We start from the raw sequence: 57,671 nt of genomic DNA on the forward strand, positions 1-57,671 counted from the left end.
GTGTCAAAACGTTCTTCAAAGAGTTGCTTTCATTCCAAAGAAAGTGTCAAAGTTTCTAATAAAAGTACTCATTTGAATATTTATTTACCGTATAATAAATATCCATATAATTTCTTCCTGTTTTAAGGTTAAACAATCAATAATTTTTATACGTTTGTTAAGGCAAATGATTGGTAGCAAGCACCTGATTTTCGACACCGATTACCTTTCTTCTTGCAACATACTTCGTAATATATACTTATTGGGGAAAATTGAATACTAAACACTATTATTCCATAAGACATTCTACGAAGGACGCTCTCTAAAATCTTTTTTCTAACATAATAAAACTTACTGGTAATGAGTGCATCCAACAAAATTTCAGCTGTTTTGAACGAAGCCGACAAAATAGCAGCAATTGCTTTCTTGCAACAAGCAAAAGAGCAATTACCTTTTTTAATTAGTACCCCAGCAGACCAAAGTCCTAGCAGAGTAATGGGTTCTAAAAGCGTTGAATATGTGTTACTGTGCTTGGAGGGCGCTAAAAGCTATCCCAACAAAATGACAGGCGATTTCGATACCCAAGAATTTGAAAAAGATGTAGTATTAATTAATCAGCTAAGAAGTATTAAACTAGCAGTAGCAGATTTATTAGACAGAATAGACGACACAATGTTGGCAGCCAGTGCCGATGCAATGATTGCTTCGGATAAAGTATATAAATTATTGAAGGTAGCATGCAAAGAAGACGGTTCAATGAAAGATTTAGTCGATAGAATTGCCCAACGATACAAAAGACCATCCTCTAAAAAACCTAAAAAGGATAACAATCAGTAATTAAAGTTATTAATATTCTAACCTGCGTAGCTTATCATTTATAAAAGGTAGGCTACGCTATTTTTTTTAATAAAGCACCAACAAAATTTGTTCAATACTGATTAGAAATTGTTGGTGTGTCAGCAAAAAAAGGTGAATACTGATTAGAAATTAATGGCATGTCAGCAAAAAATAGTGAATACTGATTATAAATTGATGGCGTGCCAGTAAAAAATGGTGAGTACTGATTAGAAATTGTTGGTGTGTCAACAAAAAATGGTGAATACTGATTAGAAATTGTTGGTGTGTCAGCAAAAAATAGTGAATACTGATTATAAATTGTTGGCGTGTCAGCAAAAAATGGTGAATACTAATTGAAAATTAGTGGAGTGTCAATAGAGTTTATTTAATGATGATTAAAAATTAATGAGGTGTTAATAAAATCAGGTTGATAAAGAAGCTTTATAGGCTTTAATTCTTTATTTGAAATGGAACGATTGATTTAAAAAAAGATGAGCTGACACAAAATTGTCTTAGCTGATTGATTCTTAGATATTTGTGTGATAATTAAGCTTTTAATTAGGTGTAAATAATCAAATTTTTTCAGAAATCAGGACAAAACCAACAATATTATTACTTATGACACAGTTTTAGAGACTATACGATGAGTAAAATTATTCTTAAATTTGCCAATCTTTTTGAATAGATTTTACGTACAGTAAATAGTCAGCAACTTTCATACAAGCAATCGAAATATTATGGAAACAGAACTTAACAAAGACCAAAAAACAATCCTCAACAGTATTGGTTATTATCAAATTATAGGTGGAGTTACAGGTATTGGCTTTGCCATTTATCAACTATCACAAAGCAATGTTATTAATCAAACAATAGCAATTCTTTATTTATTTTGTTTAGCTGTTAGTGCTTTATCGGTGTATAGTGGGCAGTTACTTGTGAAAGGAAAACATAACAAAGGCTTACCATTTGCATTGCTTAGTCAAGTATTACAAGTATTTAATTTTACGCTTTCAGGCTTTACTCTAAAATTTGTGGCGGGCATCATGCTGTCGTTGGGTATTAGTTATACCGAAACATTTAAAATTATCTCAGGTTTTTCTCTAGCAGAAAACACAATCAGCTTTGATGCAAGCGATAATTCAATTATTATCTCGATTAATATTGTAGCGTTATTTTTAGTATATCTTATCGACAAGATACAAAATGACATAGAAGATAAAGAGATAGCACTTGAGAATGAAGCGAATAAAACGATTTATTAGATACAAATTTGAGTTTTAATTCAGGTCTTAGGGTTTCCTAGGACCTGAATTGGTTATTAGAGGACGCTGTTGATTTTATAGTTGAATTAATCATAAAAGTCAATTACCTTTTATAAAGATTCAAAATGGAATATCAAATTCTTAGTAATGATAGGATAAGAAATCAAAAGAATTTAATTTGCGTGAAAATTTCACGAATATGCTGATCAGATTTGTATTAAATAATGTTTTGTCTTTCGGTAAACAGAAAGAATTTAATCTGTTCCCTAACAAACGATTAGGAACTCTGAAAGAACATATTTATAAATTTCAAGACTTTGAAGTATTGAAACTATCTGCCATATATGGAGCGAATGGAGCGGGTAAATCTAATCTAATTCATGGGTTAGCCATGCTGAAATATTTGATTTTAGAAGAACACATTCCATCAAAATTAAAAAATGGACAATTCAAGTTTCAAGAGAATAAATCAGAGACTCCTCAATTGATTGCAATTGAGTTTATGCAGAATGATAGTACTTTTTATTATGGAATAGAGATAAAAAATGGGATTGTTTTAACTGAAGAATTATATGAATCTGGAATGGGAGTGAAAGGGGATATTTTAATTTATGAAAGAAAAACAGATTCAGCAGAGAAAACCACTATTAAATTTTCAGAAAAATTTGAGAAGGATGAAAGAATTCAAATTATAAAAGAAGTTTTACTTCAAGAGTTTGTAAAACCTAATAAGCCTATTTTAAAATTACTTGCCAATAGAGATAATGAAAACCTCAAAATTGTAAAAAAAGCATTTGAATGGTTTGAAAAATCTTTAACTATTATTATGCCTGGTTCTAAGGCAACTGCGTTGCCACAACGTATAGATTTAGATGCTGATTTTAAAAAATTTGTGGATAAAGTAATGTGTTCCTTTAATATTGGCATCACAGATTTATCAATAGAAAAGATAGCCATTGAAGATTATTTTGGCAAAAATGACCAAAATGAGATTGATAAAATTATAGAAAAGATAGACGAAGCACCAAATGAAATGCTTTCTCGTCGCTTTAATAGTGGTGAAGAGTTAAATTTCGTTAAAGAAGGTAATCAGATTTTTGTAAAAAGAATACAATTGAGTCATAAAGGTGCAGATTCAATGATTGTTACATTTGATATGAATGAAGAATCTGATGGGACTACCAGATTATTAGATTTCACACCAGCCTTTGAAGGACTAATTAGTAAGAATAAAGTCTATGTAATTGATGAAATTGAAAGAAGTATCCACCCTTTGTTGATTAAAGAATTGGTTAAAAAGTTCTCCTTAGATACGGAAACAAAAGGACAACTTATATTCACAACTCATGAATCCAATTTATTAGACCAAGAAATTTTCAGACAAGACGAAATTTGGTTTGCTGAAAAAGATGATTCTGGAAATACTGATTTGTACTCTTTGAGTGCTTTTAAGGAACATAAAACAATTGATATTCAAAAAGGGTACTTAAATGGAAGATACGGCTCAATCCCTTTTTTAGGAAATTTACATGACTTAAACTGGCATCATAATGTTACTGAGGAACAGACCATTTAATAGAGAAGAGCCTGAAAGAAGTGCCACAAAAATCTACATCTTTTGTGAGGGTAAAGATAGAGAATTCAAGTATTTTCAGTACTTCGAAGGCATTGATTCAAGATTGAATCTTATTGTACATGAGTTAGATTCAAGTGATGATAATTCTCCTAAAGGTTTGTTGCTATTAGCACAAAATTCTCTGATAAAAAGTAATGAGAATTTAGAACCTAAATATGATTACAGAGAAGGTGATAAAGTATGGATTGTTTTAGATACAGATGAAGACAAGACTAGTAGCCGTCAGCCTCAATTAATGGGATTAAGAGCTTATTGTGATAACAAAACAAATTGGAATGTTGCTCAAAGTAATCCATGTTTTGAGGTTTGGCTATATTATCATCAAGAAAATGATAAACCAGATTTTGAAGGTTTAGAAGTATGTAATGAATGGAAGCCTTTTGTAGGCAAAACAATTAAAGGAGGATTTAATCCTCGAAAACATCCTATTCTTATTCAAAAAGCTATTGTTAATTCTGAGCCACATTTTCAAGCCAACAATGATGGTTTCCCAGTCGTTGCAACTACAGAAGTATTTAAACTTGCTAAAGATATTTTATCAATAGGTAAAATTAAAGACAAGATTAATAGTGAATTATTGAAAAATAATGAGGAAAACCTATTGTAATGGCACTCCGCTCAATTTCCCCTCCAAAAATTTAACATAACAATAACGATTTTTATACTTACTTTTGCAACCCAAAATTTTAGGTGTAAATGCAAGAGAATCAATATATTAGTTTGTCGCCCACTACAGTTGTGCAAGCAAATACTTTTTCAAAGGAAGCTTTCGGGAAAGATTTTGCTTGGGGAATAGCCATGGCTGCTTTCCAAAACGAAGGTGCTTGGGATAAAGATGGCAAAGGAGAATCTATCTGGGATAAGTTTTCACACAAAAAGAATAAAATAAAAGATCAGCAAAACGCTAAAATCGCTTGCGATTTCTACCATCGTTTTGAAGAAGATATTTTACTGGCAAAATCGCTCAATTTTAATACTTTCCGTTTTTCTATTGCTTGGACACGTATCTTGCCGCATGGTACTGGCAAGGTAAATCAGGCTGGATTAGAGTTTTATCATCAAGTAATAGACTGCTGTTTAGAAAACGGATTAGAACCTTACGTTACGCTTTATCACTGGGATTTACCCCAAAACTTAGAAGACAAAGGCGGTTGGACAAACCGTGATATTATCGACTGGTTTTCGGATTACTGCGAAGTCGTTACTCGTGAATTTGCTGCCAAAGTAAAGTATTGGTTAGTCCTGAATGAACCCGCAGGTTTTACAGGTTTGGGTTATATGACGGGCTATCATGCACCCGGACGTTTGGGAATGAGGAATTTCTTACCAGCCGTGCATCACGTAGCAATGTGCCAAGCTGAAGGTGGAAGAATTATCCGCAGAAATGTACCAGAAGCAGTAATTGGTACTACTTTTTCATGTTCATTTATTGAGCCTTTTACCGATAATGAAAATGATAAAAGAGCAGCCAAACGCATTGATGCTTTATTGAATCGTTTATTTCTTGAACCTACTTTGGGTTTGGGTTATCCTGTGCATGAATTGCCTTTTCTTCAAAATATGATAAAAAAGTATGTTCATGCGGGTGATATGGAGAAACTGGCTTTTGATTTCGACTTTATTGGCGTACAGAACTACTTTAAATTGGTAGTGAAAAGTGCTTTTTGGATTCCTTATTTGAAGGCTCTTGAAGTAAAACCCAAAACTAGAAAGATTGATAATGTAACGGACTTGGGTTGGGAAGTGTCGCCTGATGGAATGTACAATATTTTGAAACAGTTTGGAGAATACAAAGACATCAAACAAATCATGGTGACGGAAAACGGTGCGGCTTTTAAAGATGAATTGATTGAAGGAAAGATTAACGACAGCGAAAGAATAGCTTTCTACCAAAGTTATTTGCAACATATTTTGAAAGCAAAACAAGAAGGAGTAAATATAAACGGCTATTTGGCGTGGACACTGACAGATAATTTCGAATGGACTGAAGGTTATAAACCAAGATTCGGTTTAGTTCACATAGATTTCAAAACCCAACAAAGAATAGTCAAAGAATCGGGGAGATGGTTTGAGGAATTTCTTAGGTAATAATTTGAAGATTTGGAAATTTGAAGATTTGAAAATGAAATATAATGTTTCAAATCTCTCATTTTCAAATTTCCAAATCATCAAATTTTCAAATTAACATCATCTTTCAATAAACTCCTTAAATGCCTTTCTATAAGTATCAGAAATCGGTAAAAATACTTTGCCGATTTGTACTTTTTCTCGGTGAACAGATTCTATCCATTCTAAAGCTACGATATAAGAATTGTGTATTCTGACGAATTGTGTTTCGGGCAATTGAGCTTCTAAAGCTTTGAGCGTCTGCAAAGCCACTACTTTCTGCTGTGTGGTGTAAATCGTAACATAATCTTTCAAACCTTCAATATACATAATCTCCGACAAGCGAATTTTCACCAGTTTTGTACCATCTTTTACAAAAATAAAAGCTTGTGTTGCATCTGTTTTATTGATGATTACTTCTTTGATTACCTTCTCTTGTATGACAGGTGCTTGTGGTTGTTGTTGAACAGAAACTGTCGTATTCAATCGTAAAGAAGCTTTTTCAACAGATTTTAAGAATCTTTCAAAAGTGATTGGTTTTAATAAATAATCTAATACATCTAATTCATAGCCTTCGATAGCGTATTCAGAATAAGCCGTGGTGAGAATGATTAAAGGTTTTTTCTGTAAAATCTTTAACAAAGTAATGCCAGTAATCTCAGGCATTTGTATGTCCGAGAAAAGAATATCAACCGTATTGTCTCTAAGAAAATCTAAAGCCTTTAATGGGTCTGAAAAAGACTGTACTAACTGTAAATACGGTACTTTTTTCACGTAAGTTTCCATTAAACTACGAGCCAAAGGTTCATCTTCAACAATGATACAAGTATGGGGCATCTTTTTGAATTGACAGTTTTGAGTTGTGAATTATGAATTAGCGAATTGTGATTGATTGAGTTTTTAATAGCTTTTCTGATTACTAGACATCTTTATGTTATTTATGTAGCGGCAAACCCTTGCGGTTGCCGTTATGTTTGAGGCAACCGCAAGGGTTTGCCGCTACCCACACCATTTATGTAAAAACATAATTTGAAAAGCTACTAAAAATCACTCAATCGCTCATTCACAATTCATTAAATCATAAGCGTTAATTTTACTTTATAATCCGTTTCTCCGTCTTCAACGTCTAATTGGTATTTATTAGCGTAGCTCAAATCTAATCTACGACTAACATTTCTTAAACCAATACCCGATTTCTCATGATTTGAAGACTTCAATTTACTGTTTTCTACCGTATAAATCAACGACTCATTGTTCACCAATAATTTTACTGAAATAAAGGCATCGGTAGAATTATTACTTACGCCATGTTTGAAGGCATTTTCCAGAAAAGTAATCAGAATTAAGGGGACAATTTGTGCTTGTGTGATGTTTCCTTCAATTTCAAAACTAATTGGAATTTGGTTGTTCAATCGTAGTTTTTCGAGACTGATATAATTTTCGATGTACTCAATTTCTTTACTCAGCAATACTTTCGCATGATTGGAATCATAAATCATGTAACGCATCATTTGTGATAATTTAGCAATTACTTCTGTAGTATTTGGCGAATTGGTAAATGCTAAATAGTACAGATTGTTCAACGTATTGAACAAAAAATGCGGATTGATTTGGGCTTTCAAAAAAGTAAGTTCAGCCGTTAATTTTTCGTTTTCTACTTCTTTGCGTTTGGCTTCAAGTTCCAACCAATCTTCTGCAAACTTTAACATCCCTACGAAAATGACAATGAAAAATGTTCCTACAGCTTGTTGAACAACAAATTTCGAGCTATAAAAGTAACCGATATGTTCATTATGTGCCATTTGATACCTTTTTACATAGATATATGCCGTAATCATAATGGCAAAAAGTGGAAGGAATTCAAACAAATAAGCTACAAGGTTCTTGTTCTTTAGAAAACGTGGAAGGAAAATAAAATAATTGATATAAGCCACTAAAGCTACAAAACCTACGTGAAGTACGGAAGTAACCAAAGCTTCTACTAAATCTGGGTCTTCACCGGGTTTGGTGAAGCTGACTTGATAATAAAAGAAAGAGAAATACACACACCAGAAAGACAAATGTATGAGTAAAATTCTGTTTCGTTGAATATAAGCTTGCATATTTTTTATAATGTATGATAATCAATTTGGTATAAGTTCAACTCAAATTTCTATAAAAAAAATAACATATATGCCTCTGATAGGCTTGAAGTACTCCAATTGTCTAAACTATTGGATGAGTCCTCTATTTTATCCGATAATTCACCTCGAAATCCCGACAATTCCTCTTTATCGTGTTAGTATCCGATTCGTCGATTTTCCTTCCTTGATTGTCTATCGCTAATTTTCCTTTCATTTTATTGTATTTGTTTTGTAGCAAGAAATTCACAAAGACAAAAAATCAAAAGCGTTTTCGATACAATCAAATATTTTACGACGATGAAAAAATTATTAACATTATTCCTAATCATTTTCACAAGTAGTGAAATCGCATTAGCTCAATTTGGAGGACCGCCAAACGGAGGCGGTGGAGATGGAAATGGTAGAAGACAAACTTCTCAACAACAAGCAGCTCCAAGTTTTGAAATCAATACTCCAAAGGGAAATTCTAAAATCTCAGGTTTTATCATTGATTCAACAGCAACTAATGCGGTAGAATTTGCCAATATTTCATTAATTAATAAAGTTACAAAAAAGCCAGTTGATGGTACAATGGCAGATGAAAAAGGAAAATTTTCATTAACGAAAGTAGCTGTTGGTGATTATAAATTAATGATTTCGTTCATCGGTTTTGAAAGTAAAACCATTGATAATATTAAAGTAGAAAAAGGGAAAGACATTGATTTAGGCGTGTTGAAATTAGCACCAATTTCTCAAATGTTGGATGGAGTAACAGTTACGGCTGAAAAAGCATTGATTGAAGAAAAAGTTGACCGCCTAGTATATAATGCCGAGAAAGATATGTTAGCAAAAGGCGGAGACGCTTCGGATATTTTGAAAAAAGTACCAATGCTTTCGGTAGATTTAGATGGAAACGTATCGTTAAGAGGAACTACCAACATTAAAGTATTAATCAACAATAAGCCTTCAACTATTGTAGCAAGTAGTATTGCAGATGCTTTGAAAATGATTCCTGCAGATTTAATTAAAACAGTAGAAGTAATTACTTCGCCGTCGGCTAAATATGATGCTGAAGGTTCAGCAGGGATTATCAATATCATCACGAAAAAATCATCTATCGAAGGCTTAACATTGAATGTTGATTCAGGAGTAGGGCTTCGTGCTTCAAACTTAGGATTAAACGGTAGCTATCGTAGCGGTAAATTAGGGATTACTTTGGGTGGTTTTGGAAGATTATTCTACAATAAATCAGCTACTTCTTTAGAGCAATCAACCGTAAGAGATGGCGTTACACAGTTAACACAACAAAGTTCTGATGCCAAAGACAATGGTCTTTTTGGAAGATATAATTTAGGTTTCGATTATGAAATTTCAAAAAGTCAATCAATTAATGCTTCTGTAGCTTTTGGTACAAGAAATATCGAACGTAGCCAAGATTATATTACAAGATTGTTTTCAAACAGTTCACTAGCATCTACTTCTTACAGAGATGTTGATAGCAAAGATTTATCAAACTCGGTAGATGTAAATGTTGACTATATCAAAACATTCAAACCACAGCAAGAGTGGTCGATTTCTACACAATACAGCCAAAATAATTTAACAAATAATTTTGATGCTAATATTTTGAACGGAGCTAGTGAATTATTGAGCCGTCAGAGAAACATTAACGGTAATACCAACCGTGAGATTACACTTCAAACAGATTACCAAACACCAATCAAACAAAACCAAATGTTTGAAGTAGGTTTAAAAAGCATTACTCGTCAAGTAGATAGCGACTATCAATATTTATTCGCAGGTAGCACAGGCGGATATAGTACAGATGCAAAAAATCCTTCTGGCTTATTGAATTACAAGCAAATGATTTCGTCAGGGTATGTTTCTTATACATATTCAACCAAGAATAAATATACTTTCAAAGTAGGAACACGTTACGAATACACAACAATTGATGCTAATACGGATAAGAATTCAATCAATATTCCTTCTTATGGAAATTTAGTACCGAGTATTAATATTTCTAAAAGTTTAGGTGGAGCAACATTGAAATTGGCTTACAATAACCGTATCCAACGCCCAGGTTTACAGCAATTGAACCCTAACTTCAATGCTTCAAACGCACAAAATATCACGATTGGTAATCCGAGCTTAAAACCAGAAATTACTAATAATGTTGAGCTAAGTTTGAGTAAAAATATCAACAGAACGTATTTGAATGTATCGGTGTTCGGTCGTCAGACAAATAATTCAATTGTAAGAATTAGTACACCATCAGATACTTTGGTTGGGGCAATCGTAACAACGTTCCAAAATATCGGTAAGCAGCAAACATACGGAGCGAATATTTTTGGAAATACTTTCATCACACCGAAATGGTCGTTGAACGGAGGAGTAGATATTTACTATAATTACTTAGATGGACAAGCAGCGAATGCAACAGGCGGTTATTCACTAATTAGTAACTCAGGTTTTACAATTGGTGGAAGAATTTCATCACAAATACAATTAAATAACGGTTGGGGCGTTCAAGCATTTGGTGGTTACCGTGGAAACCAAGTACAATTACAAGGTTCACAAAATGGAATGGGAATGTATTCTGTTGGTGTAAAGAAAGATATCAACAACAAAAAAGGAAGTATTGGCTTAGCAGCAGAGAATTTCTTTGGAGGAATGACGATGACTTCAACGTTGAATACCGCACAGTTTAGTCAGAAAAGTGTAAACAATATTTATAACCAAAATATCAAGTTAACGTTTAGTTATAAGATTGGTAACATGAAGTTTGTAGAGCAGAAAAAATCAAAATCTGTTAAAAATGATGACGTAAAAGGTGGGGAATCTAATAATTAAGTATAAAATTTGTAAATTCAAACGTTAAAATAAACCAGTCTAATCAATCTAAAACAATGAAAAAAATCGCAATCCTAGTAACAACCATTGTTGTATCAGTAACATCATCGTTTGCTCAAAAATGGAATGTTGATAAAGCACACTCTAAAGTAGGCTTTACAGTAACCCACTTAATGCTTTCAGAAGTAGATGGTAATTTCAAAACTTTTGATGCAACCATTACTTCATCAAAAGAAGATTTTACGGATGCAGTTTTTGAATTATCAGCAGATGTTGCAAGTGTTGCTACTGATAATGATATGAGAGATGGACATTTGAGAAAACCAGATATGTTTGATGCTGAGAAATTTCCAAAATTGACTTTCAAAAGTACTTCTATCACGAAAGTTGATGCAAAAAAATATAAATTAGCAGGAGATTTAACGATTAAAGGAGTAACAAAACCAGTAACACTTGATTTAACTTTGAACGGTGTTGGTAAAAATAACAGAACTCAAAAGCCAATTGCTGGGTTTAAGTTAACAGGAACTATCAAACGTACTGACTTTGGTGTAGGTGGAATGCCATCAGCAGTAGTAAGCGAAGACATCGAAATTAGAGCAGTAGGTGAATTCGGTAAAGAATAAAAATATTAAGAAGTAACATTGATTATTTCTTTAAGATATAGTCAGTCTGAAACACACGTAAAGTTGTGTTTTTGATTGAAAAAAAGAAAGGCTTGCTGTTCTACGGCAAGCCTGTTCTCTTTTATAGCAGTAAGGAAATAAATTACTTTCCAGTGAATCTATACAAGTAAGGTGCTTTGTTGGCTGCACCCGTCATTTTTTTATCTAATCTTTCCAAAATTCCTAAACTTAGCATTTTGCGTTGGAAGTTGGTGCGAAGTAATTTTTTATCTAAAATAGTTTCGTATAAATTCTGCAAATCATTCATGGTAAATACTTCTGGCAAAAGATTAAAACCTATCAGTTTTTCATCCAGAAAAAAGCGTAAAGTTTCTAAAGCCTTTGTTACCATTAATGAATGGTCATAAACCAAAGTGGGGATTTCTTTAATATCATACCATTCGCAAGTATCAGAATGCACATCTGGTGTTGGTGTTGCTTTCGTAAAATCTATTAAAGCATAAAAACCAATCGAAATAAAGCGTCTCATCAAAAAATGGTCGGGACCAATAATATTTCCACCTGCTGCCATTGCAGATTTCATTACTTCGTTATCACGTCTATTTCTATCGCCAAATACATGAAATTGTTCTAAGTAAATGTTCGTCAAACCTGTACGTTCTTCTAAAATTCTTTGGGCTGCCTCTTCTAAATTTTCACTTTCTTTGATGAATCCACCCGGAACAGCTAACCAATCTGTACTTTTAAAATTCAGTAATAATATTTTCAATTGATTGTCGTGAAATCCAAAAATCACACAGTCAATCGAAATGCCAGGAAGATAGTCAACAGAACTAATTAGAGTACTCATAAGCTTTTTTGAGATGTTTAAGCGAAATTTTGATAAATGTAAAGAAAAATTTGGTAAGATAAAAAGGTTCAATTATCATTGTACCGTAATGATACAATAATTTTAATACTATTTAATCTGGAAAAATAAATATGATTTTTTTTGAGTATTTTTTCTAGCACTTTGTTATTCAGGTTTTTGACAAATGTTGGGGCAAATTATGAAAAGAGAAAGTATGAATTCAGATAACTCTATTGTCATTATTGAATCATGATATTCTAAGGTTATTTTAGAAGTAACAATTGCTGTTGAAATAATGTATTGAAACCAGAATTATTAGATTGACAATTTACCCATAAAGAAATAAAGTACAACTATAAATTTCGACTCATGCCTGCCTTAGGGCAGGCGATGTCAATAAATATCTGTAAACACTCTTGTATCCAATTTTACATAATATTTGATTCTGCAAAACTAAACACAACAAAAACGACTTGCCATTAGAGATTTGATAATAAACATTACCTGTAACTATGCAAAACAGAAGAGACTTTCTTAAAAATACAGGTGCTTTAGCACTTGGTGGAATGCTAATGCCGAATTTGGCGGACGCATTTGCTACTAAACTTACTCCTAAAAACTTTGGAGTACAGTTATTCACAACGATGTCGATAATCGACAAAGATGTAACAGGAACATTGAAGCAAATTGCTGGAATTGGTTATAAAGAAATAGAATCGGCTTTCAGTATGAAAGGTGGATACTACGGCATGAAGCCAAAGGAATTTGCCACTGTGGTAAGTGATTTGGGTATGACTTGGCAAGCACACCATATTATGGGTGCTCCTTTCAGAATGCCAGCTCCAAAACCAGGAGCGCCCGTAAATCCGAATGCTGAAATGTTGAAAAGAATGCCACCAATGAAATCGTTAATGAACGATACTCAGCAGGTAGTTGACGAAGTAGCAGAAGGCGGTGCAAAGTATTTGGTATGTGCGAGTATTCCTGTGAAGACATCGGAAGATATTAAATCGTCGTTAGAGATTCTTCAGAAAGCAGGAGAGGCTTGTAAAAAAGCAGGACTTACTTTTATTTTCCATAACCACACAGCTGAATTTGAAAAAGTAGATGGACAATTACCTTTCGATATTTTCACTTCACAAATCAGTGCTGATTTATTGAAATTTGAATTGGATTTAGCTTGGGCAACGAAAGCTGGCGTAAATATTCCAGCATTATTTGCTAAACATCCGGGTCGTTTTCCGTTATTTCACGTAAAAGATTTGAACAAAGAAACCCTGTTGCCTGTAGAAGTAGGAACAGGAATTGTTGACTTTAAGTCAATTTTTGCGGCTGCTGATACAGCTGGCGTAAAACATCTTTTCATTGAACAAGATGGAGCGCCATCACCAATTGATAATTTAACGACAAGTTTTGGTAACTTAAAGAAGATTACAGCTTAATCGTCAATTAAGTAATTTGAAAAATCCCACGAGCAAAATCTTACAGCTTGTGGGATTTTTTTGTTTTAACCTACACTTATATTTATTCTGTAGAACGAGTTTCCAACTCGTAAAAGATGTGAATAAGCGAGTTGGAAACTCGTTCTACAGAAAAGGTGACTTTTTCTATTTCTTTTCAAGATTGATGATACAAAAATTGTATTATTGATAATTAGCTTTACTTTTTTTATTGAGAGTAGTTTTTCCAATAAGAATGGATATTTTCTGCAATCCATCTTTTGAGGCATCTAGTACTTCTTTTTCAATAAAATCCTGTCTATTTTTCCAAAAACCAAGGGTAAACCCTTGATTTTTAAATCAGGGGAAAGCCCTGATTTATATAGTACAAATTAAACCCAATTTTGTACTATTATTTTTTATACTATCCCGATATAAAATTCAACTTTTTTAAGTGTACCGTTTTGCTATAAGATTCAAATACATTATACCCAATAAATCCTTTACAATGAAAACAACTTTCCAAAGCAGTGATCCACCAAAAATGGACAAAAATCTATTATTAAAATTGTCATTTATGTTGTTGATGTTCGTTTTTCAAATCAGCGAAATCTCAGCACAGAAAGCGGCTGTTCAAACACAGAAAATTACAGGTAAGATTGTATCTAGTCAGGATAATCAACCTGTTCCCGGAGCAAGTATTTTGGTAAAAGGAACTACTACTGGTAGTACGGCTAATGCTTTAGGCGAATTTAGCATTGAAGCAGGAAGCAATGCAACTTTACTTATTACGTCGGTAGGTTATACTTCTCAAGAAGTGAAAATAGCAGGCAGATTAAAAATCAATGTAACCTTGGTAGAGAATATTTCGTCTTTGGATGAAGTAGTTGTAGTGGGCTATGGTTCACAAAAAACACGTTACCTATCAGGCTCGCAAACTAATATTGGTGAATCTGAAATTAAAAGAACTGTCAATACTTCACTAGACCAAGCCTTGCAAGGACGTGCCGCTAACGTTTATGTAGCAAGTAACTCTGGAAAACCAGGAGGTGCTGCCTCTGTTTACATTCGTGGTGTGTCGTCAATTAATGGAAATACTCAGCCAATGTATGTGATTGATGGTGTACAAATTATGCCGCCAAACAGTACTGAATCTGACGGACAATCAAATATTTTGGCAAGTTTAAATCCAGATGATATTGAATCAATGAACGTATTGACCGGTCCTTCAGCACAATCAATCTATGGTTCAAGGGCTTCAAATGGTGTAATTGTAGTAACTACTAAAAAAGGAAAGGCTGGCGATACCAGAATTAACTTTACGAGTATGTATAACTTCCAGACATTACCGAATCAATTGCCAGTAATGAACTTGAAAGAATACGCAATTTATAGTAATGCTTGGGCTGATATAGTTGGTTATGGTCGTCAAGCGGAGTTTTCAGATCCTTCTATTTTAGGGGAAGGTACAAACTGGCAAACAGCTTTGTTCAAAACTGCTGCGATGAAAAAACAACAACTTTCATTGAGTGGCGGAAACGAAAGAACTACTTATTATCTTTCTTTTGAATTATTGAATCAAGATGGCTTGGCACCCAATTCAGGCTTTGATAGAAAATCATTAAGATTAAATCTTGAAACAAAACTTCGTAGTTATTTAAAAGTTGGAACAAATCTATCTCTTTCTGGAACAAACGAAAACCTATCCATTGGAGACGACCAAATTATTAGTACCGCTATCCAACAGTCACCAGCAACACCGCTAAAAAATGGTGATGGTTCATGGGGTGGGCCGCAAAACGTAACACCTACCACTCCTTCTTACGTTTTTGTGACCAACCCCGTGGCATTGGCTTATACCAATAGCAATGTTTACAAACGTATAAGTACATTCGGTGCTGTTTATGCAGATTTGAATATCTTTAAAGATTTGGTATTTCATGCAGAATTTAATGGTACTTATGGTAATGATACCAGAGCAATCTTTAATCCCTCTTATCAATTTGGCGTAAATAATATCACTCAAGGGGCAACCAATTCAGTTACTTCATCAAGACGATATGCAGGGAATAATTATTACTGGAGTACCAACCAACGTTTGAACTATACTAAAAGATTCCAAAAACATGATGTCAACATTACAGTTGGGCATGAATCTCAGTATGGTTTTTCTGAAAATTTATCAGGAAGCGTAACAGGTTATACAAGTAATAATATTCCAGAATTATCAGCTGGTGATTTGAAAACGTCTATCAGTGGAAGTAGCAGAGATGCCAATTCGCAAGAATCATATTTTACTCGTTTAGGCTATATTTTTGATGATAAATATATTCTTCAAGCTACTTATCGTGGAGATGCTTCTTCAAATTTTGGGCCGAACAATCGTTGGGGATTCTTCCCCTCAGTTTCTGCTGCTTGGATAGTATCAAGAGAGAGTTTCATGAAAAGTGTAAGTTCGATAGATGAAATGAAACTAAGAGTAGAAATGGGAACTACTGGTAACCAATATTACGGTAAACCTATTTATGCTTCTTTGAATGCCATTCCAACACAAACGGGTCAAGGCTTTTTGGCAGCCAATTTCGCTAACCCAGATTTGAAATGGGAAAGTACAAAATCATACAACATCGGTTTAGATTTACACGCATTCAAAAATAGAATACACTTAGTTTTTGATGCTTATTTAAGAAAAACAAGTAACCTAATTACAGAATTACCATTGCCAGCTTATGCAGGTACAACGGGTACAGGGGCAATCGGTTCGCCAGTAGTAAACCTTGGTGATTTGGAAAATAAAGGACTTGGTATTTCAATCAATACTGTACCGATTGAAGGTAAATCACCTGGTTCATTAACATGGAAAAGCGGTTTTAATATCTCGTTCGATAGAAACAAATTATTAAAACTCAACACAGACAGAGCTTTTGCCAGCCGTAAACCTTGGTTTACTGATGTAATTTCTCGTTCAAATATTGGTCAACCACTTTGGCAGTTTTATGCTTATAAGTATGCAGGTATTTTCCAAAATTACCAAGAGCTTATCAATAGTGCTGTTCCAGCAAATGTACCAATTAGTCAAAATGGCGTTTGGGTGGGTGATGTAAAATTTGTTGACGTAAATGGAGATAATGTAATTGATGATTTAGACAGAACCGTTGTAGGAAATCCTTGGCCAAAATATACTTTCGGTATCAATAATAGCTTCTCTTATAAAAACTTCGACCTGTCTATTTTCATGCAAGGAACGTATGGAAACCAAATATTCAACCAATTGAAATTGAATAATTCGGGCTTTACCAATTTAATTCGTGGAGCGTATAAAGAAGTAATCAATTTCGCAAGACCAAGTAGTTATGATGAAACTGCACAATTGTTGAATCCGGGAACGAATGTGCCAAGAGTAGGAAATACGCCAAATGGTAACGGTCGTGCAACTGATAAGTTTATCGAAGATGGTTCGTATTTACGTGCTAAAAACATTACTTTGACTTACAATTTACCAAAAGCAATTCTTAAAAAATACTTGCCAATCAATGGTTTACGCTTAACGGCTGGTGTTCAAAATGCTTTTACAATTACCAAATATTCAGGATATGACCCAGAAGTAGGAAATGCTTCAAATGTTCCAGGTTTTGATAACGGTCGTTATCCATCTTCAAGAATGTACACTTTTAGCTTGTCGGCAGACTTTTAATCAACGTACATTTTATCAAGTTTAAACATCAAGAAAATGAAAAGATATAATTTTTTAAAATACATATTCTTATTCTTAACTATTTGTGGTCTGACAAGTAGTTGTAAAGACGATTTCTTAGAACGACCGCCATTAAGTAATCTAACGGCTGGAACATTTTTCAATACAGATGCTGAATTACTCACTTCAACAGCAGCTTTATATAACCAAGTTTGGGCAGGTGCAAACGGACAATCTTTATTAGCTTTTGGGGATGGTCGTGGAGGAAACTTCTTTACTCCTTATGTGGCCGACTGGCTTCAATTCTGTTCGTTTGCTGTTTCAAATACCAATGGTGCTTTAAAGGATTCTTGGTCGTCGTTTTATAATATCATCGCTCAGTCCAATGTATTAATCAGCAATGTAAATACGTATGCAAAGCCGGCGGTTTCGGCAACGGCTAAGAAAACAGCTTTGGGCGAAGCACGTTATATGCGTGGTTTGGCGTACTCTCTTTTAGTACAAAACTGGGGTCCTGTACCAATTATTACTGATAATATCAAACAAGGGGGCGATACTACTTTATCAAGAAATACAGTAGAAAGCGTTTGGGAATTTGCGATTCGTGATATGCAGTATGCGATTGCTAATCTTCCTGCTACTTCTACGACGGGTCGTTTAACGAAGTACTCTGCCGAAGGAATGTTGGCTAGATTTTACTTAACACGTTCAGGGTTGAATTCAACCAATGGACAACGTAACCAAATGTATTTAGATAGTGCTAAGTATTATGCAAAGGATGTAATTATGAATAGTCCATACAAATTGATGGATAATTATGCTGACTTATTTTTTACAAAAAATAACAATAATCCAGAGCAATTATTTGGTTTACAGTGGGTTCCATTACGTGACCCTTGGGGAGTAGGAAATACATTTCAATCTCAATTTGCATCAAATAGTACCATTACAGGAGGCTCAGATGGTTGGGGTGGCGGACATGGTGCTTCGGCAGACTATGTTTTAAATTTAGATCCAATCGACTCTATTCGTAGAAAAGCTACTTATATGTTTCCGGGCGACCATTATCCAGAATTGAATAAAAAAGGTGGAGGATGGGGAGAGCCAATCCCAAGTGCAAGTACTTACAGTAATATTGCTCACTTCAAAAAATATATTGTTGGTACACCAGACGATAATGAAGGTAAAGGACAGGTTCAAGCTACTGGTAACAATACTTATATGCAACGTTTGGCAGATGTATATTTTATTTATGCAGAAGCAATTTTAGGAAATAATACTTCTACTACAGACCCTGAAGCTTTGAAGTATTTTAATGCTGTAAGAAACAGAGCAGGTTTACCTTCTGTGACTTCTATCAATATTGATAAAATTTTACATGAACGTCGCTACGAATTTGCAGTTGAAGGCGATGCTTGGTATGATATCGTTCGCTTGTACTACTATAATCCAACGAAAGCTAAAGCAATTATCAACGCTCAACAAAAAGGAGAGTATAAAATAGACATCAAGCCTGGTACTTATGCAAATGGTAGAATTCGTGAATTTACGACTACAATTTTAGTACCTCGTACTTACACAGTTAATGATGCAACGATGTTTTTGCCATATCCTGATACAGAATTGGCGATGGCTCCAAACTTGAGAAAACCACCAGTGCCTTACAAGTTTTAGTTTCAAGTATCAATTGTAAAATTTGAAAGGAGAGGATTCCTCTCCTTTGATAAATTCTCATAGAAAATGAAAAAATCAATGAATCATATATTTGGTAAGCTGGGATTACTATTCATCGTCTCGCTTGCTATTTTATCTTCTTGTCAGGATTCCGAACTAGAGCCTATCTCTACAGGAACGCCAGTCATCAAGAAAGTCTATCTTCTTGATACTATTTCAAGGCATAAAGACAGCACATTTGTATCAACCATTCCTGATGATAAACTGTTGGTGATTAATGGTGAAAATTTAGGGGGCATCATCAAAATATATTTTAACGATTATGAGGCTTCATTCAATACCAATTACAACACTAACACACATTTAATTATTAGACTTCCCAAAGAAGCCCCAACTGAAGCAACGATGGCAACGGTTTCTAATAAAATTAGAATAGTAACAAGCCATGGCGAAGCAACTTATGATTTTTTATTATTGCCACCTCCACCCAATATTTATTGGATAGATAACGAAAATGCACTTCCAGGAACAACAGTTACGATTTATGGGGCAAATTTCCTTTTAGTTCAAAAAGTGGTGTTTCCGGGAAATATAGAAGTAACAGACTTTAAAGCAACGAAAGAAGGTGATAAAATAGAAGTAAAAGTACCTACTAATTTAACGCTTTCAGGGCCATTGGAAGTAGTAACAAAATATGGAGAATCAAAAACAGTAGCACCCTTTAATTTGAATTCAGGAGCAAGCGTATTTGCTAATTTTGATGATAAACAATGGGCAGATTGGATGTGGAATATTTTTGTAAAAAACAGCACTACAGACTATCCGGGGGCTCATGGTTCTTATGCTTACTTTGAAAAAAATACTGTAACCAAAGCAGGAGATAACGCTTGGTGGAATGCAGATGGAAGAGCGATGTGGCTAACAACAGATTTGAGAAACCCTTTGATGAGCAAAGATAGTTTAACAAATAGAGTAGAACATTTTTCATTGAAATTTGAAATTAATGTGAAGCAAGCTTGGGCTTCTGGAGCATTTTTGATTAAAGCTAATGGCAAAAACTACGCTGCTCGCTATGAACCTTGGAGAACCGCTGGAAAGGCATATACTACTCAAGGTTGGGTAACAGCAACCATTCCGTTAACTGATTTCAGAACAGCCGATGGTACAGGTTCTTCTGCGGCTTCAATCAGCGATATTTTGGGAGCTGATGGTAATAATGGAGGAGCTGAATTTGTTTTCTTCTTCGATAATACAACACCACAAAATAGTGATATTGACAAAATTGCAATTGCGGTAGATAACCTGCGTATTGTAAGAACAACTCCTAAATAAAATTTAGCACTTCAAAAACAAAAAAATCCTTCTAAAAAACTAGAAGGATTTTTTTTAAGACCCTTACTTTTCGATAATTCATCCAATTTTACTGATACAATTATGAAATGCTTTAATCCAATACTATGTTTTGGACTATCAATTCTTTTGGGTTCTTCCTGCTCAAAAACGGTAGAAGAAAATATCATTACTGTTCCTAAAGACACTACAACAGTTACCATTATTCCGCCTGTTGAACCTAAAGTTGCCAATACTGTAGGCTTTTTCTTGGACGATTGGCAAGCTAAGAATTACGTAGCTCCTGCTTATACAGATTTCGCTGCTCCAACTCAAGCATTAACGACAGTGACTGTTGATGCTTCGGATATTATCGCTAAAATACCTCAGCAAATATTCGGTCATAATGCCAATACTTGGATGGGTACTTTGGTTGACCAACCTAGTTTTGTAACAGATATTACTAACCTTAAACCTAACATTATTCGTTGGCCAGCGGGTAGTGGAAGTGATGGCTATTTTTGGAATGCTTCGCCCGTACAAGACCCCAACAATAGTAGCCGCCAAACACCACCAGCACAATATATGAAGGATTGGGGCGTGCCTGATAAACATATCGACAAAGATGGTAAATCAGTTGATGCTTTCTTTTTTTATGGACAAACAAAAGATAACTGGAGAGGTTCTTTGAGTAATTATTATGATTTGCTGAAACAGAGTAACAATAAAGGAATTATTACGATTAATTATGGTTTTGCTCGTTATGGCACAAGTGCCAATCCTGTAGCAACTGCGGCACATTTAGCTGCCGAGTGGGTGCGTTATGATAATGGAAGAACACAATATTGGGAAATAGGAAATGAAAATTATGCCGATTGGGAAGCTGGTTATAGAATTGATGTAAGTAAAAACAAAGACGGTCAACCAGAATTTTTAACGGGAAAATTATACGCACAACACTTCAAAGTATATGCTGATTCAATGCGGAAAGCGGCCGCAGAAGTTGGTTCGAAAATTAAGATTGGAGCTGTCATGCAAGAATCAGAAACAGAATCTTGGCAAAATAACACGACTAAAACTTGGAATGCTACGCTGATTCCTGAAATCAATAATAAAGCTGATTTTTATATTGTTCATAATTATATTACTCCTTTCGGACAAAAATCTAATGCGGCTACGGTACTGAGTTCAGCCCTGAGTATTCCTGCTGTGATGATGAATTTTGTTACTAATGAAATCACGAAAAATGGTGGAGAAGTAAAACCAATTGCCTTTACAGAATGGAATATGTGGGCTTTGGATTTAAAACAACAAGTATCGAATATAAGTGGACTTTTTGCGGTCATCATTCAAGGAGAAGCCATTAAAAATAAATATGGTTTGGCAGCTCGTTGGGATTTACTGAATGGCTGGGAAAACGGAAACGACCACGGACTGTTTAGCGATGGAGGCAGTGCCGACGACCCACGTTGGAATCCTCGTCCTTCTTTTCATTATATGTATTATTTCCAGAAAATGATTGGTGATAGATTGGTTTCTTCAGCCGTAACTGGCAATGGTGCAACAGCCATCAAAACCTATGCTTCAACGTATAGTTCGGGTCAGGTAAATGTTACTTTATTAAATACTTCAAGTGTTCCGCTGACGGTAGAAGTAAAAACTAAAAACTTTTTGATGGGCAGTCGTTATTACTGGTACAGTTTGGAAGGAAGTAACGATAATGGTGAATTTTCAAGAAAAGTATTAGTGAATGGAAATGGACCCAAAGGTGCTGCTGGTGGGCCAATGGATTATGCTTCTTTAAAAGCACGTTCTGCACTTACTGGAACAGGTATCAAAGTAATTGTACCAGCTTATGGTTCGGTTTGTATGTTGGTTGATAAAAAGTAGCGGAAGGTTTTACAGTATCAATAATTAAGCTTCAAAATATAAATCTTATGAAATACATTTTATTTATTTACATTTTTATGAGTTTGTCAATACAAGCACAAGTATCTATCAAAGTTGATGCTACTGCCGACAAAAAAGCTATTTCTCTGTATTTATATGGTAGAAATAATTCCCTTACAACAGACCCAGGGCAAGTATTGAATATTAATTGGACGATGCTAAAAGATGCTGGGATTACTTTTTTTAGAGAAAGTGGGGGGAATAATTGCACAAAATATAATTGGCGAAGGAAATTGTCCTCGCATCCTGATTGGTACAATAATGTTTATGGCAATGATTGGGATGTGGCTGCGAAAGCCCTAAAAACCTATATCCCAAAAGCACAAGGAATGTGGGCTTTTCAATTATTAGGAAAAGTAGCTAAAACAAACAAAGCCAATTTCCCTGATTGGGATTATAACAAATCGCAATGGTGGGAGGGAGTCAATCAGAATTTAGCAGGCAATGGTGTCCTTAATCCTACAGGTTCAAAAGCAAAAGTAGAAGGCAATATTAATCAATATTTAGAAGACTGGTCAGCCGATTCAACGGTGGCGATATTAGACCATTGGTTCAAAGATTTGTCATTAGACAAAAACCAAATACAGTACTGGAACATGGATAATGAAGTAGAAATCTGGAACGGTACGCACGACGACGTAATGCCTGTTCAAATTTCAGCCGAAGAGTTTATGCAAAAGTACTTTGAGGTTGCTAAGAAAGCTCGTGCAAAATTCCCAAATATCAAATTAGTTGGGCCAGTTACCGCCAATGAATGGCAGTGGTACAACTGGTCTAATGGCATTACTGTCAATGGAAAAAGCTATCCGTGGTTAGAATATTTTATCAAAAGAGTGGCTGAAGAACAGAAAAGTTCAGGTATCAAATTACTGGATGTCTTGGATATTCATTACTATCCAGGAAGCAATAAAATAGATGAAGTACTACAATATCATCGAGTATTCTTTGACAGAAATTATGTATATCCAGAAGCCAACGGCGTAAAAACCGTAAATGGCGGTTACGATAATTCGCAGAACAAAGAGTATATTTTTGGAAGAGTAAACGACTGGTTAGATAAATACTTAGGAGCAAATCATGGCGTAAAATTAGGAGTGACCGAATCGGGTATCAATATCTCCGACCCTAATGCTATTGCCGTTTGGTATGCTTCTACATTAGGCGAGTTTATGAAAAATGAAGTAGAAATATTCACGCCTTGGTCTTGGCCAGTGGGTATGTGGGAAACAGTACATTTGTTCAGTCGCTACAATCAATCGTTTTCTATTAAAAGTACTTCTTCCGACGAAACGCTTGTTTCTGCTTATCCAAGTATTAACGCAACCCAAGATTCTATGACAGTTGTCTTGGTGAATCGTTCTTCAAGCAGTACAAAAACTACGTCTTTAAGTTTTGATAATTTCGTTCTGACTGGGAAAAGTGCAACAATACTTTCATTAAAATCCTTACCCAATACCGAAACATTTGTATCTCACTCTCAAAATGCGTTGAGTAAAAGTGCTGTAGCGATTGATAACAATGCTATTGCACTGACACTCCCAGCTATGTCAATTACTTCGATACAATTAGTTGGCAAATTAGGACAATATTCCGCTGTTTTAGGGACTTTAACTGAGCCTGAAAACTCTGTTAAAGTTTTCCCTAATCCGTCCACAAATGAATTTACGATTGATTCAGGTTTTGAAAAATTCAAACAGTTAGAACTTATTGACGAAGCTGGAAAGCAAATCCATGTACAAGCTATTACTGATGGCGATACAATTATTAAAGTAAACCAAAAATTAAAAACAGGAGTATATTTCATAAAACTATCAAATGAGAAAACGGTGATAGTTAAGAAGGTTTTAGCTTATTGATAAGTAAATAAACACCGTGAGTTATTTATAGAAATTTATGCCAAGTAAAGTCACAACAAACCATTTATAAACAAATATTCAATGAAATTTAAACATATTTTTAGTATGAGCTTTTGCTTATACACGGCATCTATTTGTGCAATAAATGCCCAAAAACTAGCTGAAAACATTCGCCTTAATCAAGTAGGTTTTTACCCGACTGCATCTAAAATTGCCGTAGTTGTAAATGCCAATGCTGAAACCTTTTTGGTTAAAACAGCTGATTTGAAAAACACGGTTTTAACTGGAAAATTAAGTGACCAACGTAAATCTGAATTCTCGGAAAAAAGAACACAAATTGCAGACTTTTCAAGCTTGCAAAAAGAAGGAAAATATGTGATTGAAGTACCATCAATAGGCATTTCGTATCCTTTTGAAATACAAGATGAAGTACATAAAAACGTCGCCAAAGCTTCCTTGAAAGCTTTTTATTTCCAAAGAGCATCCACAAAAATTCCTGAAAAGTATGCTGGAAAATGGGCAAGACCATTCGCACATCCTGATACTAAAATATTGATTCATCCCTCAGCAGTTTCTGATAAAAGACCCGCAGGAAAAGTTATTTCATCGCCAAAAGGTTGGTACGATGCGGGCGATTACAACAAGTATATCGTGAATTCTGGAATAACTATGGGTACACTTTTTTCAATGTATGAAGATTTTCCAGCTTATTTTCAGCAACAAAATCTGAATATTCCAGAAAGTAATAATGCTGTTCCTGATGTGTTGGAAGAAGCTTTGTGGAATTTGCAATGGATGTTGACCATGCAAGATAGCGACGGTGGTGTTTATCATAAATTGACAAATGCCAATTTTGATAGAATGTTGATGCCCAACCATGCCAAGAAAACTCGATATGTTGTTCAGAAAAGTACTGCTGCAACATTAGATTTTGCCGCAGTAATGGCACAAGCTGCTCGTATTTTCAGAAAATTTCCAAAAGAGTTTCCAGCCTTGGCGGATTCTTGTTTATCGGCTTCTGTTCGTGCTTGGGACTGGGCAAGTAAAAATCCAGCAGTGAAATATGAGCAGAATAAAATGAACGAACAGTTTTTGCCAAAAATTACCACAGGAGCTTATGGCGATAATACTCTTTCGGATGAATTCATTTGGGCAGCCGCAGAATTATACATTACAACTAAAGACGAAAAATATTATCAAAATATTGATTTTTTGCCAGTTCAAAAAATGTCTGTGCCTTCATGGAATCAGGTTCGTTTGTTGGGTTATTACTCTTTGGCAAGGTTTCACAATCAATTAACTGGAAAGGCAAAAGAAGATTTCCCGACCTTAAAAAGTAACTTAGTAGCTTTTGCAGATACTTTGTCGAGCGGTATTGAAAAACGTTCATTTCAAACAGTGATGGGCAAAACAGCAAAAGATTTTGTGTGGGGAAGTACGGCAGTAGCAGCCAACCAAGGTATTGTCATGATTCAGGCATATCAACTCACAAAAGATAGAAAGTACTTAGATTTAGCTTTAACAAACCTTGATTATATTTTAGGAAGAAACGGAGCCGGTTATTCTTTTTTAACTGCTTTTGGTTCAAAAACTCCGATGCACTTGCATCATCGTTTGGCAATTGCTGACGGAATTGACGAACCTTTACCAGGTTTTTTATCGGGTGGAATAAACGCTGGACAACAAGATAAATGCGAAGGCTATACCACCAAAGTAGCCGATGAATGTTATTTAGATGCCGAATGTTCGTACTCAACCAATGAAATTGCCATCAATTGGAATGCTCCAATGGCATATTTAGCTTCAGCCATTGAAGTTCTCATCAAGAAGTAATATTAATATTTCTGTAGTAAAGTTTATCTTAAAAAGCTTTGCTACAGAAATAAATTTTCATTTCCCCGACGCTCCAAATTCATTGACTTCTCCACAAACAATTGTGAATCAAGAATAAATAAGCCTTTTAGCAAGTAAATACACATAGGATATTGCTTTGTTTTTTGGAATTTCATGCAGAAATATTTTACCGAATATTTCTATAAGAAAGTACATTAAACCTTATAATGATTAATTATGAAAAAAAACAAAAAGTTTTACGTTTTCTGGACCATTCTGCTTTTACTCTCAATCAATGGATTCGCTCAAGAAAGTCAGAAAATTTATCTTTCAGGAACTGACAAAGACCACACCGTTCAATGGGATTTCTTTTGTAATAAAGGAATGAATAGTGGCAAGTGGACAAAAATTGCAGTACCTTCTAACTGGGAATTACAAGGTTTTGGCAAGTACAGTTATGGAACTGAAAACCGTAAAGAAGAAACCAAAGCCGACGAACAAGGATTATACAAACATATTTTCGATGTACCGAAAACGTGGAAAAGCCAAAGAGTATTCATCATTTTTGAAGGTTCGATGACGGATACTGAAGTGAAAATCAATGGTAAATTGGCTGGAGATGTGCATCAAGGAGGATTTTATCAGTTTCAATATGAAATTACGGCTTTGTTGAAAACGGGTAAAAATCTATTAGAAGTAAAAGTAAATAAAGCTTCAGCCAACAAATCGGTTGATGTTGCCGAGCGTCACGGTGATTTTTGGGCTTTTGGTGGAATTTATCGACCAGTTTATTTAGAAGTTGTGCCGCAAAGTTTTATCGAACGTTTGGCAATTGATGCCAAAGCGGATGGTAATTTTTCGGTAGATGTTTTTACCTCAAAAACAAATGTCAATCAAAGTATTGACGTGCAAATACAAACTTTGTCAGGGCAAAATGTCGGTACTTTATTCTCTTCAAAAATTAATCCTTCAGAAACAAAAACTGTCTTGAAACAAGCTTTTCAACAAGTAAAATTATGGAATGCCGAAACACCTAATTTGTATCAAGCGAAGATTTCATTGAAGGATGAAAAAGGTATTATTCATAGTCGTACCCAACGTTTTGGTTTCAGAAGTATTGAAGTCAGAAAACGAGATGGTATTTATGTGAATGGCGTAAAAGTAACGCTTCGAGGTTCAAACCGTCATTCTTTTAATCCTGAAACGGGCAGAACTACCAGTAAAGAATTAAGCATCAAAGATGTGAAATTGATGCAAGAAATGAATATGAATGCCGTAAGGATGTCGCATTATCCGCCTGATATTCACTTTTTGGATGTGTGTGATTCTTTGGGTTTGTATGTAATGGACGAACTAACGGGCTGGCAAAATAAGTACGATACCATTCCGGGCAGAAAATTAGTGAAAGAAGTAGTGATTCGTGATGTAAATCATCCTGCTATTTTATTTTGGGACAATGGTAACGAAGGCGGTTGGAACAGAGATTTAGACAAAGATTTTGAATTGTATGACCCACAAAAACGTCCTGTTTTTCATCCTTGGGAACGCTTCAATGGTTTTGATTCTAAGCATTATATTACTTATAATTATTTGGCGAATGCGGTTTTGTACGATAAAGACATCATGATGCCAACTGAATTTATGCACGGTTTATATGATGGTGGACACGCTGCTGGCTTAGAAGATTTCTGGGATTTGATGCTTAAACATCCACATTGTTCAGGAGGTTTTTTATGGTCGTTTGTAGATGAAGCCGTAGTAAGAACAGATAAAAATGGTATTTTGGATGGTTCGGGCAATAATGCTCCTGATGGAATTTTAGGACCACATCGTGAAAAAGAAGCCAGTTTTTATGCTATTAAAGAAATTTGGTCGCCAGTAAGAATCACAAAAAAATACTTGCCACGTACTTTTGATGGAAAGTTGCCTGTAGAAAATCATTATTCTTTTACTGATTTGAATCAATGTACTTTTGAATGGCAATTGGTTTCTTTCCCAAAACCTAATGATAAATCTTTAGCAACCATTATCAATCAGACTGGTAAACCAAGTTTTAATGCTATTCCTGCTGGTGAAACGGGTTATTTAAAATTGAATTTACCCAATAATTGGACTGACAGTGAAGCACTTTATTTAAAAGCGATTGACCCCAATGGAAAAGAGATTTTTACTTGGTCGTGGGTGATTCCTGAAAAAGAAGAAAGTACTACAAAAATTATTACTTCAAACAATGTTAATATAAAAATTGAAGCCAACGAAGAAGGTAATTTCCTGACGATTAAAGCTGATAATATTACTTATATTTTCGATAAAAGTACGGGTTATTTAACCAAAGTAAATAATTCAAAATCGGATATTTCATTGTCGAATGGACCAAGTTTGGCGGGCGTTAATCTTTCTTTAAAATCGTTTAAACATTATGCTACCACAAATGGCTATGAAGTATCGGTTAGTTATGGTGGCGATGGTGGATATTTTAATGTTTGGTGGAAATTTGTGGCAAATCAAGCTGTTGAAATGTCGTATCAATACTCTCAAAAAGGCGAAGCCGATTTTATGGGAATTACTTTCAATTATCCAGAAAAAGAGATTACTGGCATGAAATGGCTGGGACGTGGTCCTTACAGAGTATGGAAAAACCGCATGAAAGGTTTGCAATATGGTGTTTGGCATAAAGATTATAATGATGCTATCACAGGCGAAGATTTTCAATATCCTGAATTCAAAGGTTATCATTCAGATTTGAAATGGGTAGTGATTGAAACCAAAGAAAGTGCGTTTACGGTATATGCAGAAGACGAAAATATGTTTTTGCAAATGCTTCAACCACAAAAACCCAAAGGTGCGACGAACGATAATACCAGTCCGCCATTCCCGACTGGAAACATCGGTTTCTTGAATGCCATCAGTCCGATTGGTGCAAAATTTAATCCAGCAAATTTATACGGTCCACAAAGCCAGAAAAATATGATGCTGAATTATACACCAATAAAAGGTAAATTGTTGTTTGATTTCAACAATAAATCTATTGAAAATTAATTAGTGAATTATGAATTGTAAAATTAAGCAGTTTGAACTTTTCTATTAGCAAGTGAATTAATTCACCCGCTAATAGAAATTTGTAAATAAATAGCTGTAATATAAAAATCACTAAATCACTCATTCACTAATTCACAATTAAAAAAATAGACATGAAAAAACTCATTAATATTCTTTTTTGCAGCTTAACTCTTAGCTGTACAAGTTATAGTCAGGAAACGATTTCGGCTTTAAAGGTCGATAAAAAATTGATTACGGATGCCCTTTCACATCCAACGGCTTTTGCTGAACCCAATGATAAATCTGGAAGATTATTTGTTTGCGAGCAAGAAGGAAAAATTAAAATTATTCAAAAAGGCAAAGTATTGCCAAGCTTGTTTTTAGACATCAGCGACGAAGTAATCAAGAAAAAAGGCTACGAAGAACGTGGCTTGTTGGGTTTGGCTTTTCATCCAGATTTTGCCAAAAATGGTAAATTATATGTGTATTGCAGTATGCCCGTTGCTGTGCCTGCCAGAGGATTAGACCATAAAACCGTAGTGCGAGAATACACAGTTTCAGCTAAAAATATAAATGCCGTTGATGAAAGTACAGTGAAAACAGTATTGGAATTTGATGAACCGCAGTCAAACCATAATGGAGGAGATTTGAAATTTGGTCCAGATGGATTTTTGTACATTGCCATTGGTGATGGCGGAGGACAAAATGATAAACACGGAGCATCTGGCAATGCCCAAAATCTCAGTAATTTCTTAGGAAAAATCCTGAGAGTAGATGTGAAACAATTGCCTTACAGCATTCCTTCGGATAATCCATTTGTGGGAAAATCAGAAGTTCGTCCAGAAATTTATGCTTATGGTTTTAGAAATCCTTGGAGAATCAGTTTTGATAAAAAAACGGGGGAATTATTTGTAGGAGATGTTGGTCAAGATAATTATGAAGAAGTAAACCTTATTACAAAAGGCGGAAATTATGGCTGGAGAATCAGAGAAGGTTTACACGAAAAATTCCCGAACGACCCAGACACTAAAAACTGGATTAATCCTATCTCAGAATATCCACATTCAGACGGTTTGAGTATCACTGGCGGTTTTGTGTATAGAGGAAAACAAATTCCTGCCATAACAGGAAAATACATTTTTGCCGATTGGACGGGTCCAGTTTGGGCATTGACTGATACAAAAAAAGAGCAGTGGGACAGAGAAAAACTTTCAATCTCGCAAGATGCTGGCAACTGGCATATTTATAGCTTTGGCGAAGACCAAGCGGGGGAAGTATATTTACTAACAGTACTTTTAGGAAGCGATAAAGGAGCTTTATATCAGTTAGTGGCTGGTAAGTAGTTTGATGATTTTTTAGTTTTTAGGTCTTGAGATAGCTCAAGACCTAATTTTTTTGAAAGATTGAATACCTACACAACAAGATAAATTACCTTCTTTCGTTGAAAAACTGTTAATTGTTTATCAACCTAAAATCTCTTAATGAAAAAGTTCGTCACAACCCTTTACTTACTATTAGGACTTTTTACTAGCCTTCTAGCTCAAACGCCTCAATCTTCAAAACCATCTCCCGCTACCTTATATAGACAATGCTACAAGTTTGCTAGAAACGAACTGAATGTAGATTCGGCTTTTTATTATTTCAAAGAGGTATTTGCCGATACCAATGATATCAACGCTACATTGAAGTTTATTCTCTATAATTCCTTTCCCGAAACTTTTACTCATCCAGATTTGGATAATCTGAAAGATACAACAAAGCGTAATCGTGCTATTAAGATTAAACTTTTGCATAAAGAACTCTTACAGAAAGTTGCCAATGAAAAAGCTTTACAAAGTGTTGAACCTGTTCAAGCTTTGTTACTTTGGAGTAAGGTTCAAGATAATCAAGAAGATAAAACCCAATTAAAGCTATTAACCAATACGCTTCTTACTCAAATAAAAGGACGAAAAGATTATAATAATGGTCATACGGGTCGATATGCTTTAATGATTTATCACATCACAAATAAGCACTCTGATTTACAAACCCTATCAAAAAAACTTTTTACGACGATTAAAGAAAACCTACGGATTAATCAGGTAGCTATTACAGCCAATTCTTCAAGTAAAGATTTAGAAAGACGTGCTTGTCATCGGTACTTATACGCATACATCAATTACTTAGAAGCCAGTTCAACAAGTGATTTGACAAAGAAACAAGCTTTACTAAAAACCGCTTTTGAGTACAGCCCTGATTTGACTGATAAGCAATATAAAAGTGGATACAATGAAGATAAAAAATATCTTGAAGGAAAAGAAAATTATTGTCAAGAGTATTTAGGCTTTTTGGAGAAGACTGGAAAAGATAAAATAGAGATTTTGTCTATCTTGCTAAAAGCAGCATTATACAACCCAGTGTATAAAGAAAATGTAAAGACTTTTTATGAGAAAATGGGCTTAACTCAAAAGCCATTTAATATATTTTGGAGGGAATCTATCGAGAAAAATGCTTTGTTTTCGACTGATTTTTCTTTGAAAATGCTTGATAAAAGAATCTTTTCAAGTAAAGAATATACAGGTAAATGGATATTATTAGACTTCTGGACAACTTGGTGCAAACCATGCAGAGAAGAGCATCCGACCTTACAGAAATTTTATGATACAACAATACTTCAAAACAAAGAAAAAGTTTTGATACTTACGATAGCTTGTGATGGGGATAATGATACAGATGAAAAAGTAATGAAGTATATGAAAGAGAAAGGACTTTCTTTTCCTGTGGCAATAGCTGATTCAAAGATTGAAAAAAAGTTTGCTGTAAGTGCTTATCCAACCAAAGTATTAATTACGCCCGAAGGAAAATTCTTATCGGTTCCTAATGGTATTGATTGGATTACGCTAATAAAAGAATATGCAGTACTGTGAAATCTTCTTAGTAAGTGAATATCTTGTCCTAGTTCAATGTTTTGGGAGTATCGTCGCAGTAATTTTGGGACAAGAAAACAAACAAGACGATGGACAGAAAGACTTTCATACAAAAAGGAATTACAGGAACAGGTATTTTTGCAGCTTCTGCTGCTTTGGGAAATGTTATTAAAAATGATATTGATGAGTTGAAAGAACTTGATATTATTGGTTTCAACCATATTCCAAATACGCCTTCTAAAATTTTAGAAAACTCTGTTTTTCATAAAGCTGATTCTCGTGGACATGCCAATCATGGTTGGTTAGACAGTAATCATACTTTTAGTTTTGCCAATTATTATAATCCTGAACGTATGCACTTTGGCGTATTGAGGGTTTTGAACGACGACCGTGTGGATGCAGGTAAAGGTTTTGGAACGCATCCGCATGATAACATGGAAATTATTTCTATTCCTTTAGAAGGGAATTTAGAACATAAAGACAGTATGGGAAATGTGGCAGTTATTAAAAAAGGAGACATCCAAGTAATGAGTGCGGGTACGGGCATTTACCATTCTGAATATAATCAAAGTAAAGATGATGCAGTAAAGTTTCTTCAAATTTGGGTTTTCCCAAACAAAAAGAATGTTACGCCTCGTTACGACCAAATCACCTTAGATATTAAAGACAGACATGACAATCTTCAACAGATTTTATCGCCCAATCCGGATGATGCTGGTGTTTGGGTTCATCAAGATGCTTGGTTTCATTTAGGGAAATTTGATGAAGGTTTTGCCAAAACATATCAAATCAAGAAAAAAGGAAATGGTGTTTATGCTTTTGTATTGAATGGTAGTTTTGATATTGAAGGTTTTACAGTTGAACAAAGAGACGGTTTTGGTGTTTGGGATATTGAGCATTTGCAAATTAAAGCAAATAGTCAAGATGCAGAAATCTTATTAATGGAAGTACCGATGTCATTATGAGAAAGTTCGAAATATTAGTAATCGGAAGAAATGTTGATATTCACGAAACAGTTTTGAGATTAATCAACAAAAATGAAGCTTGGCAAGCCACAGGTGCTTTGACCGACGAAGAATCGTGCAGACTATGCAAGGAAAAAGATTATGATATGGTATTGCTTGGAAGCGGGATAGAAGAAGAATCTGAAAATAAATTGAGAGAATACTTTCAAAGTATCAATCCTAATTTACCAATTGTTCAGCATTACGGCGGAGGAAGCGGATTATTATACTGCGAAATTATGCAAGTAATTGAAAAGTTGAAAGGAATTAATGAAAGTTGACATAAAAATCACTAATTCACTCAATCACAATTCACAATTATATCAATCCTTTTCAATCTTAATATTCTTAGCATCAGCAGGATTCAGTACACGTTTAATACCCATAAATCTTTTCTGGTAATAAGCAGCGTCTAAATAATCATAACGAACACCACCGTTCCAAGCTGAGTGAATAAACTTAATATATTTGTCGGTTACTTCGGTAACAATTCCGACGTGACCGACTCTCTTCCCTTTGGCATTATGTCCTTTAAAGAAAATCAAATCACTAGGCTGGGCTTCAATTCTGGAAACGGAGTAACCTAATAAGCTTTGAGCAGCACTTCCATGCGGTAAAATCATCCCAAAGTTTTTAAAACAATAACGGACAAAACCAGAGCAGTCAAAACCTTTTTTGGTAGTTCCACCAGAGCGATACCTCAGATGAAGGTGGTCATTAGCGAAGTCGAGGAGATTATTTACTGTATTAAGATTGTAGTAATTAGACTTCTTGTGAGTCGAATCGGAAGGAATAAATTGTCCAAAAGAAACAAATTTAATTCCAATACAAAAGATGGTAAATAAAGCTTTTTTCAGCATAATATTGGGTATGATGTCTGAGTTCAGTGTCTAAATTAGTTAAAAATGTTCAAAAACGAAAACGTTTATCTTTATTTTATCCAATTGTCGATAAGCTTTTAACTGATTTTTTAAGATTATAGTATATCAAAATTGATAATTCATCCTGAAATTACTGAATGATCCTACCTTCAAAATGGTAAAGACAGGAATAGAAGCCATTGATTTTTTTGTTATATTTACAGTATATCATCCTTTAGAAATCATGAAAGTTGACTCAACAAATAAGCCATATCTTTTCAAGAAAGTAAAAACTTATTCCGCAGAAGAAATCATAGCGGCTGGAGGAAGCACTGCTTTTGGGAAGCTGACTGGTCATACGCCAGAACGTTTAAAAGATATGCCTGTAGGAGAACCTTTAACAGAAGAAGAATACCAAAAAGCACTAAAAATGTTAAAAAAGTAGATAAATTTAACTTTAGTGACAACTGATAATGACTTTGACCATCTCAATAATTACTTTCTCCAACTCTACAAACTTGAACCCAAAGATCTACGGAAATATCTTGCCAATTGAGTCGTTCTTCTGAAAGTATAAATCTCAATTTCTTTCTTGGTTACTTCTTCTAAAGTATGTAAAAAAATATTGGCTGTTTGTGCTTGCCAAGCTTGAAAAGTCACACTGATATTTCTGTGCTGAGGAAGATATTCAATAAAACGGGAGAAATTAAACGTAGTATCTGCAATGCCAGCACCAGCACGTTCGCCGTCTAAAGCATTAATTTGTTGTTCGATATGATTCGGCACAGGAACCATCATGATAGGTTTACCCAAATACATCGCTTCGCAAACCGATTCAAAACCTGCGGTACAAACTAATCCTGCACAATTTTGCATCATGTTCAAAAACTTCTCGGCATTTACTTGATGAAAAGTAAGGTTTTCATGACAGTTCCATTCATTGCCAAACTCACGATTATTCCAAAAACAATGTACTTCCACATTTCTGTGTTCAGCATGCCAATTGATAATATCTTCGGCTAATTTATGATGGGTAATATAGGCTAGAAAATATGATTTTGTCGTAGGTTGTAGAGCTTTTACTTCTTCACGCAAAAGCGGAGGAGTTACTACAATTTGGTTTGCATTATCTTCTGGCATTTCCACAAAAGATAATGCTAGTTTTTTTGTTGAATTAAGAGAGGTAAGATGGGTATTGAGATTCAATAAAAAACGGTCTATTTTTTTATTAGGCAATGAAACAAATTGATTGTGAAGTAACAAATACTGATGACCTACGCAAACAACTGGAATATTGGGGCGATGAAATTGAGCATACAATCCACAGATAATATCATAAAAATTCACGATAACATCTGGACGATGTGTATTTACTTCTTCCGCTAAAAATTGAATACTCTTGCGATACTTGCTGAGTTTTAACAAATGTGTTTTGATGGTATCCCAAACTTTAACTGCTTTGGTTTGTCCGTAAACTAAACTTGGAGCTGCAAAAGTATTAATCGGAGCTTTAATTTTATCTGTAAAGAAAGTCGGTAAATTACGATTGTCTTCCATGCCAACCATTACAGAAACCACTTCATGCCCTGCGGCAGTCAGGATTTCAAAAAGAGAAATAGCCTGTGTTAAATGTCCACGACCTTCTCCTTGCACGACGAATAAATACTTGCTCATATTGGTTGTATGTTAAGAGATACTCATAAAAATTCCTTTGGCAGTTTTCATTGCCTCGGCATCTATTACTTCATCGGTTACTTCTTCTTCTAAATCCAGTGTGTTTTGGAGTAGATAAAGTAAATCCCAATTGCCTTGGTAGTCTTCAACCAAAGCCGTTAATGATTCTACCCAATCGCCCGAATTCATATAAGTTATATCTTGAATCAAACGAATGTCTGGTTTGTGGATATGTCCACAAATAATACCTTCGCAATGATTTGCTTTGGCCAATTCGATGAGCTTTTCTTCAAAGTCCGAAACATAGTTTACAGCTTCTTTTACTCTTTGTTTAATTTTCTGAGAAAAAGAGTAATAAGAAAAGCCTCGCCACTTACGATATTGGTTATATAGTTTGTTGATGGATAAAAGGAAATTATAACCAATATCGCCGAGGTAGGCGAGCCATTTCATTTGCGAAGTGACCGAATCAAAAATGTCTCCATGTGTAATGAAGAAGCTTTTTGAACCAGATTGTAAAATATAATCACGTTGAACGATAAAGTATTTTCCTAATTGAAAAGGTATGATTTGATCTAAAAAATCATCATGATTACCTCTCAAATAAATTACTTTAGTATTATGATTTTCAATCATTTTCAAGACAGTCCTAAAAAAAGCAGTATGTTTTTTCTTCCAAGAGCCACCTTTTTTCAGTTGCCAACCATCAATAATATCGCCATTCATGATTAAGGTTTCACAGGAAATACTCTTCAAGAAGGCTGTTACTTCTTTAGCTTTTGAACCTTCTGAGCCTAGGTGAACATCAGAAATGATGACGGTTTTATATTGCTTTGGCGTTTTCATAATCCAAAGTTGTTATTTTACTTTAATCAGATGATTGCCAGAATATTAAAGGATTGTTAAGGATTAGTTTCTTGAAAATAAATATCCTACACCTTTGATAGTACGAATATAGTCTTCTCCGATTTTTTCACGAATCTTGCGGATGTGTACATCCACAGTGCGTTCTGTGACGTGGATACCTTTGCCCCAAACACTTGAAAGGATTTCGTCTCGTGTATAAACCTTATTTGGATTACTCACAAAGAACATCAACAAGTCGAATTCTTTTTTGGGTAAAGTCCAAGAAGATTCCTTTACAGCGATAGAATAATTTTGGCGGTTAATGATTAAATCCTCCAAAACCACTTTTTCTTCTTCTAAGGTTTCGGCAATGTTGCGTTGAAAAACAGCTTTAATCCTGCTAATTAAAGCCCTAGGTTTCACAGGTTTGATGATATAATCGTTAGCACCAATATCAAAAGCGGCAACTTCCGAATACTCTTCTGTTCTGGCGGTCAAGAATATCAGATAAGAATTCTTCAATTCTTTAGATTGTTTGATGATTCTGCCAGCTTCAATACCATCCATAACGGGCATCATAATGTCCATCAGAATCATGTCTGGCAAGAAATCTTGAGCTACTTGAATCCCCTGAAGACCATTTTCGGCGGTACGGATTTGAAAACCTTCTTTCTGTAGGTTGTATTCAAGTAATTCTAGAATATCTGGGTCGTCGTCAACCAATAAGATTTTCAGAGATAGGTCAATCATTTTTTATAATCTTAAAAAGTTTGATAAATTTTAACCAAACTTACTGCCCTAAGATTATCTCAGTGTTAAGCTTGAATTATGCTTTCTTTATGTTTATTACGAAACAAACATTGAAGTCATAAACCAAGTAAAATTGCGTTGAAAAACGCCTAGATAACGTCCTACTTTTTGCATGAGATGATTTGTTTAAATTTATGTCTCAAAAGTAGTTTTCTAATGTAATCATATCATTAACAACACTTTACGTTTTTGTAAAAGAAGTTGTTTGTACAAAGAATTAACATATCCATAATTATCTGATAATCATTGAACATTGTAATGTCTATTATTTTCGATTTCTAATATTAACCATGAAATCATGCCAGCCCAAAAACTTATTTTCCTTTATTCAGACTCCACTTTCACACCGTGGAAAGAAAATATTTTCGGAAGTACCATCGCTACTTTCTTGAAAGCTACACCAGAAGACTACTATCCTTATGTAACACATTTTGTGGGTTTTACGACAGAGTTTGCCAATTTTCTAAAGCAATTCGATGTGGTTTTTAATGTGTGTTATGGTTTTGGAGAAGTTGGTCAGGCAGATATTGCTCGTTGGTTAGATAGCCATGCTATCAAGCACACCGCAAGTACTTATGAAGTACAAATCTTAGCCAAAGACAAAATGAATCTTCCACAAATCTGTGAAGCAATACAAGTAAAAACGCCTCCTATTATAGAACTCAGCGATGTCGCTTCTTTAGAATACGAACGCTATATTGTAAAGCATAGGATGGGAAGTTTGCATTTGAATATGTTGGTTTTTGATGCTTCTGAAATACCATATCAGACTTTGATGGAGAAAGAAGATTACATCATTCAACCTTACATTACAGGACGTGAATTTACAGTTGGTGTAATTCCGAATGAAGACGGAACAGATTACATGGCTTTATCACCTTTAGAGATTCGTCCTGATGATAATAGAGAAGTATATATTGCAGGACAAGCCTATGGAGTAACCGAAAAAATATTGAATCCAGCAATGGAAGAAAGTATTCGTCAGGAAATCATGCAAAAGGTTTTGACTTTACACAAAACGATGAAAATCAGAGGAATGTCCAGAACAGATATTCGTATTCATAATGGCGAAATTTATGTATTGGATATTAATACAATGCCCAATTTAGATGCCCGTAGTTTTTTACCAAGTATTGCTTTGAACGAAGGTATTGATTTAAAAGAACTTTTCCGTAGAATTTTATTAATGACTCAATTAGCATATTCCAAAACTATTGAGTTGGAAATGGCTTAGTTTACAATTCCTTTACAATCCATCAGTAAAGTTTACAAAGGCTTAATTGTCAGACAACCAATAGCTTATCTTAAAAGACAATCTTTGCGAAACCAAACTGAAATTAGATGCAAAGACGAGATTTACTTCGCCAGATGGGGCTTGTAGCTGGCGGTTTATCCATTCCGAATTTTGTAAAAGCACAAGAGCAAACCAATACTCCGAAAAGAGTTTTAAGAGTTGCACATATTACTGATGTACACATTGAGGAAGCCATTCCTTTAGTAAATTCTTCAAAGGGTTTTGCTAAATGTTTACATCATATTCAAAATGAAGTAAAGCCTGATTTAATTATCAATTCTGGTGATTGTGTGATGGATGCCCATAAACACAGAAAAGGAAATGTAAAAAAGCAGTGGAATTTATTCAATGATGTGCTGAAGGCTGAAAACTCCTTACCTATTTTTCATAGTGTTGGTAACCATGATATTTGCTGTGAAGGTGATAGCCAAAGTAGTTTTGAAGATGGGAAAAAATGGGCAATGGATGAAATGGGCATTGACAAGCGTTATTATAGCTTTGATAATAAAGATTGGCATTTTGTAATGTTGGATAGTGTTCAGAAAAAGAAAGATGGTTCTTGGTACACTGCCAATGTTGATGAAGAACAATTCGATTGGTTGAAAAAAGACCTTAAAGCTTTACCATCCAATAAACCAACGATGGTTATCTCGCACATTCCTATTTTGGCAGCTTGTGTCTTTTTTGATGGAAACAACATGAAAGAAAAAGATGGGCGTTGGGAAGTACCAGGAAGTTGGATGCACACTGATTCTAAACAATTAGCAGAACTTTTCCATGATCATAAAAATGTAAAACTCGCTGTTTCGGGACATATACATTTAAGTGACCGTGTTGATTATAATGGTGTTTCGTATTGTTGTAACGGAGCTGTTTCTGGTAGATGGTGGTTCGGGAAATATCAACACACCGAAGCGGGCTATGCAGTAATTGATTTATACGACGATGGTTCGTTTACCAATAATTATGTTAGTTATTAATTTAGTGATTGAGTGAGTTGTGATTGAGTGATTATTTAGTTGTGAATTGTTAATTAGTGAGTTGTGAATAAGTTATCAGTTTTTAATTAATAACCAAATTATTCTTTAGACCAAAAGCATTCACTAATTCACAACTCACTCAATCACAATTACTTCAAATATCCATATTCAATAGCAAGCTTGATGAGTCCTGCTACGTTTTTTACTTCAAATTTTGCTAATAAATTACTTCTGTGAGTTTCTACGGTTTTGTCGCTGATGAAAAGTGTTGTGGCTATTTCTTTTGTGGTTAAACCTTTTCCGATAAGGTCAAGTATTTCTCTTTCTCTTCTTGTAAAACGAATCTGATAAAGGCTTTTTTCTTGTTGTTTTTGTCGTGTCAATCCCCTCATGATGATATTCATCACTTCTTCACTTTGGTAAGTATTGCCTTCATAAACTGTTCTAATGGCTTTTTGTAATTCTTCCGTACCAGTATTTTTCAAAATATAGCCTGAAGAACCATTTTTAATCATTTTCGTGATAAAGCTTTCATCATTATACATCGACATCGCCAATACTTTGACAGTTGGATAATTGTCTGAAATATACTTACAGACATCCAAACCACTGTCTTCACCAAGGTTGATGTCCAGCAGCACAACATCAATGCTATTTGCTGCTAAAAAAATCTTAACTTGTTCAGCCGTTTTGCATTCGCCAACTACTTCAAAATCTGAAACAGGCGATAACAATGAAGCTACTCCCTCTGTGAAAATTTTATGGTCATCAACTAATAAAATGCGTATCATTACGTGATTAATATTTGGCAAATGTATATTTATACTAATATGAAGAACCTTCTTTTATCTCCTAAAATAACAATATTATTTTTGCTTCTCAAGGTTTCTTTAGCAATTTCCCAAGATGAGTACCCTAGTTTAAGTAAAAATTATACTAAAGCTCAGTTGGATAATATGTTATTGAAGTATCAAAACAGAAAAGATACGCTTGGTCTAGCTTATACTTATTGGAGTTATGCCAAAAGTGAAGAGAAACAGTACGGACTCAATTATTCTCCACTTACGAACCTCCGTAAAAGTATGGAGTGTTTTCTAATAATGAAAGATTCGGCTAATTTTTACAATATACGAGGGGCTTTGGGGTCTTACTTTATGGATAGACCTTTTATCAAAGAGTACGCAAAAGAATATATAAAGAGTGCTGTTGATTATTTCAGAGTAAAAAATCAACCCATTAGTGAAATTGGGCATTTAGTGAATTTAGCCAATATTGATATTCACGAGAATAATTTCAAAAACGTAAAAGAAATCCTTGATAGGGTTGAAATGCTTAATAAAAAAGTAAAAGATGAGGCATACGAAGGGAGACTTCATTCTTCTTATTCAGATTATTATTATCGTATCGCAAAGTATGACGAATCGCTCAAACATGCTGAAATAAGTTATAGAATAGGCAAAAAACTACAAATTGATTGGTTGGAGGCTCTTTCACTTTACGTAAAATCTAAATGTTATGATGCTTTAAATAATCAAGAAGAAAGACTTGCCACTTTATTAGAAAGCCAAAAAATTGTTGAAAGTAATAGCATATTGATACAATTACAAAAAGAAGTGTATTACGAAATTCAAAACTATTACTTCAAACAAAAGAATTTTCAGAAGGCCTATGACTTTATGAATAAGGCTAGAAAAACCACTGAAGAAATCTATTTCTCTAAAATGGAAAGCGATGTTCGTGCTTTTAGCGAATATAATTTACTGGAAAAACAGCGCATGGTGGTTTCTAAAATTGCTTTAGAAAAGAAACTCGCCGACATTGAATTAGACAAACTTTTGATTCGTCAACAAATGTATATAGTCTTGATTATTTTGGCGATTCTTTTGATTAGTGTGCTGGCTTATGCCTATTTTAGCCGACAACGCTTTAATCGATTAGATGCTGAGAAAGTAAAGAAAAATATTCAAATCGAAACACTTCGTGCGTTGATTAACGGACAAGAAATTGAAAGACTACGGATTTCGCAAGAACTTCATGATGGTTTAGGTACTTTATTGTCCAGAATTAAATTCCAGACCGAAAATATCAATACTTCTAAAGACCAAATTGCAGAAATGATAGATGATGCCTGTGATGAAGTGCGTATTATTTCAAGTAATTTACAACCCAATGCACTGACGCAATTTGGGTTAATTCGTTCGATTGATGATTTGATTTTAAAACAGAACAGTACTTCTCCGAATATTATCTTCCAACATTTTGGGAAAGAATTTGAGATTTCGCCTGAAAGTAGCTTGATGATTTTTAGAATTATTCAAGAATTGATGACGAATGCCCTCAAGCATGCCGATGCTTTTGAAATTCTGATTCAACTAGTATATCAAGAAGAAAGAACTTTGACCATCACCGTTGAAGACGACGGCAAAGGTTTTGACGATAACAAAGTACAACCAGAGAATAATGGATGGAATAATATTCGTTCAAGAGTAAATTATTTACACGGCATCATTGCTTTGCATTCAGAACCTACTGCTGGTACTTCTGTAACGATTTCAATTCCTTTTGTTTGATAAGAAAAACGCTCAATGCTGAGTCAAGCACTGAGCGTCAATATTACTTTTTTATAAAACTCCTCTTTTCATTTTGTCTAAAGTATTTTCCAAGCTACTGCTTTCTTCACCATATTTTTTTAAGGTTTCTACTGCATTTGTTTGCCATTGAATCGCCTCTTCCTTTTTACCAGTTTTATAGAGTAAACAAGCATAAGTATCCATCATCATTGGGTTTTGTTTACGGTTTACATCTGGCGAAAGTGTCTCATAAATCTCTATTGCTCTTTTCGACCACGTAAGTGCTTTTGCTAAACTTTCTGAATTGTTGGTATATTTATAATAAGAAAAAGCAACATTATTCAATTGTCGGGCATAACCTATGAAAAAAGGAGTGTATGTGGTGGATATGACTGCGATACCATTTTGCTCTTTTTTCTTCGAATTGAGTATAGCATTTCGTTCATTATCTTCTCTTTTTTTCAAATTATCTACCGATACATTCATCAACAAATAATCACAAAAAGCCTGAGAATCTCTTAAATATGCAGTAGTGTCTTTAATAGCTTCAAAGAAACTTAACAAATAAGTATATCTTTTGAAACTTCCTTTTTCAAAACCATCAGTATTGACATTTTCTATAAAACTACCAATCTGATATGCCAAAGCTTTGTCCTTATTTTTCATCGCAATAGCATTAGTACTTTGTATAATTCTGTTGTTAATATTTACTCTTTCTTTTAAAGAATAAGTAAAAAATAAGCTATCAACAGTTTTTTTAGAAAAAAGATTTAGCAAGAGTTTTCTACCAATATTGTTCAATGGTAAAGCTTGTTCTGTAATGAATTTAGCCATTTCAATCGTTGAAAGTTCTGCTAAAGTTTGCATCTGAAGGTATTCATTTACTAATTCATAAGCGTCAATGTCAAATTTATTTCTTTCTTCAATAATTTTTCTGAGCAGTTCTTTACTTCGATCTCCATTTTTGTATTTCAATTCTAATTCTTTTAAAGGATTATTCTTTGAGAGCTCAATGGCTTTATCGGCTAATTCTAAATAAAAAGTTGGGTTTGAATTAGTAGAGTTTACTTTTCGTAAAACAATTCCATCTGCATCTAAAAAAATAGAACCCATATTAAAGTTCTCTAGCTGATTTTTTTCGTTGATTTGCTTAAAGATTTCATCTTCTTTTTTTACTGAAACAGCAATAAAATTGAGTGCATATTTTTCTTTTAAAAGAGTACTAGAAAGTCCTTTTTGAGCTACTTCATTACATTGATTACAAGTGGCAGCATTTAATTGAACAAAAATGAGTTTTTTGTCTTTTTTAGCTTTAGAGATTAACTTTTCATAAGAAGGGAAATTATCAAATTGTACTTGTGCTTGAAGGTTTGAAAGTGTAAATAAAGTACATAACAGTACGATGTAAAAAACAGAGTGTTTCATAGTGATAGAAATGTTAAATATTGAATTAATAAGGTATTTCACAAAGCTAATCAAAAACACTTATTGTTCACAAGTATTTTTGATTTACTGAAGTATTACTTCAATAATGTTAATTATTTTTTATTTTATTTACTTATCTTGGCAAAGTATTCATACGCTGTTTTTTTAGTACATTCTATCACATTTTAAACATACACAAACATGAAAGTAATCACCGTTATTCTTTTTTTATTAGTTTCTTCTACAAGTTTTGCACAAACCGATAGCACAAAAGCAAAAGACATCAAAAAACTTCTTGAAGTAAGCGGTACTGCTAAGGCTGTCAAAACAATGATGACACAATACATGAGTATGATGAAAACTAGTCCTGTTTACAAAGATGCACCAGCAGGTTTTTTTGATAAAGTACTTACTACGATTGATTATGACGAATTTATAATGTTATATGTACCTATTTATGACAAACATTTTACTCATAGTGAAATAAAAGAACTGATAGCTTATCATGAAAGTCCGATAGGAAAAAAAGTAATTGAAAAACAACCACTCATCATGTCAGATTCAATGCAAATGGGGAAAGAATTTGGAGAAAAACTAGGTAGAAAGGTATATCAACAAATGCAAGAAGAAAAAGGCGAAACAGAAGAGCCCGAAGAAGAGGACGAAAATAAATAAACCACAGCACGAGTTTCCAACTCGTGCTTTTTTTGTTAATTATTAGTTTTTGTGACGGATTTGAAATCCGTATTACAGAGCATATCAAAAATGGTTGAAAATTTATTTTCACAAACTTCCCCGTTCCCATCAAATAATCGAAGTTCTCTTTAAAAACCTTCTTGCTTCTTTATGGAATAATAATAAATGACTATCAATAGTTGTTTAAAACTGTATTCAAAGTTTTGTTAAAAGTCGTAACCATTAATCTGGAAAGCACAGAGTCTTGATATAAATAGTTTTGTATATTTCTGTATATCAATTAATTGTAAGCGTACAATGCTATATAATAAACATATAGTAATAAACTAAAACAGTCTAACAATACTTCATTGTAATACGATTATAAATTAGAGCAGTCTAACAATACTTCATTGTAACACGATTATAAATTAAAACAGTCTAACAATACTTCATTGTAATACGATTATAAATTAAAACAGTCTAACAATGCTTCATTGTAATACGATTATAAATTAGAGCAGTCTAACAATACTTCATTGTAATACGATTATAAATTAGACCAGTCTAACAATACTTCATTGTAATACGATTATAAACTAAAACAGTCTAACAATATAGATTTGTTAGACTGTTCTGGTTGATTGTATAGCAATGAAGGAATGTCGTTCTATATATTCCAAATTTCCCAAGCTTTTTCTGCTTGTCCGTGAAGCATCTCTAAACCAAAGTGAACACCTTTTGCCCCATTTTTCATTCCTTTTTTTAAGAAAGTAGTCTCTAATGGATTATAGACGATGTCATACAACAAATGTTTATCCGTCAATAAATGATATGGAATTGCTGGAAAGTTTTCTATTTTAGGATACATTCCTAAAGGAGTGGTATTCACAATAAAAAGATGTTCTTTCATTACTTCTTCTGTCAATTCTTCATAAGTAATGGTATCATCTTCTTTAGTTCTTGATACATATTGTGTGGCTAAACCTAAATCTTGCAAAGCTTGAATAATAGCTTTTGCAGCACCACCCTTTCCTAATACTAAAGCTTTCTGAGGTAAGATTTCTTGAAAGTCAGCCCATTTTTCTAAAGTCCATCTGAAACCCCAATAATCAGTATTAAAACCTTTGGTAGAACCATCAGGCATAATTTTAATGGTATTAACCGCACCGATTTTCAAAGCGGCTTCATCTACTGCATCCAAAAAAGGAATAACGTTTTGTTTATGCGGAATCGTAACATTCAAACCTTTTAGTGCTGGGTTATTATTTTTCAATAAAGTAGGAAAATCTTGAATGTTTTCTAATTCAAATTTTTCATAAGTATGCGTGTCGGCAATACCTAATTGTTGGAATTTTTCTGTGAAGTATCCTTTAGAAAATGAATGTCCAAGCGGATAGCCAATAAGTCCGTAAAGATTCATGTTGATTGTTTTAATAAACCTATAAGGTTTTGCTAAGTAACTGGAAAGATGATATTTATATGTAAACCTTATAGGTTTTGGTTTTAATTTTAATACTCCGATTTTTTTTGATATTACATTCCTTTACTTTCCATAAAAGATTGTAAAATGATTGTCGCAGAGATTTTATCAATATTTCCTTTTTCACGACGATCTTTTTTGGAATATCCGCTCGCAATCATCGCACTCATTGCCATCGACGAAGTAAAACGTTCGTCATGCAAATGAATGGGCATTTCAGGAAATGCTTTTTTTAGCCCTTTCACAAAGCCTTTTACTTGTGGCGTATTGTTGGTGTCTTCGCCATCTAAGTTGATTGGCATTCCTACAACTATGGCTTCAACTTCTTCACGGGCAATGTATGCCTTCAAGAATTCCAAGACATCTTTGCTATGAACAGTGTCTAAAGCAGAAGCAATGATTTTTAAAGGGTCAGTTACTGCCAAACCTACTCTTTTACTGCCATAATCTATGGCTAAAATTCTTCCCATTGTATTTGAATTACTTCAGTCATTACTCTTTTAATATATTCATGAGAAAGAAATTGAATTGAAAAGTCTTTCTTCTGAATAGTAAAGCCAAGGATGAAGTATTGTTGATTTATTATCTTACAAAGTTACATCATTTTATTGGGCAAATATTTTCCGAAAGAATTCATCGTTATTAAAAAACCTATTCCTGCTGAAAAAGGTAGAACATTATATGCTTTTTAAGAATTTATTGGTATTTTGTTGTTAAAATAATTTTTTGATTAAATGATGAAGGAAAATAAGCCCGTAAATAATTCTCCAATGAGTGTCAGACTCCCCATTATCATTGCTTTTACTTTGGTGATAGGAATGCTTGTTGGTGCCAATTTCTTTGGTGGTCAGTCGAGGATGAATAATGTAGCAAAAGGTATTGCAAAATATCGTGAAGTACTTTCTTTGGTTGAAACCAATTATGTAGATTCAGTCAGTACAGATTCTTTAGTAGAGTTTTCTATCAAAAAAATGTTAGAAAAATTAGATCCACATACTTCTTATTTTTCAACAGAAGACGTTGCAGCGGCACGTTCACAATTAGAATCAGGCTTTGATGGCATTGGCATTGAATTCAATGTTTTTAATGATACTGTTTATGTGGTGAATGCTATGGTGGGAGGACCTTCGGATGCCGTAGGTATCAAAAGTGGTGACCGACTAATTAAAGCAGATGGTGTTTCATTAATAGGACAAAAAGTGAATTCTAGTTTGATATTTAGTAAACTCAGAGGACCAAGAGGAAGCGAAGTAAACCTAGAAATTGTAAGAAATGGCGAAAGCAAAGTCAGAACTTTTACGGTTACTCGTGATAGAATTCCTTCTTACTCAATCAATGCTGGTTTTATGATGGATAACCAAACAGGATACATCAAAGTGGATCGTTTTACAGAATCTACTTATGATGAATTTAAAAAAGCGTTAACTTCTTTGAAATCGCAAGGTTTGAAAAGATTAGTACTTGATTTGCGTGGAAATCCTGGAGGATATAAAGACCGTGCTGAGAAAATGGTAGATGAATTATTATCAGACGATAGACTGATTGTTTACACAGATGGCAAAGGCACAAAGTTTGATTCGCAAACTTTTACTCGTCAAGAAGGTATTTTTGAAAAAGGAGCAGTGATTGTATTAGTTGATGAAAACAGTGCTTCGGCTTCTGAAATTGTAGCAGGAGCTTTACAAGATAATGACCGTGCTTTGATTGTCGGCAGACGTTCGTTCGGAAAAGGTTTGGTACAAATGCCAATTACTTTGCATGATGGTTCAGAACTAAGACTGACTATTTCGAGATATTATACGCCAAGTGGTAGGAGTATTCAAAAACCATACTCTTTAGGGAAAGAAGAAGATTACGAAAAAGACTATGAACAACGTTTGAAAGGAGGAGAGTTTTTTAGTTCTGACAGTATTAAGTTTAATGAAAAACTGAAATATAAAACTGTTGCAGGCAGAATCGTTTATGGTGGTGGAGGTATTACTCCAGATGTATTTGTGGCAAGAGATACTACTTATTATTCTAAGTATTTAACCGAATTGTTTAGCAAAAATGTTATCAGAGAATATGCGTTGAATTATGCAAATAACAATTTGAAAGCTTTAGATAAGCTTAGTTTCAAGGATTTCTCAAAACAATTTGTAGTGAATGATGCCATGATGGCAGATTTACAAAAATTGGCAACACAAGCAAAAATTAAATATTCAGCCAAAGATTACGAGCGTTCTGCCAATTATATCCGAGGACAAATAAAGGCTTTAGTAGCCAGAAATATTTGGCAAAGAAAAACAAATAGAACTTTGAACAATGAATATTATCAAGTGCTGATGTCTTTTGATGAAACACTGCAAAAAGCATTACAAAACTTTGATAAAGCAGAAAAGTTGGCTCGTGGCGAAATGGTTGAAACCTTGACGCATTCGGGTAAGCAGTAGTAATACCTTATTAAACGTACAATATTGAATAGGAGATTAAAAAGAGCATTAATTAGAGAAAATGCAAAATCGCAACGGCAAAATAGAAAACTAAATTGGGATAAAGTAAAATCATTTATTCGTATTATGCTTTTACTTTGGATTGGTAGTTCTTTGTTTATTTTTGGTATAATTTTATTTCAAGTAGTTAACAGGAATTCGGTCAGAGATGCTGTTTTAAAAAATCCTGTTGAAACTAGAGCGGTTATTGTTAAAAAGAAGAGTTCATCAAGAAGAAATACTGGTTATCTTGGAGAGTTTAAATTCTTTGTTTCTGGTGAAAGTTATGTAGGTACAACATTTAAAAATTACGAGGGACAAATTGGTCAAACAATTTGTGTGCAATACCTAGCAAGTAATCCTAAACAAAATATATCCTGTAAAGATTTAGCTTATGAATCAATAAAAGAAGACGTTATTTTTTCGTCTCTCAAGGCTTGTTTATTGATAATAGGAGTAACAACTGTTATGTATATTTTCTGGGTATTCTTTAACTATAATGAGTTTTTAAAAGAGTTTACTTAACAATAAAAATCCCATGCAAACCAAGTTTACAGGGGATTTTTATTAAAGATTGAATGTCAGATTAGTCAATCGTATATCCTTTATCTTTCAAGATTCTATCTAATAATTTTTTATCGCTATCATTATTAAATACTGTAAAAGGTAAGAAAATAAATTGGTATTGACCCATATCTAAAATAAAGCCTTCTTTCGTTTTTCTTGCACTTTTAATCATATCCCATTTAATAACGCCTCCTTCAGTGTCATTCAATTTCATCAAAATCTGGCGACTATCAATTTCGTAACGATATTTGCTAAAAAGCTGTTTGTATTGTTCTAATTGCGTAACACCTGTAAATTGAATAGCCCAGAAAATCAAATAAGCTAATGCACCGATAATCGTTAAAACATAAATCCAGTAATTATGATAAACACCAGTAAGGTTTACGATTACGTTGATAAAAATTAATGCTAAAGGCACAAATCCCCAATACCATTGATTTTTAATAAGTTGCATCATGTTTATTCCGATGAATTTATTTTTTTCAAGGGCAAACTTTTTGGTTTTGATTGCTAATGGATTTGATTGAATTGGTTGTTGTACTCGTCTTTGTTGTGACTGAGCGTATCCTTTTGCCATGTTTGTAATAAAATTTGGTGATTCAGAACACAAAGGTACAAAAAATAAGGAAGTTTTGTAGTGAAGAGGTTTATCCGTATCAAATTAATGATTTCCTAATAGAATTATTGAGCTATAATTACTTTAAGTACAAGATGAAATTATAGGGAAATTACCTGTAATGATTTGTTTTAGGTATTTTTGAATGCTAATTTTAACATCTTAATGAAACATATCCAAGACTTTTCAAGCATTGTAAATTATGGAACTTATCGAAAGCCAAATCCTGAGTCAGACACAAGTACTTCAAAAAATTAGAAGAATTGCTTTTGAAATTTATGAAAATAATTTTGAAGAGTCTGATATTGTCATTGCTGGAATCAGAGGACAAGGTCATGCTTTTGCTAAATTGTTGGCAAGTACGCTTAGAGAGATTTCTCCTTTAGAAGCCAGTGCCGTTTTGATTGATGTTGATAAAAATATTACTTACGAAAGTCCAGTAGAATTTGACTGCGACGAAAGATTCTTAGAACGCAAAACTATCATCGTTGTTGACGATGTACTGAATAGTGGCAGAACATTAGCTTATTCATTATCTCCATTTTTAAGTATTCCCGTAAAACGCATTCAAGTAGCTGTAATTGTTGATAGAAATTACCGTCGTTTTCCTATCATGGCAGACTACGTGGGTTATGAACTTTCAACAACTTTAAGCGAATACGTTTCTGTTGTGTTAGACGACGAAAGCCGAATGGGCGTCTATCTTAAGTAAAGTTACAATTGGCTGATGATATTCATCAACCAATCTGCTTTGAAGAATAAGCCTAAAATTGGTAAAACTAAAAGTATCGCTAAGGCTAATTGTCCAGTACTGAGTTTAAAGATTTTGCCTTCTTCACTTTCTTTAAAGAACATCAAGAAAGGGATTTTTAAGTAGAAGAATAAAGAAATTACAGTATTTAATAAGCCAAAAGCGAAGAGTAATAATAATATTTGTTTTCCCGATAATTGGTAGGCTTCCCAAAGTGCAGAAAATAAATTGAGTTTCGCAAAGAAACCAGCGGTTGGTGGTAAGCCCGCCAATGAAATCATCACGATTACAACCAATGTTCCAAACAATGGATTGATTCTTCCTAAACCTTTAAAGTTGTCAATAGAGAATTTTGAAGTATTTTCTGCAACATTATTGTCAGTTCTATTAGCGGCTAAATCAATCAATAAAAAGGCTGAAAAATTCGTGAACAAACTTACGATTAAGTAAAAAACTACACTTTTTACTCCCAATTCAGAAAGTGTTACCAAGCCAATCAACATAAAACCTGTATGAGCAATGGTTGAATAAGCCAATAATCTTTTGGTATCATTTTGCCATAAAGCTGAGAAATTCCCGAAAGTAATACTTGCCAAAGCGATTACTGCTGTAAGTACTTGCAAGTCGTTCGGAACAGCTGAATAAAAGCGAATAATGACTAGAAAAGCTGCAATTTTAGGTGCTACAGCAAAGAAAGCAACAATTGGAGTTGGAGCAGATTGATATATATCTGGCGTCCAGATATGAAAAGGACTAGCTGATATTTTAAATAAGAATCCACAAAGTGTAAGTACAATTGCAATCGTCGAAGCGATATTATCTGTTTGAGCAATTCCCCTTGAAAAGTCTGGCGAAGCAATGTTCAAAGTACCCGTCATGCCGTATAATAAAGACATTCCATAAAGCATAACTGCCGAAGCCGCCGCACCAAATAGAATATATTTTAAACCACCTTCAGAAGCTTTTTTTGTTTTATTAAATGCTGTAAGAATGTAGGATGAAATAGAAACGATTTCGATAGAGAGATAAATCATTAATAAATTCACCGACATCGTCATTAGGTTTAAACCAATCAATACGCTAATGATTAAAGGGTAAAATTCACCAGCATATTTTCTTTTTGAGACATAAATATGTGCCAATAGAATAATGACAGAAAGCGTACAGAGTACTTTAAAGAAAATGGCTTTGCTGTCTAATATCAGCATTTGCCCAAACAAGAAAGTATCATTTGTGTTTGAAAACTGTTGTATAATTTGATTTAGAGCAATTAAAACTGAAATCAAAGAGATACCCCATAACGTATTTTGATAAGCGTTTTCGTTAGTACTTTCAGATAAATCAGATTTTTTAGAAGCGTATTTATAAAGGAATAATTCAGCAATAATAAGGAGTAAAAAGACCGCCCCCAAAAATACTTCAGGAGAAATGATGCTCAAACTATCAAGAATATGGGCAAGTAAATCGGGCAAGTAAATTATTTTGGTCATTATTTTTCGTCGCAAGCGTGTTTTATTCTACTTTTGTTGTTATGTTTGAGTTTAACTTCAATTTTAGTAAAATTATGAATAAAACTAAATTCTACTGGTTGATTCAAATGCTCTGCTGGTCGGTTGTCACACTTCTTTCCATCCAACACATTGAATTTACTGATTTCAACCAATCTACTAAAACTATTTATTTAATACTTTATTTTTTTACAGGTCTGTTATCAAGTCACTTTTATAAAATTATTATCGGTCGATTTCATCCAGATGACATTACTCATCTTCAAAATGCACTTCTCCCGATTGTAGGTGCTTTGTCGATAGGCTCTGTTTATACCGTTCTCGATTATCAATTATATAATTATTCTGATACTTCTTTTGGAGCTTTCGTTGTGATTTTCCTGAAAAATGTATGGAAAGTTTTGCCTTGGTTTATGTTTTTTAATTTGTTCCGTTTTCTCAGTATTTATCAAGACAGAAAACAAAGAGAATCACATACCGAAAATTTATTAAGAATATCAAAATTAGAAAGCCTTAAAAAACAGTTAAATCCTCATTTTTTATTCAATGCTTTGAATAGTATTAAGGCTTTGACACTTATTGATAATGTGCAAGCTCGTGAATCTATCATTCAATTATCTGATTTACTCAGGCTTTCTTTGAACCTCGGCGAACAACAAAAAGCAACACTGAGCGAAGAACTTCGTTTGGCTGAAAATTACCTTTCTCTTGAAAAGCTTCGCTTTGATACTCGACTCGAATATGATTTCCAGATTCAAGAAGACATTGGAAATATCTTAATTATGCCAATGACTATCAATACGCTTTTAGAAAATGCTGTAAAACATGGAATCGGACAATTAAAATCTGGTGGACATATCAGAGTTACTGCAAAGACTGAAAAAGGTTATATCATTTTAAGTGTTGAAAACTCTGGTGTTTTTGATCCAAGACCTAAAAGTAATGAAGGTGGTATTGGACTAGAAAACCTTAAAAAACGCCTAGACCTACAATATGGTGATAATGCTTCTTTGAAAATTATGAATGCTCAAGGAAAAGTATCAGCCATTATTAGAATGCCTTACTGATATTAAAATAATTTTAATAGCTCAGAAATGGTAGCGTTCGTCAAATCGAAAATGAGATGAGGAAAAATACCAAATACCAAAGCCAAGATTGCTAAAGGATAGAGCATTGATTTTTCTCTGAAGTTTAAGTCTTCTAAAGCTCCTTCAAATTGTCTAACCCAGTATTTCCCAAAGAAAATTCTTTGTAAAGTCCAGAGGAAATAACCAGCGCCTAAAACCAAACCAAATGCAGCGATTGCCGTTAACCATCTTGGAATTAACGGGCTATTAAAACCGCCCATTAAAGTAAATACTTCACCAATGAAACCTGAAAAAGCAGGTAAACCCAAAGAGGCAAAAAAGGCAATAGCTGTCATGGCTGTGTATAATGGCATTTTATTCGCCAAACCTTGATAGCTATCAATACGGCGGTCGTGTGTGCGGTCATACAAAACACCCACCAATAAAAACAACATTGCCGAAAGTACTCCATGCGAAAACATTTGATAGACCGCTCCGTTGATACCTTCGCTGGTTAATGAGCCAATTCCTAAGAGGACAAAACCCATGTGCGAAACCGAAGAGTAAGCAATCATTTTCTTCAAATCATTCATGGCTAAAGCATTGAATGCTCCGTAAATAATGGATAATACACCAAAGGCTACAATCACAAAAGCGTATTCAGTCGCTACTTCTGGAAAAATTGGATAGGCAATTCTTAAAAAACCATAACCACCAATTTTCAATAATATACCTGCAAGTACAACCGAAACTGGTGTTGGTGCTTCTACGTGGGCATCTGGCAACCAAGTATGTACTGGTACAGCTGGTAATTTAATACCAAAGCCTATCATCAATAAAATAAAAGCTAAAGCACGAGCAGAGAAATTGAAAATCTGAGTTCCAGATAAAATATTTAACCAAGAATCAGGAAGGAAATTCCCTGCATCTGGCATAAATCGTAAATCAAAAGTATGTACAATTTGCTCTGAAGGAATTTTTAGGTCTTTCAACAGGTTTTGTACTTCTGTAATAATTTGTGGCGTGATTTCCGAAACATCATTAATTAAACCAATTCTGACAGCCGTTTCTACTGGGTCAACTACTGAAAGATACAGGGCAATCATTACGATTAAGATAAAAATAGAGCCGAATAGAGTATAAAGGAAAAATTTGATAGAAGCATATTCTTTTCTTGGTCCGCCCCAAATACCAATCAAAAAGTACATGGGTAACAGCATGAATTCAAAGAAAAGATAGAACAAGAACATATCCAAAGCCATAAAACAACCAATCACTGAACCTGTCAATAGCAAGTAAAGCGAAAAGTATCCTCTTTCTTTTTGTTCAATTTGAAAAGATGAAATCGCTCCAATAAACATCACAATGCCCGTCAATAAAACCATTGGCATACTGATACCATCTACGCCCAAAAGGTAGTCGATAGAACCAATACCCAAATTTCCCAATGGTATCGTTATCCAATCCAATTGTTCAAGGAATTGATAATCGGCAACATCGTAGTTGAAATTTTGGTATAAGTAAATACAAATCGCTAATTCTATCGCTGTAACGCCTAGCGTAAACCATTTGAAATAAGCTTTGAATTGGTCTGGTGAAAAAGCCACAACCAACGAAGCAATCAATGGTAAAAATATAAGTACTGATAAAATGGGCATAATGATATAAGAATAATTGTGTTTGCTGGAGTCTCAAACGCAATATCAAGATGAAAAAACGATAAAAATAACCAATGCAATCAAGCCTAAAAACGACATGGCTACATAAAGTTGCACTTTACCCGCTTGTACTGAACGAGTAACTTTTCCGATTAGTCCAGCAAAAAATGCCATCGCATTCGGAATTCCATCAATAAATTTGGCATCAAACCAAGCAATCATACTAGCAATTACTACTTGTATTTTAGCAAATCCATTTACGAATTGGTCAAGATAATCTTTGTCTAATACTTGTAATAAACCTGATGTTTTCAATACTGGATTAACAAAGGTTTTTTGATAAAGAACGTCTAAAGTCGGAACTGTAAATTCAAATACTTTATTTCTGGATAAATAACCTAAAGCAATTCCCGCAAAAGCCAAGCCAGTAGAAAGATAAGCAACCCAATGATTTTCGCCTGATTTTTCTATTATTTCAGGTTTCATAAATTCCCAAAACCAAGTACTTTCAGCATTGAGTGGATTGAAAGTAAATATAAAACCAATGGACAAAATCGCTAATAAACCGATGGGAAAAGTGATTTTCCAAGAACCTTCATGAATGGCAAATACATCTGCTTTTTCGTTTCTGAATTCACCGAAGAAAATCATCCAAACCTGACGAGTCATATAAAAAGCTGATAACAAAATACCGATAAAAAATACTACGGATATTACTTGTAGGGCTAAACTTTGATGTTGTTCTGCCTGTGCAATTATTTGTGCAAGGATAGAATCTTTCGATAAAAACCCAGAAAAGAAAGGAATCCCTGCCAACGCCAATGAACAAACCACATAACAAACGAAGGTAAAAGGCATTCTTTTACGTAAACCGCCCATTAATCGCATATCTTGTGTATCAAAACCGTGTCCTGCATGATGCAAAGCATGAATGATAGAACCCGCACTTAAAAATAATCCAGCTTTAAAGAAAGCATGGGTTAATAAATGAAAAATAGAGGCATCAGAACCTACTCCTACAACCATTAAGCCGACCTGTGAAATGGTAGAATACGCTAAAGTCTTTTTAATATCTGTTTGAAAAATTGCATAAACTGAACCCATCAACATGGTAATACAGCCAACTGAAGCGACTAACACAGATTCATCAAAACCGAATAATGGATGAATACGAGCCAATAAATAAACTCCAGCTACAACCATTGTGGCAGCGTGAATTAATGCTGAAACGGGCGTTGGTCCTTCCATCGCATCGGGCAACCAAGTATGCAATGGAAATTGTGCCGATTTACCAATACATCCACAGAAAAGTAATAAGCCTGCTACTGGCACTAGCGAAGTATCTGAAACATTCGCCATTTCGCTACTAAATGATAGAAAATTGCTATGTCCAAACAAGTAATAAGCTAGAAAAATCCCCAATAAGAAGCCTACATCACCCACACGATTCACGAGAAATGCCTTTTTGGAAGCATTCACGGCTTCTGGTTTTTGGTACCAGAAACCAATAAGCAAATAAGAACTCAAACCTACCAATTCCCAGAAAGCATACATTACCAATAAATTATCGGTCAAAACAATGCCAAGCATCGAGAATACAAATAGGCTTAAGAAACCAACATAACGATATTGGTCGGGTTCTTTTTCCATATACTCTAACGAGAAAATCTGTACCAGTAAAGCAATGAAGTTTACTAATACCAACATCATTAAAGTCAGCGAATCTGTTAAGAAGCCAAAAGAGTAAGTTTCTTTTCCGAGTACAAACCAATTGAAAACCAAATGTGGATTGGCGATGTGCAGATTTTGACGAAGAAGTACGATTGAAAAAATAAGGTTTAGCCCTGTTAAAGCGATACTTAGCCAAGCGGTCAAAGTATTATATTTTTTACCCAACAGAATTGGCATAATAAACCCTGCGAGTGGGGTTAGTAAAATGAGCCAAATCAAAGTGGAAGGATTCATAAAGCTTAATCACGAAGGTTTTTATACTCCTTCGTAGAGATTTTCTTGGAAAATTTCAATTTTTGTGCAAATATACGGGTCAAAATGTATTTACTCCTAATCGAATTCAGATAAAACCCACTAAGTTTGTGGAGTAATCTCTTAATATTCAATATTTCTTTGCAATTAATAGCATTTCCTTGCTTTATTTTATATTCTTAATTAACCAAATACTTTAATACGATGGATAACGCAAAAACAGTAAACTATTCAAGAACGACCATTACAGAGCTAATGATTCCGTCTTATGCTAATTTTGGAGGGAAAATTCACGGAGGAATTTTATTGTCATTAATGGATAAGGTGGCTTATGTATGTGCAGCCAAGCATTCGGGAACTTACGTCGTTACAGTATCGGTAGATAATGTTGAATTTAAACAACCCGTAGAAGTAGGTGAATTGGTTTCATTGCATGCTTCTGTAAATTATGTGGGCAATAGTTCTTTGATTGTAGGTATTAAAGTAGTGGCTGAGAATATCAAAACGGCAAGTGTAAAACATACAAATACTTCTTATTTTACGATGGTTGCCAAAGATGATCATGGAAAATTGACGGCTGTTCCACCATTGATTTTAGAAAGTGACGAAGACATCCGCAGGTTTTTGGAGGCACTCAAGCGTAAAGAAATCAAGAGTTCATACAAAGAGTTATTACATGATGCCAAAACTTGTATGGAAATTGACGAAAACTTACATTTATTAGATGCCGAACGCTGTATTGTAAAGCGTGAAAAAGATATGCAGAGCGAATGGATATAAATTAATAATTAGGTGTTTGGAATCATTTTGAAGCCAAGAGAAAATGGCGTATTTTTACAAAATTGATTCCAAAGTTTATCCTAATCTACTTATCCCAAATCTCTCTAATTGAGTATTCATGATGAAAATATTAAGAGTTATCCTCATTATCCTAGCAATTTTAGCTTCTCTTGCAGTTTTTTTTAGATTTTATTACACCAAATCGTTTAGTCCATCTTCAACGGCAGAATACGAAAAAAATGGTTTAAGTATTACTGTAGATTATTGTCAGCCTTCTAAAAAAGGCAGATTGATTTTTGGAACAGATACCGAAAAAGCCCTTGTGCCTTATGGAAAATGGTGGAGAACAGGAGCGAACGAAGCAACAGTTATCAAGTTTTCAAAAGATGTAACAATTGCAGGAAAATTACTCAAAGCAGGTACTTATACGCTCTTTACGATTCCAGAAAAAGGAGATTGGACAATCATTTTTAATGCTGAAGTTGGGCAATGGGGTTTATCTTATGATGAAAAGAAAGATGTCTTGAAAGTAGCCGCTCCATCTACTCAAACAACAGATAGTGCAGAAAAATTTACCATTGATTTCAATGAAAAAGAAGTAGGCGTTGATATGATTTTACATTGGGATACTACAGTAGTAACTGTTCCAATTCAATAATTGTATTTTGTATCAAAATC

The 57,671-nt window shown here is 34.1% G+C and carries 45 protein-coding genes; 30 read left to right on the top strand and 15 right to left on the bottom strand.

The features are described from left to right. Positions 1–339 precede the first annotated feature (339 nt). The 5 genes from VB776_RS13375 to VB776_RS13395 all read left to right on the top strand — a co-directional run bounded on the left by VB776_RS13375 (position 340) and on the right by VB776_RS13395 (position 5,802). On the top strand, positions 340–816 hold the full coding sequence (locus VB776_RS13375; RefSeq protein WP_323330456.1) for a hypothetical protein: 477 nt from the start codon (positions 340–342) through the stop codon (positions 814–816). Between the two features lie 737 nt (positions 817–1,553). After that, the gene (locus VB776_RS13380; RefSeq protein ID WP_323330457.1) at positions 1,554–2,078 is read left to right on the top strand and encodes a hypothetical protein; all 525 of its coding nucleotides are present in this window, start codon (positions 1,554–1,556) and stop codon (positions 2,076–2,078) included. Positions 2,079–2,277: 199 nt separating this feature from the next. Continuing rightward, positions 2,278–3,654 (top strand): AAA family ATPase, encoded by a 1,377-nt coding sequence (locus tag VB776_RS13385; protein ID WP_323330459.1) that lies wholly within the window; start codon positions 2,278–2,280, stop codon positions 3,652–3,654. Then, positions 3,629–4,321, top strand: coding sequence for an RloB family protein (locus VB776_RS13390; protein ID WP_323330461.1), 693 nt, complete (start codon positions 3,629–3,631; stop codon positions 4,319–4,321). The genes VB776_RS13385 and VB776_RS13390 overlap by 26 nt, the downstream gene beginning before the upstream one ends. A gap of 89 nt (positions 4,322–4,410) precedes the next feature. Then, positions 4,411–5,802: a GH1 family beta-glucosidase gene (locus VB776_RS13395; RefSeq protein ID WP_323330463.1), complete on the top strand. Its 1,392-nt coding sequence runs from the start codon at positions 4,411–4,413 to the stop codon at positions 5,800–5,802. A 99-nt stretch (positions 5,803–5,901) separates the two neighbouring features. Here VB776_RS13395 and VB776_RS13400 read toward each other — a convergent pair whose 3' ends face one another. Together VB776_RS13400 and VB776_RS13405 are read right to left on the bottom strand one after the other, a co-directional pair. Next, positions 5,902–6,657 carry a LytR/AlgR family response regulator transcription factor gene (locus tag VB776_RS13400; protein ID WP_323330466.1) on the bottom strand — a complete coding sequence of 252 codons (756 nt, stop codon included), beginning with the start codon at positions 6,655–6,657 and terminating at the stop codon, positions 5,902–5,904. Positions 6,658–6,893: 236 nt separating this feature from the next. Beyond that, positions 6,894–7,922 (bottom strand): sensor histidine kinase, encoded by a 1,029-nt coding sequence (locus VB776_RS13405; RefSeq protein ID WP_323330468.1) that lies wholly within the window; start codon positions 7,920–7,922, stop codon positions 6,894–6,896. A 318-nt stretch (positions 7,923–8,240) separates the two neighbouring features. Between VB776_RS13405 and VB776_RS13410 the strand changes: the two genes are divergently transcribed. Then, the gene (locus tag VB776_RS13410) at positions 8,241–10,775 is read left to right on the top strand and encodes a TonB-dependent receptor domain-containing protein (RefSeq protein ID WP_323330471.1); all 2,535 of its coding nucleotides are present in this window, start codon (positions 8,241–8,243) and stop codon (positions 10,773–10,775) included. 56 nt (positions 10,776–10,831) lie between these two features. Continuing rightward, a complete protein-coding gene (locus VB776_RS13415) occupies positions 10,832–11,401 on the top strand; it encodes a YceI family protein (RefSeq protein WP_323257206.1) in 570 nt (189 codons plus the stop codon). A 142-nt stretch (positions 11,402–11,543) separates the two neighbouring features. On the opposite strand, the gene VB776_RS13420 is transcribed toward VB776_RS13415, so the two are convergent. Next, on the bottom strand, positions 11,544–12,251 hold the full coding sequence (locus VB776_RS13420; protein ID WP_323330473.1) for an NUDIX hydrolase: 708 nt from the start codon (positions 12,249–12,251) through the stop codon (positions 11,544–11,546). A 512-nt stretch (positions 12,252–12,763) separates the two neighbouring features. On the opposite strand from VB776_RS13420, the gene VB776_RS13425 reads away from it, so the two are divergent. The 12 genes from VB776_RS13425 (at position 12,764) to VB776_RS13480 (ending at position 33,256) form a co-directional block, all read left to right on the top strand. Further along, positions 12,764–13,693, top strand: a complete 930-nt coding sequence (locus VB776_RS13425; protein ID WP_323330475.1) for a sugar phosphate isomerase/epimerase family protein — start codon at positions 12,764–12,766, stop codon at positions 13,691–13,693. Positions 13,694–14,198: 505 nt separating this feature from the next. Then, positions 14,199–17,384, top strand: coding sequence for a SusC/RagA family TonB-linked outer membrane protein (locus VB776_RS13430; protein ID WP_323330477.1), 3,186 nt, complete (start codon positions 14,199–14,201; stop codon positions 17,382–17,384). 36 nt (positions 17,385–17,420) lie between these two features. Then, positions 17,421–19,058, top strand: a complete 1,638-nt coding sequence (locus VB776_RS13435; protein WP_323330479.1) for a RagB/SusD family nutrient uptake outer membrane protein — start codon at positions 17,421–17,423, stop codon at positions 19,056–19,058. 78 nt (positions 19,059–19,136) lie between these two features. Further along, positions 19,137–20,390, top strand: coding sequence for a glycan-binding surface protein (locus VB776_RS13440; RefSeq protein WP_323330481.1), 1,254 nt, complete (start codon positions 19,137–19,139; stop codon positions 20,388–20,390). Between the two features lie 102 nt (positions 20,391–20,492). Further along, positions 20,493–22,277, top strand: a complete 1,785-nt coding sequence (locus VB776_RS13445; RefSeq protein WP_323330483.1) for a hypothetical protein — start codon at positions 20,493–20,495, stop codon at positions 22,275–22,277. Between the two features lie 47 nt (positions 22,278–22,324). Next, positions 22,325–24,193, top strand: coding sequence for a glycoside hydrolase family 44 protein (locus tag VB776_RS13450; RefSeq protein ID WP_323330485.1), 1,869 nt, complete (start codon positions 22,325–22,327; stop codon positions 24,191–24,193). 105 nt (positions 24,194–24,298) lie between these two features. Continuing rightward, positions 24,299–26,026 (top strand): glycoside hydrolase family 9 protein, encoded by a 1,728-nt coding sequence (locus tag VB776_RS13455; RefSeq protein ID WP_323330487.1) that lies wholly within the window; start codon positions 24,299–24,301, stop codon positions 26,024–26,026. Positions 26,027–26,263: 237 nt separating this feature from the next. Further along, positions 26,264–29,065, top strand: a complete 2,802-nt coding sequence (locus tag VB776_RS13460) for a glycoside hydrolase family 2 protein (RefSeq protein ID WP_323330489.1) — start codon at positions 26,264–26,266, stop codon at positions 29,063–29,065. 152 nt (positions 29,066–29,217) lie between these two features. Beyond that, positions 29,218–30,408: a PQQ-dependent sugar dehydrogenase gene (locus tag VB776_RS13465; RefSeq protein ID WP_323330491.1), complete on the top strand. Its 1,191-nt coding sequence runs from the start codon at positions 29,218–29,220 to the stop codon at positions 30,406–30,408. A gap of 138 nt (positions 30,409–30,546) precedes the next feature. Further along, positions 30,547–31,971, top strand: coding sequence for a TlpA family protein disulfide reductase (locus tag VB776_RS13470; protein ID WP_323330493.1), 1,425 nt, complete (start codon positions 30,547–30,549; stop codon positions 31,969–31,971). Positions 31,972–32,060: 89 nt separating this feature from the next. Beyond that, on the top strand, positions 32,061–32,936 hold the full coding sequence (locus tag VB776_RS13475) for a pirin family protein (protein ID WP_323330494.1): 876 nt from the start codon (positions 32,061–32,063) through the stop codon (positions 32,934–32,936). Further along, a complete protein-coding gene (locus tag VB776_RS13480; protein WP_323330496.1) occupies positions 32,933–33,256 on the top strand; it encodes a hypothetical protein in 324 nt (107 codons plus the stop codon). Before VB776_RS13475 ends, VB776_RS13480 begins: the two co-directional genes overlap by 4 nt. Before the next feature lie 42 nt (positions 33,257–33,298). On the opposite strand, the gene VB776_RS13485 is transcribed toward VB776_RS13480, so the two are convergent. Then, positions 33,299–33,835: a C40 family peptidase gene (locus tag VB776_RS13485; protein ID WP_323330498.1), complete on the bottom strand. Its 537-nt coding sequence runs from the start codon at positions 33,833–33,835 to the stop codon at positions 33,299–33,301. Positions 33,836–34,010: 175 nt separating this feature from the next. Between VB776_RS13485 and VB776_RS13490 the strand changes: the two genes are divergently transcribed. Next, positions 34,011–34,280: a hypothetical protein gene (locus VB776_RS13490; protein ID WP_323330500.1), complete on the top strand. Its 270-nt coding sequence runs from the start codon at positions 34,011–34,013 to the stop codon at positions 34,278–34,280. Between the two features lie 65 nt (positions 34,281–34,345). Here VB776_RS13490 and VB776_RS13495 read toward each other — a convergent pair whose 3' ends face one another. The 3 genes from VB776_RS13495 to VB776_RS13505 form a co-directional block, all read right to left on the bottom strand. Continuing rightward, entirely contained in the window at positions 34,346–35,509 is a 1,164-nt protein-coding gene (locus VB776_RS13495; RefSeq protein ID WP_323330502.1) for a glycosyltransferase family protein, read from the bottom strand. 12 nt (positions 35,510–35,521) lie between these two features. Next, the gene (locus VB776_RS13500) at positions 35,522–36,355 is read right to left on the bottom strand and encodes a UDP-2,3-diacylglucosamine diphosphatase (RefSeq protein ID WP_323330504.1); all 834 of its coding nucleotides are present in this window, start codon (positions 36,353–36,355) and stop codon (positions 35,522–35,524) included. A 63-nt stretch (positions 36,356–36,418) separates the two neighbouring features. Continuing rightward, positions 36,419–37,105: a response regulator gene (locus VB776_RS13505; RefSeq protein WP_323330506.1), complete on the bottom strand. Its 687-nt coding sequence runs from the start codon at positions 37,103–37,105 to the stop codon at positions 36,419–36,421. Between the two features lie 358 nt (positions 37,106–37,463). Between VB776_RS13505 and VB776_RS13510 the strand changes: the two genes are divergently transcribed. Both VB776_RS13510 and VB776_RS13515 read left to right on the top strand, forming a co-directional pair. After that, a complete protein-coding gene (locus tag VB776_RS13510) occupies positions 37,464–38,399 on the top strand; it encodes an ATP-grasp domain-containing protein (protein WP_323330508.1) in 936 nt (311 codons plus the stop codon). Between the two features lie 107 nt (positions 38,400–38,506). Then, positions 38,507–39,439: a metallophosphoesterase family protein gene (locus VB776_RS13515; protein WP_323330510.1), complete on the top strand. Its 933-nt coding sequence runs from the start codon at positions 38,507–38,509 to the stop codon at positions 39,437–39,439. A 149-nt stretch (positions 39,440–39,588) separates the two neighbouring features. On the opposite strand, the gene VB776_RS13520 is transcribed toward VB776_RS13515, so the two are convergent. Then, complete coding sequence (locus VB776_RS13520; RefSeq protein ID WP_323330512.1) at positions 39,589–40,230, bottom strand: response regulator transcription factor; 642 nt, start codon at positions 40,228–40,230, stop codon at positions 39,589–39,591. A gap of 39 nt (positions 40,231–40,269) precedes the next feature. On the opposite strand from VB776_RS13520, the gene VB776_RS13525 reads away from it, so the two are divergent. Next, positions 40,270–42,009 (top strand): sensor histidine kinase, encoded by a 1,740-nt coding sequence (locus VB776_RS13525; RefSeq protein ID WP_323330514.1) that lies wholly within the window; start codon positions 40,270–40,272, stop codon positions 42,007–42,009. A 51-nt stretch (positions 42,010–42,060) separates the two neighbouring features. On the opposite strand, the gene VB776_RS13530 is transcribed toward VB776_RS13525, so the two are convergent. Then, positions 42,061–43,434, bottom strand: a complete 1,374-nt coding sequence (locus VB776_RS13530; RefSeq protein ID WP_323330516.1) for a hypothetical protein — start codon at positions 43,432–43,434, stop codon at positions 42,061–42,063. Positions 43,435–43,635: 201 nt separating this feature from the next. On the opposite strand from VB776_RS13530, the gene VB776_RS13535 reads away from it, so the two are divergent. After that, positions 43,636–44,109, top strand: coding sequence for a DUF2059 domain-containing protein (locus tag VB776_RS13535; RefSeq protein WP_323330518.1), 474 nt, complete (start codon positions 43,636–43,638; stop codon positions 44,107–44,109). Between the two features lie 670 nt (positions 44,110–44,779). Here VB776_RS13535 and VB776_RS13540 read toward each other — a convergent pair. Then, a complete protein-coding gene (locus tag VB776_RS13540) occupies positions 44,780–45,532 on the bottom strand; it encodes a shikimate dehydrogenase family protein (RefSeq protein WP_323330520.1) in 753 nt (250 codons plus the stop codon). 113 nt (positions 45,533–45,645) lie between these two features. Beyond that, positions 45,646–46,062, bottom strand: coding sequence for a Holliday junction resolvase RuvX (gene ruvX, locus VB776_RS13545; RefSeq protein WP_323330522.1), 417 nt, complete (start codon positions 46,060–46,062; stop codon positions 45,646–45,648). A gap of 300 nt (positions 46,063–46,362) precedes the next feature. Here ruvX and VB776_RS13550 point away from each other — a divergent pair, with 300 nt between their 5' ends. After that, a complete protein-coding gene (locus VB776_RS13550) occupies positions 46,363–48,024 on the top strand; it encodes a S41 family peptidase (RefSeq protein WP_323330524.1) in 1,662 nt (553 codons plus the stop codon). A 24-nt stretch (positions 48,025–48,048) separates the two neighbouring features. Further along, positions 48,049–48,588, top strand: a complete 540-nt coding sequence (locus tag VB776_RS13555; protein WP_323330526.1) for a hypothetical protein — start codon at positions 48,049–48,051, stop codon at positions 48,586–48,588. 61 nt (positions 48,589–48,649) lie between these two features. Here VB776_RS13555 and VB776_RS13560 read toward each other — a convergent pair whose 3' ends face one another. Then, positions 48,650–49,207 carry a YcxB family protein gene (locus VB776_RS13560; RefSeq protein ID WP_323330528.1) on the bottom strand — a complete coding sequence of 186 codons (558 nt, stop codon included), beginning with the start codon at positions 49,205–49,207 and terminating at the stop codon, positions 48,650–48,652. Between the two features lie 241 nt (positions 49,208–49,448). Here VB776_RS13560 and VB776_RS13565 point away from each other — a divergent pair, with 241 nt between their 5' ends. Beyond that, positions 49,449–49,958 carry a phosphoribosyltransferase family protein gene (locus VB776_RS13565; protein ID WP_323330530.1) on the top strand — a complete coding sequence of 170 codons (510 nt, stop codon included), beginning with the start codon at positions 49,449–49,451 and terminating at the stop codon, positions 49,956–49,958. A gap of 2 nt (positions 49,959–49,960) precedes the next feature. Here the strand turns inward: VB776_RS13565 and VB776_RS13570 are convergent, their stop codons facing one another. Then, on the bottom strand, positions 49,961–51,487 hold the full coding sequence (locus VB776_RS13570; RefSeq protein ID WP_323330532.1) for an NADH-quinone oxidoreductase subunit N: 1,527 nt from the start codon (positions 51,485–51,487) through the stop codon (positions 49,961–49,963). A 74-nt stretch (positions 51,488–51,561) separates the two neighbouring features. Here VB776_RS13570 and VB776_RS13575 point away from each other — a divergent pair, with 74 nt between their 5' ends. Further along, the gene (locus VB776_RS13575) at positions 51,562–52,572 is read left to right on the top strand and encodes a sensor histidine kinase (RefSeq protein ID WP_323330534.1); all 1,011 of its coding nucleotides are present in this window, start codon (positions 51,562–51,564) and stop codon (positions 52,570–52,572) included. 2 nt (positions 52,573–52,574) lie between these two features. Here the strand turns inward: VB776_RS13575 and VB776_RS13580 are convergent, their stop codons facing one another. After that, entirely contained in the window at positions 52,575–54,230 is a 1,656-nt protein-coding gene (locus VB776_RS13580) for a complex I subunit 4 family protein (protein ID WP_323697240.1), read from the bottom strand. A 45-nt stretch (positions 54,231–54,275) separates the two neighbouring features. Then, the gene (gene nuoL / locus VB776_RS13585) at positions 54,276–56,195 is read right to left on the bottom strand and encodes an NADH-quinone oxidoreductase subunit L (protein ID WP_323697242.1); all 1,920 of its coding nucleotides are present in this window, start codon (positions 56,193–56,195) and stop codon (positions 54,276–54,278) included. A 222-nt stretch (positions 56,196–56,417) separates the two neighbouring features. Between nuoL and VB776_RS13590 the strand changes: the two genes are divergently transcribed. Together VB776_RS13590 and VB776_RS13595 are read left to right on the top strand one after the other, a co-directional pair. Continuing rightward, a complete protein-coding gene (locus tag VB776_RS13590) occupies positions 56,418–56,993 on the top strand; it encodes an acyl-CoA thioesterase (protein WP_184128325.1) in 576 nt (191 codons plus the stop codon). Between the two features lie 118 nt (positions 56,994–57,111). Further along, complete coding sequence (locus VB776_RS13595) at positions 57,112–57,651, top strand: DUF2911 domain-containing protein (RefSeq protein ID WP_323697243.1); 540 nt, start codon at positions 57,112–57,114, stop codon at positions 57,649–57,651. Positions 57,652–57,671 lie beyond the last annotated feature (20 nt).

The sequence above is a fragment of the Arcicella gelida genome (genome assembly GCF_034931025.1).
GTDB lineage: Bacteria > Bacteroidota > Bacteroidia > Cytophagales > Spirosomataceae > Arcicella > Arcicella gelida.

Excerpts from the sequence above, each read along its gene's own strand:
- VB776_RS13415 (WP_323257206.1), top strand. The coding sequence starts at position 10,832 with ATGAAAAAAATCGCAATCCTAGTAACAACCATTGTTGTATCAGTAACA.
- VB776_RS13575 (WP_323330534.1), top strand. The coding sequence starts at position 51,562 with ATGAATAAAACTAAATTCTACTGGTTGATTCAAATGCTCTGCTGGTCG.
- VB776_RS13440 (WP_323330481.1), top strand. The coding sequence starts at position 19,137 with ATGAATCATATATTTGGTAAGCTGGGATTACTATTCATCGTCTCGCTT.
- VB776_RS13395 (WP_323330463.1), top strand. The coding sequence starts at position 4,411 with ATGCAAGAGAATCAATATATTAGTTTGTCGCCCACTACAGTTGTGCAA.
- VB776_RS13455 (WP_323330487.1), top strand. The coding sequence starts at position 24,299 with ATGAGCTTTTGCTTATACACGGCATCTATTTGTGCAATAAATGCCCAA.
- VB776_RS13530 (WP_323330516.1), bottom strand. The coding sequence starts at position 43,434 with ATGAAACACTCTGTTTTTTACATCGTACTGTTATGTACTTTATTTACA.
- VB776_RS13540 (WP_323330520.1), bottom strand. The coding sequence starts at position 45,532 with ATGAATCTTTACGGACTTATTGGCTATCCGCTTGGACATTCATTTTCT.
- VB776_RS13590 (WP_184128325.1), top strand. The coding sequence starts at position 56,418 with ATGGATAACGCAAAAACAGTAAACTATTCAAGAACGACCATTACAGAG.
- VB776_RS13390 (WP_323330461.1), top strand. The coding sequence starts at position 3,629 with ATGTTACTGAGGAACAGACCATTTAATAGAGAAGAGCCTGAAAGAAGT.
- VB776_RS13480 (WP_323330496.1), top strand. The coding sequence starts at position 32,933 with ATGAGAAAGTTCGAAATATTAGTAATCGGAAGAAATGTTGATATTCAC.
- VB776_RS13445 (WP_323330483.1), top strand. The coding sequence starts at position 20,493 with ATGAAATGCTTTAATCCAATACTATGTTTTGGACTATCAATTCTTTTG.
- VB776_RS13535 (WP_323330518.1), top strand. The coding sequence starts at position 43,636 with ATGAAAGTAATCACCGTTATTCTTTTTTTATTAGTTTCTTCTACAAGT.
- VB776_RS13460 (WP_323330489.1), top strand. The coding sequence starts at position 26,264 with ATGAAAAAAAACAAAAAGTTTTACGTTTTCTGGACCATTCTGCTTTTA.
- VB776_RS13450 (WP_323330485.1), top strand. The coding sequence starts at position 22,325 with ATGAAATACATTTTATTTATTTACATTTTTATGAGTTTGTCAATACAA.
- VB776_RS13475 (WP_323330494.1), top strand. The coding sequence starts at position 32,061 with ATGGACAGAAAGACTTTCATACAAAAAGGAATTACAGGAACAGGTATT.
- nuoL (WP_323697242.1), bottom strand. The coding sequence starts at position 56,195 with ATGAATCCTTCCACTTTGATTTGGCTCATTTTACTAACCCCACTCGCA.
- VB776_RS13430 (WP_323330477.1), top strand. The coding sequence starts at position 14,199 with ATGAAAACAACTTTCCAAAGCAGTGATCCACCAAAAATGGACAAAAAT.
- VB776_RS13380 (WP_323330457.1), top strand. The coding sequence starts at position 1,554 with ATGGAAACAGAACTTAACAAAGACCAAAAAACAATCCTCAACAGTATT.
- VB776_RS13510 (WP_323330508.1), top strand. The coding sequence starts at position 37,464 with ATGCCAGCCCAAAAACTTATTTTCCTTTATTCAGACTCCACTTTCACA.
- VB776_RS13470 (WP_323330493.1), top strand. The coding sequence starts at position 30,547 with ATGAAAAAGTTCGTCACAACCCTTTACTTACTATTAGGACTTTTTACT.
- VB776_RS13570 (WP_323330532.1), bottom strand. The coding sequence starts at position 51,487 with ATGACCAAAATAATTTACTTGCCCGATTTACTTGCCCATATTCTTGAT.
- VB776_RS13425 (WP_323330475.1), top strand. The coding sequence starts at position 12,764 with ATGCAAAACAGAAGAGACTTTCTTAAAAATACAGGTGCTTTAGCACTT.
- VB776_RS13520 (WP_323330512.1), bottom strand. The coding sequence starts at position 40,230 with ATGATACGCATTTTATTAGTTGATGACCATAAAATTTTCACAGAGGGA.
- VB776_RS13580 (WP_323697240.1), bottom strand. The coding sequence starts at position 54,230 with ATGCCCATTTTATCAGTACTTATATTTTTACCATTGATTGCTTCGTTG.
- VB776_RS13400 (WP_323330466.1), bottom strand. The coding sequence starts at position 6,657 with ATGCCCCATACTTGTATCATTGTTGAAGATGAACCTTTGGCTCGTAGT.
- ruvX (WP_323330522.1), bottom strand. The coding sequence starts at position 46,062 with ATGGGAAGAATTTTAGCCATAGATTATGGCAGTAAAAGAGTAGGTTTG.
- VB776_RS13595 (WP_323697243.1), top strand. The coding sequence starts at position 57,112 with ATGATGAAAATATTAAGAGTTATCCTCATTATCCTAGCAATTTTAGCT.
- VB776_RS13560 (WP_323330528.1), bottom strand. The coding sequence starts at position 49,207 with ATGGCAAAAGGATACGCTCAGTCACAACAAAGACGAGTACAACAACCA.
- VB776_RS13550 (WP_323330524.1), top strand. The coding sequence starts at position 46,363 with ATGAGTGTCAGACTCCCCATTATCATTGCTTTTACTTTGGTGATAGGA.
- VB776_RS13500 (WP_323330504.1), bottom strand. The coding sequence starts at position 36,355 with ATGAAAACGCCAAAGCAATATAAAACCGTCATCATTTCTGATGTTCAC.
- VB776_RS13490 (WP_323330500.1), top strand. The coding sequence starts at position 34,011 with ATGGTAAAGACAGGAATAGAAGCCATTGATTTTTTTGTTATATTTACA.
- VB776_RS13495 (WP_323330502.1), bottom strand. The coding sequence starts at position 35,509 with ATGAGCAAGTATTTATTCGTCGTGCAAGGAGAAGGTCGTGGACATTTA.
- VB776_RS13565 (WP_323330530.1), top strand. The coding sequence starts at position 49,449 with ATGGAACTTATCGAAAGCCAAATCCTGAGTCAGACACAAGTACTTCAA.
- VB776_RS13525 (WP_323330514.1), top strand. The coding sequence starts at position 40,270 with ATGAAGAACCTTCTTTTATCTCCTAAAATAACAATATTATTTTTGCTT.
- VB776_RS13485 (WP_323330498.1), bottom strand. The coding sequence starts at position 33,835 with ATGCTGAAAAAAGCTTTATTTACCATCTTTTGTATTGGAATTAAATTT.
- VB776_RS13385 (WP_323330459.1), top strand. The coding sequence starts at position 2,278 with ATGCTGATCAGATTTGTATTAAATAATGTTTTGTCTTTCGGTAAACAG.
- VB776_RS13405 (WP_323330468.1), bottom strand. The coding sequence starts at position 7,922 with ATGCAAGCTTATATTCAACGAAACAGAATTTTACTCATACATTTGTCT.
- VB776_RS13505 (WP_323330506.1), bottom strand. The coding sequence starts at position 37,105 with ATGATTGACCTATCTCTGAAAATCTTATTGGTTGACGACGACCCAGAT.
- VB776_RS13375 (WP_323330456.1), top strand. The coding sequence starts at position 340 with ATGAGTGCATCCAACAAAATTTCAGCTGTTTTGAACGAAGCCGACAAA.
- VB776_RS13465 (WP_323330491.1), top strand. The coding sequence starts at position 29,218 with ATGAAAAAACTCATTAATATTCTTTTTTGCAGCTTAACTCTTAGCTGT.
- VB776_RS13515 (WP_323330510.1), top strand. The coding sequence starts at position 38,507 with ATGCAAAGACGAGATTTACTTCGCCAGATGGGGCTTGTAGCTGGCGGT.
- VB776_RS13420 (WP_323330473.1), bottom strand. The coding sequence starts at position 12,251 with ATGAGTACTCTAATTAGTTCTGTTGACTATCTTCCTGGCATTTCGATT.
- VB776_RS13410 (WP_323330471.1), top strand. The coding sequence starts at position 8,241 with ATGAAAAAATTATTAACATTATTCCTAATCATTTTCACAAGTAGTGAA.
- VB776_RS13435 (WP_323330479.1), top strand. The coding sequence starts at position 17,421 with ATGAAAAGATATAATTTTTTAAAATACATATTCTTATTCTTAACTATT.